Annotated in this window: 48 protein-coding genes (1 of these 48 cut by a window edge); 27 read left to right on the top strand and 21 right to left on the bottom strand. The window is 72.8% G+C overall.

Annotation, left to right across the window (positions count from 1 at the left end; all coding sequences use genetic code 11):
• Positions 1-144: 144 nt before the first annotated feature.
• Positions 145-1,443 (bottom strand): citrate synthase, encoded by a 1,299-nt coding sequence (locus IG74_RS0125455; RefSeq protein WP_030681772.1) that lies wholly within the window; start codon positions 1,441-1,443, stop codon positions 145-147.
• A 220-nt stretch (positions 1,444-1,663) separates the two neighbouring features.
• A complete protein-coding gene (locus tag IG74_RS0125460; protein WP_030681775.1) occupies positions 1,664-3,871 on the bottom strand; it encodes an ATP-dependent RecD-like DNA helicase in 2,208 nt (735 codons plus the stop codon).
• A gap of 229 nt (positions 3,872-4,100) precedes the next feature.
• Here IG74_RS0125460 and IG74_RS0125465 point away from each other — a divergent pair, with 229 nt between their 5' ends.
• The 6 genes from IG74_RS0125465 (at position 4,101) to IG74_RS0125490 (ending at position 10,744) form a co-directional block, all read left to right on the top strand.
• On the top strand, positions 4,101-5,141 hold the full coding sequence (locus tag IG74_RS0125465; protein WP_030681778.1) for a LacI family DNA-binding transcriptional regulator: 1,041 nt from the start codon (positions 4,101-4,103) through the stop codon (positions 5,139-5,141).
• Positions 5,138-6,757 carry a sugar ABC transporter ATP-binding protein gene (locus IG74_RS0125470; RefSeq protein ID WP_037826055.1) on the top strand — a complete coding sequence of 540 codons (1,620 nt, stop codon included), beginning with the start codon at positions 5,138-5,140 and terminating at the stop codon, positions 6,755-6,757. Before IG74_RS0125465 ends, IG74_RS0125470 begins: the two co-directional genes overlap by 4 nt.
• A complete protein-coding gene (locus IG74_RS0125475; RefSeq protein ID WP_030681784.1) occupies positions 6,744-8,711 on the top strand; it encodes a substrate-binding domain-containing protein in 1,968 nt (655 codons plus the stop codon). Before IG74_RS0125470 ends, IG74_RS0125475 begins: the two co-directional genes overlap by 14 nt.
• 60 nt (positions 8,712-8,771) lie before the next feature.
• Positions 8,772-9,701: a ribokinase gene (locus IG74_RS0125480; RefSeq protein WP_030681787.1), complete on the top strand. Its 930-nt coding sequence runs from the start codon at positions 8,772-8,774 to the stop codon at positions 9,699-9,701.
• Positions 9,698-10,093 carry a D-ribose pyranase gene (rbsD, locus tag IG74_RS0125485; RefSeq protein ID WP_030681789.1) on the top strand — a complete coding sequence of 132 codons (396 nt, stop codon included), beginning with the start codon at positions 9,698-9,700 and terminating at the stop codon, positions 10,091-10,093. Before IG74_RS0125480 ends, rbsD begins: the two co-directional genes overlap by 4 nt.
• Positions 10,094-10,336: 243 nt before the next feature.
• The gene (locus tag IG74_RS0125490; RefSeq protein ID WP_030681791.1) at positions 10,337-10,744 is read left to right on the top strand and encodes a DUF937 domain-containing protein; all 408 of its coding nucleotides are present in this window, start codon (positions 10,337-10,339) and stop codon (positions 10,742-10,744) included.
• 29 nt (positions 10,745-10,773) lie between these two features.
• On the opposite strand, the gene IG74_RS0125495 is transcribed toward IG74_RS0125490, so the two are convergent.
• The 3 genes from IG74_RS0125495 to IG74_RS0125505 are packed head-to-tail and all read right to left on the bottom strand — an operon-like array spanning position 10,774 to position 13,939.
• The gene (locus IG74_RS0125495) at positions 10,774-11,622 is read right to left on the bottom strand and encodes a sugar phosphate isomerase/epimerase family protein (protein ID WP_030681794.1); all 849 of its coding nucleotides are present in this window, start codon (positions 11,620-11,622) and stop codon (positions 10,774-10,776) included.
• Complete coding sequence (locus IG74_RS0125500; protein ID WP_051855381.1) at positions 11,619-12,791, bottom strand: dihydrodipicolinate synthase family protein; 1,173 nt, start codon at positions 12,789-12,791, stop codon at positions 11,619-11,621. Before IG74_RS0125500 ends, IG74_RS0125495 begins: the two co-directional genes overlap by 4 nt.
• Entirely contained in the window at positions 12,788-13,939 is a 1,152-nt protein-coding gene (locus tag IG74_RS0125505) for a Gfo/Idh/MocA family protein (protein WP_030681798.1), read from the bottom strand. The genes IG74_RS0125500 and IG74_RS0125505 overlap by 4 nt, the downstream gene beginning before the upstream one ends.
• Before the next feature lie 149 nt (positions 13,940-14,088).
• Between IG74_RS0125505 and IG74_RS0125510 the strand changes: the two genes are divergently transcribed.
• A complete protein-coding gene (locus tag IG74_RS0125510; protein WP_030681801.1) occupies positions 14,089-15,144 on the top strand; it encodes a LacI family DNA-binding transcriptional regulator in 1,056 nt (351 codons plus the stop codon).
• A gap of 205 nt (positions 15,145-15,349) precedes the next feature.
• On the opposite strand, the gene IG74_RS0125515 is transcribed toward IG74_RS0125510, so the two are convergent.
• Positions 15,350-15,535, bottom strand: coding sequence for a hypothetical protein (locus tag IG74_RS0125515; RefSeq protein WP_030681804.1), 186 nt, complete (start codon positions 15,533-15,535; stop codon positions 15,350-15,352).
• A 148-nt stretch (positions 15,536-15,683) separates the two neighbouring features.
• Between IG74_RS0125515 and IG74_RS0125520 the strand changes: the two genes are divergently transcribed.
• Together IG74_RS0125520 and IG74_RS0125525 are read left to right on the top strand one after the other, a co-directional pair.
• Positions 15,684-16,610 (top strand): bifunctional helix-turn-helix transcriptional regulator/GNAT family N-acetyltransferase, encoded by a 927-nt coding sequence (locus IG74_RS0125520; RefSeq protein WP_030681807.1) that lies wholly within the window; start codon positions 15,684-15,686, stop codon positions 16,608-16,610.
• A 29-nt stretch (positions 16,611-16,639) separates the two neighbouring features.
• The gene (locus IG74_RS0125525) at positions 16,640-17,431 is read left to right on the top strand and encodes a sugar phosphate isomerase/epimerase family protein (RefSeq protein WP_030681810.1); all 792 of its coding nucleotides are present in this window, start codon (positions 16,640-16,642) and stop codon (positions 17,429-17,431) included.
• On the opposite strand, the gene IG74_RS0125530 is transcribed toward IG74_RS0125525, so the two are convergent.
• The gene (locus IG74_RS0125530; RefSeq protein WP_030681812.1) at positions 17,428-18,156 is read right to left on the bottom strand and encodes a MerR family transcriptional regulator; all 729 of its coding nucleotides are present in this window, start codon (positions 18,154-18,156) and stop codon (positions 17,428-17,430) included. The genes IG74_RS0125525 and IG74_RS0125530 overlap by 4 nt on opposite strands.
• Positions 18,153-19,073, bottom strand: coding sequence for an EamA family transporter (locus IG74_RS0125535; protein WP_030681815.1), 921 nt, complete (start codon positions 19,071-19,073; stop codon positions 18,153-18,155). Before IG74_RS0125535 ends, IG74_RS0125530 begins: the two co-directional genes overlap by 4 nt.
• A 148-nt stretch (positions 19,074-19,221) precedes the next feature.
• Here IG74_RS0125535 and IG74_RS0125540 point away from each other — a divergent pair, with 148 nt between their 5' ends.
• The 3 genes from IG74_RS0125540 to IG74_RS0125550 all read left to right on the top strand — a co-directional run bounded on the left by IG74_RS0125540 (position 19,222) and on the right by IG74_RS0125550 (position 22,923).
• Entirely contained in the window at positions 19,222-20,139 is a 918-nt protein-coding gene (locus tag IG74_RS0125540; RefSeq protein ID WP_030681818.1) for a LysR family transcriptional regulator, read from the top strand.
• Positions 20,140-20,422: 283 nt separating this feature from the next.
• Entirely contained in the window at positions 20,423-22,174 is a 1,752-nt protein-coding gene (locus IG74_RS0125545; RefSeq protein WP_030681821.1) for a glycoside hydrolase family 3 protein, read from the top strand.
• 131 nt (positions 22,175-22,305) lie between these two features.
• Positions 22,306-22,923, top strand: coding sequence for a hypothetical protein (locus tag IG74_RS0125550; RefSeq protein WP_030681824.1), 618 nt, complete (start codon positions 22,306-22,308; stop codon positions 22,921-22,923).
• A gap of 91 nt (positions 22,924-23,014) precedes the next feature.
• Here the strand turns inward: IG74_RS0125550 and IG74_RS0125555 are convergent, their stop codons facing one another.
• Both IG74_RS0125555 and IG74_RS0125560 read right to left on the bottom strand, forming a co-directional pair.
• Complete coding sequence (locus IG74_RS0125555) at positions 23,015-24,424, bottom strand: S28 family serine protease (protein WP_030681828.1); 1,410 nt, start codon at positions 24,422-24,424, stop codon at positions 23,015-23,017.
• Between the two features lie 177 nt (positions 24,425-24,601).
• Positions 24,602-24,994: a hypothetical protein gene (locus IG74_RS0125560; protein WP_037826057.1), complete on the bottom strand. Its 393-nt coding sequence runs from the start codon at positions 24,992-24,994 to the stop codon at positions 24,602-24,604.
• Between the two features lie 216 nt (positions 24,995-25,210).
• Here IG74_RS0125560 and IG74_RS0125565 point away from each other — a divergent pair, with 216 nt between their 5' ends.
• Positions 25,211-25,684: a hypothetical protein gene (locus IG74_RS0125565; protein ID WP_234334454.1), complete on the top strand. Its 474-nt coding sequence runs from the start codon at positions 25,211-25,213 to the stop codon at positions 25,682-25,684.
• A 34-nt stretch (positions 25,685-25,718) separates the two neighbouring features.
• Here the strand turns inward: IG74_RS0125565 and IG74_RS0125570 are convergent, their stop codons facing one another.
• Positions 25,719-26,315: a TetR/AcrR family transcriptional regulator gene (locus IG74_RS0125570; RefSeq protein WP_030681837.1), complete on the bottom strand. Its 597-nt coding sequence runs from the start codon at positions 26,313-26,315 to the stop codon at positions 25,719-25,721.
• Between the two features lie 143 nt (positions 26,316-26,458).
• On the opposite strand from IG74_RS0125570, the gene IG74_RS0125575 reads away from it, so the two are divergent.
• Positions 26,459-26,884, top strand: a complete 426-nt coding sequence (locus IG74_RS0125575) for a RidA family protein (protein ID WP_030681840.1) — start codon at positions 26,459-26,461, stop codon at positions 26,882-26,884.
• Positions 26,885-26,945: 61 nt separating this feature from the next.
• Here IG74_RS0125575 and IG74_RS0125580 read toward each other — a convergent pair whose 3' ends face one another.
• From IG74_RS0125580 to IG74_RS0125600, 5 genes are all read right to left on the bottom strand, one after another.
• Complete coding sequence (locus IG74_RS0125580; protein ID WP_030681845.1) at positions 26,946-30,698, bottom strand: ABC transporter ATP-binding protein; 3,753 nt, start codon at positions 30,696-30,698, stop codon at positions 26,946-26,948.
• Between the two features lie 185 nt (positions 30,699-30,883).
• Positions 30,884-31,807, bottom strand: a complete 924-nt coding sequence (locus IG74_RS0125585; RefSeq protein WP_030681847.1) for a serine hydrolase — start codon at positions 31,805-31,807, stop codon at positions 30,884-30,886.
• 133 nt (positions 31,808-31,940) lie between these two features.
• On the bottom strand, positions 31,941-33,626 hold the full coding sequence (locus IG74_RS0125590) for a thiamine pyrophosphate-binding protein (RefSeq protein WP_030681849.1): 1,686 nt from the start codon (positions 33,624-33,626) through the stop codon (positions 31,941-31,943).
• Positions 33,623-34,597 carry an agmatinase gene (gene speB, locus IG74_RS0125595; RefSeq protein ID WP_030681851.1) on the bottom strand — a complete coding sequence of 325 codons (975 nt, stop codon included), beginning with the start codon at positions 34,595-34,597 and terminating at the stop codon, positions 33,623-33,625. Before speB ends, IG74_RS0125590 begins: the two co-directional genes overlap by 4 nt.
• A gap of 216 nt (positions 34,598-34,813) precedes the next feature.
• A complete protein-coding gene (locus IG74_RS0125600; protein ID WP_030681856.1) occupies positions 34,814-36,265 on the bottom strand; it encodes a sodium:solute symporter in 1,452 nt (483 codons plus the stop codon).
• 184 nt (positions 36,266-36,449) lie between these two features.
• Here IG74_RS0125600 and IG74_RS0125605 point away from each other — a divergent pair, with 184 nt between their 5' ends.
• Both IG74_RS0125605 and IG74_RS0125610 read left to right on the top strand, forming a co-directional pair.
• Positions 36,450-37,931 (top strand): PucR family transcriptional regulator, encoded by a 1,482-nt coding sequence (locus tag IG74_RS0125605; RefSeq protein WP_030681859.1) that lies wholly within the window; start codon positions 36,450-36,452, stop codon positions 37,929-37,931.
• 60 nt (positions 37,932-37,991) lie between these two features.
• Positions 37,992-38,777, top strand: coding sequence for a phosphatase (locus tag IG74_RS0125610; protein WP_030681861.1), 786 nt, complete (start codon positions 37,992-37,994; stop codon positions 38,775-38,777).
• Here the strand turns inward: IG74_RS0125610 and IG74_RS0125615 are convergent.
• The 4 genes from IG74_RS0125615 to IG74_RS0125630 form a co-directional block, all read right to left on the bottom strand.
• Complete coding sequence (locus tag IG74_RS0125615; protein ID WP_030681864.1) at positions 38,741-39,718, bottom strand: cation diffusion facilitator family transporter; 978 nt, start codon at positions 39,716-39,718, stop codon at positions 38,741-38,743. The genes IG74_RS0125610 and IG74_RS0125615 overlap by 37 nt on opposite strands.
• Before the next feature lie 34 nt (positions 39,719-39,752).
• Complete coding sequence (locus IG74_RS0125620) at positions 39,753-40,652, bottom strand: acyl-CoA thioesterase (protein WP_030681866.1); 900 nt, start codon at positions 40,650-40,652, stop codon at positions 39,753-39,755.
• An 8-nt stretch (positions 40,653-40,660) separates the two neighbouring features.
• Entirely contained in the window at positions 40,661-41,818 is a 1,158-nt protein-coding gene (locus IG74_RS0125625; protein ID WP_030681869.1) for an acyl-CoA dehydrogenase family protein, read from the bottom strand.
• 90 nt (positions 41,819-41,908) lie between these two features.
• Positions 41,909-42,508, bottom strand: coding sequence for a TetR/AcrR family transcriptional regulator (locus tag IG74_RS0125630; protein ID WP_030681873.1), 600 nt, complete (start codon positions 42,506-42,508; stop codon positions 41,909-41,911).
• Positions 42,509-42,590: 82 nt separating this feature from the next.
• Between IG74_RS0125630 and IG74_RS0125635 the strand changes: the two genes are divergently transcribed.
• From IG74_RS0125635 to IG74_RS0125670, 8 genes are all read left to right on the top strand, one after another.
• Positions 42,591-44,207: a carboxyl transferase domain-containing protein gene (locus IG74_RS0125635; RefSeq protein ID WP_030681876.1), complete on the top strand. Its 1,617-nt coding sequence runs from the start codon at positions 42,591-42,593 to the stop codon at positions 44,205-44,207.
• A 14-nt stretch (positions 44,208-44,221) separates the two neighbouring features.
• On the top strand, positions 44,222-46,180 hold the full coding sequence (locus IG74_RS0125640; protein ID WP_030681880.1) for an acetyl/propionyl/methylcrotonyl-CoA carboxylase subunit alpha: 1,959 nt from the start codon (positions 44,222-44,224) through the stop codon (positions 46,178-46,180).
• On the top strand, positions 46,177-47,136 hold the full coding sequence (locus IG74_RS0125645) for a hydroxymethylglutaryl-CoA lyase (RefSeq protein ID WP_030681883.1): 960 nt from the start codon (positions 46,177-46,179) through the stop codon (positions 47,134-47,136). The genes IG74_RS0125640 and IG74_RS0125645 overlap by 4 nt, the downstream gene beginning before the upstream one ends.
• A 5-nt stretch (positions 47,137-47,141) precedes the next feature.
• Positions 47,142-48,302 carry an acyl-CoA dehydrogenase family protein gene (locus IG74_RS0125650; RefSeq protein ID WP_030681886.1) on the top strand — a complete coding sequence of 387 codons (1,161 nt, stop codon included), beginning with the start codon at positions 47,142-47,144 and terminating at the stop codon, positions 48,300-48,302.
• A 116-nt stretch (positions 48,303-48,418) separates the two neighbouring features.
• Positions 48,419-49,459 (top strand): ABC transporter substrate-binding protein, encoded by a 1,041-nt coding sequence (locus tag IG74_RS0125655; protein ID WP_030681888.1) that lies wholly within the window; start codon positions 48,419-48,421, stop codon positions 49,457-49,459.
• Between the two features lie 270 nt (positions 49,460-49,729).
• Positions 49,730-51,172, top strand: a complete 1,443-nt coding sequence (locus tag IG74_RS0125660) for a pyridoxal phosphate-dependent decarboxylase family protein (RefSeq protein WP_030681890.1) — start codon at positions 49,730-49,732, stop codon at positions 51,170-51,172.
• Complete coding sequence (locus IG74_RS0125665) at positions 51,156-52,229, top strand: SidA/IucD/PvdA family monooxygenase (RefSeq protein WP_030681893.1); 1,074 nt, start codon at positions 51,156-51,158, stop codon at positions 52,227-52,229. The genes IG74_RS0125660 and IG74_RS0125665 overlap by 17 nt, the downstream gene beginning before the upstream one ends.
• The gene (locus IG74_RS0125670; RefSeq protein WP_037826060.1) at positions 52,226-52,816 is read left to right on the top strand and encodes a GNAT family N-acetyltransferase; all 591 of its coding nucleotides are present in this window, start codon (positions 52,226-52,228) and stop codon (positions 52,814-52,816) included. Before IG74_RS0125665 ends, IG74_RS0125670 begins: the two co-directional genes overlap by 4 nt.
• An 87-nt stretch (positions 52,817-52,903) precedes the next feature.
• On the opposite strand, the gene IG74_RS0125675 is transcribed toward IG74_RS0125670, so the two are convergent.
• Positions 52,904-54,517 carry a beta-N-acetylhexosaminidase gene (locus IG74_RS0125675; protein WP_030681901.1) on the bottom strand — a complete coding sequence of 538 codons (1,614 nt, stop codon included), beginning with the start codon at positions 54,515-54,517 and terminating at the stop codon, positions 52,904-52,906.
• A gap of 125 nt (positions 54,518-54,642) precedes the next feature.
• On the opposite strand from IG74_RS0125675, the gene IG74_RS0125680 reads away from it, so the two are divergent.
• The 3 genes from IG74_RS0125680 to glmS form a co-directional block, all read left to right on the top strand.
• The gene (locus IG74_RS0125680) at positions 54,643-55,545 is read left to right on the top strand and encodes a DUF4429 domain-containing protein (protein WP_030681905.1); all 903 of its coding nucleotides are present in this window, start codon (positions 54,643-54,645) and stop codon (positions 55,543-55,545) included.
• Positions 55,546-55,687: 142 nt separating this feature from the next.
• A complete protein-coding gene (locus IG74_RS0125685) occupies positions 55,688-55,945 on the top strand; it encodes a hypothetical protein (RefSeq protein WP_030681909.1) in 258 nt (85 codons plus the stop codon).
• 29 nt (positions 55,946-55,974) lie between these two features.
• Positions 55,975-57,490, top strand: partial view of a glutamine--fructose-6-phosphate transaminase (isomerizing) gene (gene glmS, locus IG74_RS0125690; RefSeq protein ID WP_030681912.1) — the 5' portion only. It continues 302 nt past the right edge of the window; only the first 1,516 of its 1,818 coding nucleotides appear in the window; its start codon is at positions 55,975-55,977; its stop codon lies beyond the right edge, outside the window.

Here is a 57,490-nt window from a genome sequence, read left to right on the forward strand (position 1 = left end):
GGTGGGAGGAATCGCCGCGGTAGCGGTGGGGCGGAGACGCGCGACAGCCCGCCGCGAGGGGGCGGCGGGCTGTGGGTGGGGTGGGGCCGGGGCCCGCGGGTGGCAGGGCGGAACCCGCCCTGCTCGCCACCGCGGCCACAGCGGCTAGCGGGACTCCACCGGGACGAAGTCCCGGATGACCTCGCCGGTGTAGATCTGGCGGGGACGCCCGATACGAGACCCGGGCTCCTTGATCATCTCGTGCCACTGGGCGATCCAGCCCGGCAGCCGGCCGAGGGCGAACAGGACCGTGAACATCTCGGTCGGGAAGCCCATGGCCCGGTAGATCAGACCCGTGTAGAAGTCCACGTTCGGGTAGAGGTTGCGCGAGACGAAGTAGTCGTCGGAGAGCGCGTGCTCCTCCAGCTTCAGCGCGATGTCGAGCAGCTCGTCGGACTTGCCGAGGGCCGAGAGGACATCGTGCGCCGCCGCCTTGATGATCTTGGCGCGCGGGTCGAAGGACTTGTACACCCGGTGGCCGAAGCCCATCAGGCGGACGCCGTCCTCCTTGTTCTTCACCTTGTTGATGAAGGAGTCGACGTCGCCGCCGTTGGCCTGGATGCCCTCCAGCATCTCCAGGACCGACTGGTTGGCGCCGCCGTGCAGCGGGCCCCACAGCGCGGAGATGCCCGCGGAGATCGACGCGAACATGTTCGCCTGCGACGAGCCGACCAGGCGGACCGTCGAGGTCGAACAGTTCTGCTCGTGGTCCGCGTGCAGGATGAGCAGCTTGTCGAGGGCCGAGACGACGACCGGGTCGAGCTCGTACTCCTGGGCGGGGACCGAGAAGGTCATGCGCAGGAAGTTCTCGACGTACCCGAGGTCGTTGCGCGGGTAGACGAAGGGGTGGCCGATCGACTTCTTGTAGGCGTACGCCGCGATCGTCGGCAGCTTGGCGAGCAGCCGGATCGTGGAGAGGTGACGCTGCTTCTCGTCGAACGGGTTGTGGCTGTCCTGGTAGAACGTGGACAGCGCGCTGACCACGGAGGACAGCATCGCCATCGGGTGGGCGTCGCGCGGGAAGCCGTCGAAGAAGCGCTTGACGTCCTCGTGCAGCAGGGTGTGCTGGGTGATCTCGTTCTTGAACGTGGCCAGCTCGTCGACCTTCGGCAGCTCGCCGTTGATCAGCAGGTACGCCACCTCGAGGAAGGTGGAGCGCTCGGCCAGCTGCTCGATCGGGTAGCCCCGATACCGCAGGATGCCCTGCTCGCCGTCGAGGTAGGTGATGGCGGATTTATAGGCGGCGGTGTTGCCGTAGCCGCTGTCCAGGGTCACCAGACCGGTCTGGGCGCGGAGCTTGCCGATATCGAAGCCCTTGTCGCCGACAGTGGACTCGATCACCGGGTAGGTGTACTCGCCATCGCCGTACCGCAGTACTACAGCCTTGTTAGCGTTCTCGCTCACGTCATCCCTCACCGACGTTGTGCCTCTTCTTCGAGGTGCCCTGACTGTCTCTACCATCCCCCATTTGGCCCTGGAGAGTGCACTCGGGGTCGACCATTGGGCCTACTGGCGGCACTCAGTGCCGCCAACCTGGTCATCCTGCCCCCTTCATCCCCGTTCCGAAAGTGGTGTGTGACCTTTACGACTCAAATGATCGATCAACCGTGTGAGGGCCTTGACGTCAACCTGTACGACGTCCTGCGAGCCGGTGGTCCAGGGCCGTGCAGCGCCGGCCCGCGGAGACCGTACGGACCGCCTGCCCCAGAGCCTTGCGCGAACCGACGAGCACGACCAGCTTCTTGGCGCGTGTCACGGCCGTATAGAGCAGATTCCGCTGAAGCATCATCCAGGCGCCGGTGGTGACCGGGATCACGACCGCCGGATACTCGCTCCCCTGGGAGCGGTGGATCGTCACCGCGTACGCGTGGGCGAGCTCGTCGAGTTCGTCGAAGTCGTAAGAGATCTCCTCGTCCTCGTCCGTCAGGACCGTCAGGTGCTGCTCGTCCTGGTCCAGGGCGGTGACGACGCCCACCGTGCCGTTGAAGACGCCGTTGCTCCCCTTTTCGTAGTTGTTCCTGATCTGGGTGACCTTGTCCCCCACGCGGAAGACGCGGCCGCCGAAGCGCTTCTCGGCCAGGCCGGGGCGGGCGGGGGTGACGGCCTGCTGGAGCAGGCCGTTCAGCGTGCCGGCGCCCGCGGGGCCGCGGTGCATGGGGGCGAGGACCTGGACGTCCCTGCGCGGGTCGAGCCCGAACTTCGCCGGGACGCGGCGGGCCGCGACGTCGACGGTGAGCCGCCCGGCCTCCTCCGTGTCCTCCTCCACGAACAGGAAGAAGTCCGCGAGGCCCTGGGTCAGGGGCGACTGCCCGGAGTTGATCCGGTGGGCGTTGGTGACCACGCCCGACTCCTGGGCCTGCCGGAAGATGCGGGTCAGACGCACCGCGGGGATCGGGCTGCCGTCGCTCAGCAGGTCCCGAAGGACCTCGCCCGCGCCGACGCTCGGCAGCTGGTCGACGTCGCCGACGAACAGCAGGTGCGCGCCGGGCGGCACGGCCTTCACCAGCTTGTTGGCGAGCAGCAGGTCCAGCATGGACGCCTCGTCCACGACCACCAGGTCGGCGTCGAGCGGCCGGTCCCGGTCGTACGCGGCGTCGCCGCCCGGCTTCAGCTCCAGGAGGCGGTGGACCGTGGAGGCCTCGGCGCCGGTGAGCTCGGCGAGGCGCTTGGCGGCGCGGCCGGTGGGCGCGGCGAGCAGCACCTTGGCCTTCTTGGCGCGGGCCAGCTCCACGATGGAGCGCACCGTGAAGGACTTGCCGCAGCCGGGCCCGCCGGTGAGCACGGCGACCTTCCGGGTGAGGGCGAGCCGGACGGCCGCCTCCTGCTCGGGCGCGAGCTCGGCGCCGGTGCGCCCCGCCAGCCAGCCGAGCGCCTTGTCCCAGGCCACGTCCCGGAAGGCGGGCATCCGGTCGTCGTCGGCGTGCAGGAGGCGCAACAGCTGGGCGGACAGGGACAGTTCGGCGCGGTGGAAGGGCACCAGATAGACGGCGGTGACGTCGGGGCCGCCGTCGGGCCCCGGCACCGCCTCGCGCACCACGCCCTCCTCCTCGCCCGCGAGCTCGGCGAGGCAGTCGATGACCAGGCCCGTGTCGACCTGGAGGAGCTTGACCGCGTCGGCGATGAGGCGCTCCTCGGGCAGGAAGCAGTTGCCCTGGTCGGTGGATTGCGACAGCGCGTACTGGAGGCCGGCCTTGACGCGGTCGGGGCTGTCGTGCGGGATGCCGACGGCCTGGGCGATGCGGTCGGCGGTGAGGAAGCCGATGCCCCAGACGTCGGCGGCCAGGCGGTAGGGCTGGTTCTTGACCACGGAGATGGAGGCGTCGCCGTACTTCTTGTAGATCCGCACGGCGATGGAGGTGGAGACGCCGACGCCCTGGAGGAAGACCATGACCTCCTTGATGGCCTTCTGCTCCTCCCAGGCGTCGGCGATCTTCTTGGTGCGCTTGGGGCCGAGGCCCGGCACCTCGACGAGCCGCTTGGGCTCGTGCTCGATGACGTCGAGGGTGTCCACGCCGAAGTGCGTCGTGATCCGGTCGGCCATGACGGGGCCGATGCCCTTGATGAGGCCGGAGCCGAGATAGCGGCGGATGCCCTGGATGGTGGCGGGCAGCACCGTCGTGTAGTTCTCCACGGTGAACTGCTTGCCGTACTGCGGGTGGGAGCCCCAGCGGCCCTCCATCCGCAGGGACTCGCCGACCTGTGCGCCGAGCAGCGAGCCGACGACGGTGAGCAGGTCTCCGGCGCCGCGGCCGGTGTCCACGCGCGCGACCGTGTACCCCGTCTCCTCGCTGGCGAACGTGATCCGCTCCAGGACGCCCTCGATGACGGCCATTCGGGGCGCGGGGACTCCGGGCGCACCCTGCCGGGCAGCAGTCGACATGATCCGACGCTACCGCCGGGCACCGACAACGCGCCGGGTCCCCCCGGGAGCGGATGCGCGAGGGGCGGGCGTGGCGTGGGTCACGATCTGGTTTCGGCCAGCCGTCAAGGGGTTGTCAGCCACCCGTGTAATCGTTTTCACTCCCTCGTGTAATCGATTCCACGAGGAGGTGGCATCGGCAGTGGCAAGCGTCGGCATCAAAGACGTCGCGGCCCGTGCGGGAGTGTCCGTGGCCACGGTGTCCCGGGTCCTGAACGCGCACGCGTCCGTCAGCCCGGCCGCCCGCGCCCGCGTGCTCGACGCCGTGGCGGCGCTCGGCTACCGGCCCAACACCCTGGCCCGGTCCCTGCGCACCGACCAGACGCGCACGCTCGGGCTCGTCATCAGCGACGTCCTGAACCCGTACTTCACCGAGCTGGCCCGCTCCGTCGAGGAGGAGGCCCGCGCGCTCGGCTACAGCATCATCTTCGGCAACGCCGACGAGCGGCCCGAGGTCCAGGACCACCACATCCGCACCCTCCTGGACCGCCGCATCGACGGCCTCCTCGTCTCCCCCGCCGACGGCGGCTCCCCGCTGGTCCTTGACGCCGCGCGCGCGGGCACCCCGATGGTGTTCGTGGACCGGTGGATCCCGGGCGCGGACGTGCCCGTCGTCCGGGCGGACGGGCGCGCCGCGGTGCGCGACCTGGTGGCCCATCTGTACGCGCTCGGCCACCGCAGGCTCGCCATCATCGCGGGCCCCGCCGCCACGACCACCGGCAGCGAGCGCGTCCAGGCCTTCCGCGACGCGCTCGCGGGTCACGGCCTCGAACTGCCCGCCGCGTACGTCGGCCAGGGCGACTTCCAGGCGGCGAGCGGCCGCCGCGCCACCGAGCGGTTCCTGGACCTGCCGACTCCGCCCGACGTGGTCTTCGCCGCGGACAACCTGATGGCGCTCGGCGCCCTGGACGCCGTCCGCGCGCGGGGGCTGCGCGTTCCCGACGACATCGCGCTCGCCGCGTTCGACGACATCCCGTGGTTCGTGCACACCGACCCGCCGATCACCGCGATCGCGCAGCCGACGGGCGAGCTCGGCCGGGCCGCCGTACGGGCGCTCGCGGACCGCATCGAGGGGCGCACGCCGCAGTCGGTGACGCTGCCCGCGCGCCTGGTGGTCCGGCGCTCGTGCGGCGAGCCGGTCACCCCCACCGAGGAATCCCCTGCTGGAAGGAGCACCCTGTGAGCCACGACGGTGAGCTGCTGCGCGTCGAGGGCATCCGCAAGGCCTTCCCCGGCGTCGTGGCGCTCGACGGCGTCGACTTCGACCTGCGCGCGGGCGAGGTGCACGTGCTGCTCGGCGAGAACGGCGCGGGCAAGAGCACGCTGATCAAGATGCTGTCCGGCGCCCATCAGCCCGACGCCGGGCGCATCCTGGTGGACGGCGAGGAGGTCCGCGTACAGGGCGCGCAGGACGCCGAGCGGCTCGGCATCGCCACCATCTACCAGGAGTTCAACCTCGTCCCCGACCTGACGGTGGCCGAGAACGTCTTCCTGGGCCGCCAGCCGCGCCGCTACGGCCTGATCGACCGCAAGAAGATGGAGGCCGACGCGGCCGAACTCCTCGCACGCGTGGGCGTCGACGTCTCCCCGCGCGCCCGCTGCCGCGAGCTCGGCATCGCCCGGCTCCAGATGGTGGAGATCGCCAAGGCGCTCAGCCTGCACGCGCGCGTGCTCATCATGGACGAGCCGACCGCCGTGCTCACCTCCGAGGAGGTGGAGCGGCTCTTCTCCCTCGTACGGGCGCTGCGCGAGGACGGCGTCGGGATCGTCTTCATCACCCACCACCTGGAGGAGATCGCCGCGCTCGGCGACCGGGTGAGCGTCATCCGCGACGGCCGCAGCGTCGGCCAGGTCCCCGCGAGCACGCCCGAGGACGAGCTGGTGCGCCTGATGGTGGGGCGCTCCATCGAGCAGCAGTACCCGAGGGAGCGGCCCGAAGTGGCGGGCGGGGACGCGCCGTTGCTGCGGGTGCGCGGCCTGACCCGCGACGGCGTCTTCCACGGCGTGGACTTCGAGGTGCGCGCCGGTGAGGTCGTGGGCGTCGCGGGCCTGGTCGGCGCGGGCCGTACGGAGGTCGCGCGGGCCGTCTTCGGCGCGGACCCGTACGACGCGGGCTCCGTGGAGGTCGCGGGCCGCCCGGTCCCCCGGCACGACGTGTACGCGGCGATGACCGCGGGCATCGGGCTCGTGCCCGAGGACCGCAAGGGCCAGGGCCTCGTCCTCGACGCCTCCGTGGCGGACAACCTCGGCCTGGTGACGCTGCGTTCGGCGACCCGGGCCGGGCTCGTGGACCGCGCGGGCCAGCGCGCGGCGGCCGAGCGCATCGCCGGGCAGCTCGGCGTGCGCATGGCGGGCCTGCACCAGCACGTGCGCACCCTCTCCGGCGGCAACCAGCAGAAGGTCGTCATCGGCAAGTGGCTGCTGGCGAAGGCGCGGGTGCTGATCCTCGACGAGCCGACGCGCGGCATCGACGTCGGCGCGAAGGTCGAGATCTACCAGCTGATCAACGAGCTCACGGCGGCCGGGCACGCCGTCCTGATGATCTCCAGCGACCTGCCCGAGGTGCTGGGGATGAGCGACCGGGTCCTGGTGATGGCCCAGGGGCGGCTCGCGGGCGAACTCGCCGCCGAGGACGCGACGCAGGACGCCGTGATGGCCCTGGCCGTGTCCACCGCGACCTCGCTCGACCGGTCCGCGAACGGACGCCCCGCGCCCGGCGGCGCGGCCCCCGAGCAGCACGACACCGCCCCCGCGGGGGACGACAACGACGAGAAGGGAGCCTCCCGTGGCGACCACTGACCTGCGTCCGGACAAGCCCGGCACATCCGGCACGGGCGGCGGCCTCGACCTGCGCCGCGTGCTGCTCGACAACGGCGCGCTGAGCGCCCTGGTGGTCCTGGTGGTGGCGATGTCGCTGCTCTCCGGCGACTTCCTCACCACGCAGAACCTGCTCAACGTCGGCGTGCAGGCGGCCGTGACGGCGATCCTCGCGTTCGGCGTCACCTTCGTCATCGTCGCGGCGGGCATCGACCTGTCGGTCGGCTCGGTGGCGGCGCTCTCGGCGACGGTCCTCGCCTGGTCGGCGACGAAGGAGGGCGTGCCCGTCTGGATCGCGCTGGTCCTGGCGGTTGCCACGGGCCTGGCCTGCGGTGCCGTCAACGGCCTGCTCGTGTCGTACGGGAAGCTGCCGCCGTTCATCGCGACGCTCGCGATGCTGTCGATCGCCCGCGGCCTGTCCCTGGTGATCTCGCAGGGCAGCCCGATCGCGTTCCCGGAGTCGGTGTCCAAGGTCGGTGACACGCTGGGCGGCTGGCTGCCGGTGCCGGTGCTCGTGATGGTCGCGATGGGCCTGATCACCGCGGTGATCCTGGCGCGTACGTACCTGGGCCGCTCGATGTACGCGATCGGCGGCAACGAGGAGGCGGCGCGCCTGTCGGGCCTGCGGGTCAAGCGGCAGAAGATCGCGATCTACGCGCTGTCCGGTCTGTTCGCGGCCGTCGCGGGCATCGTGCTCGCCTCCCGTCTGGTGTCCGCGCAGCCGCAGGCCGCGCAGGGCTACGAGCTGGACGCGATCGCCGCGGTCGTGATCGGCGGGGCGAGCCTCGCGGGCGGCGTCGGCAAGGCGTCGGGCACGCTGATCGGCGCGCTGATCCTGGCGGTCCTGCGCAATGGCCTCAACCTCCTCTCGGTGTCGGCCTTCTGGCAGCAGGTGGTCATCGGCGTGGTGATCGCGCTCGCCGTGCTCCTGGACTCGCTGCGCAGGCGTACGTCGACGGCGGCGGGCACGCCGTCGGGCAGTACGTCGTCGGGGGCCGGGCGCAAGGGCCCGCAGGCGGTGAAGTACACGCTGGCGGCGGTGGTCGCGGCGGCCGTCATCGCGGCGGTGTCCCTGTGGAACAACGGCTCTTCGGGTACGTCCACGAAGGTCGGTCTGTCCCTGTCGACCCTGAACAACCCCTTCTTCGTCCAGATGAAGGAGGGCGCGCAGGCCGAGGCGGAGAAGGCGGGCGTGGACCTGACGGTCACGGACGCGCAGAACGACGCCTCGCAGCAGGCCAACCAGTTGCAGAACTTCACCAGCGGCAACATGAAGGCCGTCATCGTCAACCCGGTGGACTCCGACGCGGTGGGCCCGGCGGCGCGCGCCGCGAACAAGGCGGGCATTCCGGTGGTGGCCGCGGACCGGGGTGTGAACAAGGCGGACGTGGCCACGCTCGTCGCCTCCGACAACGTGGCGGGCGGCAGGCAGGCCGCGAAGGCCCTCGCCGACAAGCTGGGCGGCAAGGGCGAGGTGGTGGTCCTCCAGGGCACGGCGGGCACGTCCGCGAGCCGGGAGCGGGGCAAGGGCTTCGCCGAGGGCATCAAGGCCTTCCCCGGCATCAAGGTGGTGGCCGAGCAGCCCGCGGACTTCGACCGCACCAAGGGCCTGGACGTGATGACGAACCTGCTCCAGTCGCACCCCGGCGTCGACGGCGTGTTCGCCGAGAACGACGAGATGGCGCTCGGCGCGGTGAAGGCGCTCGGCGGCAAGGCGGGCAAGTCGGTGTCGGTGGTCGGCTTCGACGGCACGCCGGACGGTCTGACAGCGGTCGCGGACGGCACGCTGTACGCGTCGGTGGCGCAGCAGCCCAAGGAGCTGGGCCGGATCGCGGTGCGCAACGCGGTGGCCGTGGCCGACGACGAGAAGGTCCCGTCCCTGGTGAAGGTGCCGGTGAAGGTGGTCACGGCGGAGAACGTGAAGGACTTCCGGTGACCGTACGGTGGCGGGGCGGCCACTTCAGGCGGCGTGAACAGCGCGAAAGGCAGTGCGGGAATGGATGAGTACGACCTGTTGGTCGTGGGGTCGGCCAACGCCGACCTGGTGACGGCCGTGGCGCGGCGGCCCGGTGCGGGCGAGACGGTCCTCGGATCCGACCTGGCCGTCCACCCGGGCGGCAAGGGCGCCAACCAGGCGGTGGCGGCGGCCCGGCTCGGGGCGCGGACGGCGCTGCTCGCGCGGGTCGGCGACGACGCGTACGGGCGGCTGCTCCTGGACGCGCAGGAGTCGGCGGGCGTGGACACGGCGGGGGTCCTGGTGGGCGGCGCGCCGACCGGGGTCGCGCTGATCACGGTGGATCCGTCGGGCGACAACAGCATCGTGGTGGCGCCGGGCGCGAACGGGCGTCTGACGCCGGCCGACGTGCGGGCGGCGCGGGGTCTTTTCGAGGCGGCGCGGGTGGTGTCCCTCCAGTTGGAGATTCCGCTGGAGACGGTGGCGGAGGCGGCCGGGGCGCTGGCGCCCGGGGCCCGGCTCGTCCTCAATCCGTCGCCGCCCGCTCCGCTGCCGCAGGAGGTCCTGCGGGCCTGTGATCCGCTGATCGTGAACGAGCACGAGGCGCGGGTGATCCTGGAGGGCGCGGGCGCGGAGGTGCCGGACGCCCCTGAGGAGTGGGCGGGGCGGCTGCTGGCGCTCGGCCCGCGCTCGGTGGTGGTGACGCTGGGTGCCGAGGGCGCCCTTGTGGCCACGGCCGAGGGGGCCGAGCGGGTGCCGTCGGTGAAGGTCGAGGCGGTGGACACCACGGGTGCCGGGGACGCGTTCACGGCGGCTCTGGCGTGGCGCCTCGGTGTGGGCGACGACCTGGTGACGGCGGCGCGGTACGCGGTGCGGGTGGGTGCCGTCGCGGTGACGCGGGCGGGTGCGCAGGCTTCGTATCCGACGGGTGCCGAGGTGGCGGGGTTCGGCGGGGCGGGCGCGGCGCGGTGAAGCGGGCGGGCATACTCAACCGCCATCTCGCGGGCGCGCTCGCGGAGCTTGGGCACGGGGACCGGGTGCTCGTGTGCGACGCGGGCATGCCGATTCCGGTGGGTCCGCGGGTGGTGGATCTGGCGTTCACGGCCGGGGTGCCGTCGTTCGCGCAGGTCCTGGACGGGCTGCTCGCGGAGCTCGTGGTGGAGGGCGCGGTGGCGGCCGTCGAGGTGCGGGAGGCGAATCCGGCGGCGGCCGGGCTGCTCGCGGAGCGCTTTCCGGGGGCGGCGCTTGCCTTCGTGCCGCACGTCGAGGTGAAGGAGCGGTCGGCGGGCGCGCGGCTCGTCGTGCGCACCGGGGAGGCGCGGCCGTATGCGAATGTGCTGCTGACCTGCGGAGTCTTCTTCTGAGGTGGTCCGGGTGCCGGGTGCTTCCCGGGGTCCGGACACTTCGAGGGGGCCCGGTCCGTCGACCGGGCCCCCTCGTTTTCCCCTCCCTTGTCAGCGCTCTTCCGGATCCCCCCAGATCCCCCCTCCAGAGCGCATGACATCCACTACGACCCGTGACACCCGGGAAGGGTTGCACGGCTCCGGAAAGTTAATCCGGAAGATTTCAGCGTGCCGACGAACCCGCCCGGACGTAGCTTTCCGTACATGAGCGACACCTCATTCGAAGACGACGTACTCGACGAGCTGGGTGACGACAAGCTCCAGGAGATCGCCACCCTGCTCGGCACGGACGCGGCCGGGGCGCGGGACGTGGTGGGCACCACGGCCTCCACCTTGTCCGCTCCCCTTCAGCAGGAGGCGGCCGCGCAGGCCCCCGACCCCGCGGCGGGGCCGCCGCTGCAGGGCGTGGCCACGCTGGGCGGCGGCCTCGGCGGGCTGCTGGGCGGCGGCATGGCGGCCGGGGTGCTCGGCAAGCTGAGCAAGCCGGTGGCGAACGCGGTCGCGAAGAAGACCGGCGTCCCCGCGGCCACGGTGACCCGTGTGATCGAGATACTGATCCCGGTGGTCCTCGCGGTCCTCAGCAAGCGCGCGGCGGGCGGCCGCGGGAAGTAGCGCCGCGCGCGGCGGCGGGCGGGCGCGGCTCAGCCGCCGCCCTCGTACACCTGCCGGTATCGCGCCACCGTCTCCGCGAGCACCTCGCGTCCGTCCCGTGCCCACAGGCCGTCGTTGAAGAGTTCGACCTCGACGGGGCCGGTGTGGCCCGCGCGGCGCAGCAGGCGCCGCCAGTGGGGGAAGTCGACCGCGCCGTCGCCGAGCTGGCCGCGCCCGGTGAGCGCGCCGTGCGGCAGCGGCGTGGTCCAGTCGGCCAGCTGAAAGGCGTGCAGCCGGCCCGCCGCGCCCGCCCGGACGAGGGCGTCGGGCACGGTGTCGTCCCACCACAGGTGGTACGTGTCCACGCAGACGCCCACCTGCTCCGCGGGGAAGGGCGCGGCGAGGGCGAGTGCCTGCGCGAGCGTGGACACGACGCTGCGGTCGGCCGCGTACAGGGGGTGGAGGGGCTCGACGGCGAGGCGGATCCCGCGGGCGGCGGCGTAGGGGGCGAGTTCCGCGAGCGCGGCGCCGACGCGGGCGCGGGCCGCGGGCAGGTCGCGGTCGCCGGGCGGGAGGCCGCCGCAGACCAGGACGAGCGTGTCGGTGCCGAGCGCCGCCGCCTCGTCGACGGCGGCGCGGTTGTCGGCGAGGGCGCGGGCGCGCTCCGCCGGCTCGGCCGCGGTGAGGAAGCCGCCCCGGCACAGGGTGGTGACGGTCAGGCCCGCGGCGCGCACCAGGTCGGCCGCGGCCCGCACGCCGTACGCCCGGACGGGCTCGCGCCACAGGCCGACGCCCCGGATGCCGAAGTCCGCGCAGGCGGTGACCAGTTCGGGCAGCGGGAGCTGCTTGACCGTCATCTGGTTGATGCTGAAGTCCGCGGGCGCGGCCGGGCCCTTCATCGCGTCACCCCGTGGAGTTCCAGGAGCAGCCGCATGCGGTGCTCCGCCAGGCCGGGGTCGGGGAACAGGCCAAGGTCGGCGGCCAGTTCGTACGCCCTGACCAGGTGCGGCAGCGGGCGGGCCGACTGGAGGCCGCCGACCATCGTGAAGTGGCGCTGGTGGCCCGCCAGCCAGGCGAGCAGGACGACGCCCGTCTTGTAGTAGCGGGTGGGGGGCTCGAAGAGGTGGCGGGCGAGCGGCACCGTGGGGTCGAGGACCGCGCGGAACGCGGCGGGGCCCTCGGTGTCGAGGGCGTGCACCGCCTTCGCCACCAAGGGGGCCAGCGGGTCGAAGACGCCGAGGAGCGCGTCGCTGAAGCCGTGCTCGTCGCCCGCGATCAGCTCGGGGTAGTGGAAGTCGTCGCCCGTGTAGCAGCGGACGCCGGGCGGCAGACGGCGGCGCAGGGCCCGCTCGCGGTCCGCGTCCAGGAGGGAGATCTTCACGCCGTCCACCTTCTCCGGGTGGGCGGCGATGACCTGGAGGAACGTCTCGGTGGCCGCGTCCAGGTCACGCGTGCCCCAGTAGCCCTCGAGGGCCGGGTCGAACATGGGGCCCAGCCAGTGCAGGATCACGGGCGTGGTGACCTGGCGCAGCAGCCCGTCGTACAGGGCGAGGTAGTCGTCGGGGCCCTCCGCCGTCGCCGCCAGGGCCCTGGACGCCATGATGACCGGCTGCGCGCCCGCCTCCTCCACGAGGGCCAGCTGCTCCTCGTAGGCGTCGCGCACCTCGGCCGGGGCGGGTGCGGGCGTGGTGAGCTGGTCGGTGCCCGCGCCGCACGCGATGCGGCCGCCCGCCGCCTCGGCCTCCGCGGCCGAGCGCCGGATCAGCTCCGCCGCGCCCGGCCAGTCCAGGCCCATGCCGCGCTGCGCGGTGTCCATCGCCTCCGCCACGCCGAGGCCGTGCGCCCACAGGTGGCGGCGGAAGGCCAGCGTGGCGTCCCAGTCGACGGCGGCGGGGCCCTGCGGGGGGACGTCGGCGTGGGGGTCCGCGACGATGTGCGCCGCGGCGAGGACTGTGCGGGGGGCGGGCTGGGCTGGGGTGCTTTGTTCTTGTTCGGGTTCAGGTGTTCTGTTGGCTGCTGGTGCGTTGGCGGCCGTTGTGGTGTCGGCCGTTGCTTCCCTTTCCCTCACCGTGCGATCTCCGGTACGTCGATCCTGCGGCCCTCCGCCGCCGACCTCAGGCCCAGCTCCGCCAGCTGTACGCCGCGGGCGCCCGCCAGCAGGTCCCAGTGGTAGGGCGCGTCCGCGTACACGTGTTTGAGGAACAGCTCCCACTGGGCCTTGAAGCCGTTGTCGAACTCCCCGTTGTCCGGCACCTCCTGCCACTGCTCCCGGAAGGCGTGCGGCGACGGCAGGTCCGGGTTCCACACCGGCTTCGGGGTCGCGGCGCGGTGCTGGAAGCGGCAGCCGCGCAGGCCCGCGACCGCCGAGCCCTCGGTGCCGTCCACCTGGAACTCGACCAGCTCGTCCCGGTGCACCCGCACCGCCCAGGAGGAGTTGATCTGCGCGACCACCCCGCCCTCCAGCTCGAAGACGCCGTACGCCGCGTCGTCCGCCGTCGCGTCGTACGGCTTGCCCCGCTCGTCCCAGCGCTGCGGCACGTGCGTCGCCGTCAGCGCCTGCACGGTGCGGACGCGGCCGAACAGCTCGTGCAGCACGTACTCCCAGTGCGGGAACATGTCCACGACGATCCCGCCGCCGTCCTCGGCCCGGTAGTTCCACGACGGGCGCTGCGCGGGCTGCCAGTCGCCCTCGAACACCCAGTAGCCGAACTCCCCCCGCACGGACAGGACCCGGCCGAAGAAACCGCCGTCGAGGAGGCGCTTGAGCTTGCGCAGGCCCGGCAGGAACAGCTTGTCCTGGACCACGCCGTGCTTGACTCCCGCCGCATGCGCCCTGCGGGCCAGGTCCAGGGCCCCGTCCAGGGTCGTCGCCGTCGGCTTCTCCGTGTACACGTGCTTGCCCGCCTCGATCGCCTGCCGCAGCGCCGCCTCGCGGGCCGAGGTCACCTGCGCGTCGAAGTAGACCTCCACGGCCGGGTCCGCCAGGACCCCGGCCAGGTCCGTCGACCAGGCGGTCAGGCCGTAGCGGTCCGCGAGTTCGCGCAGCGCCGCCTCTCTGCGGCCCACCAGGACCGGCTCCGGCCACAGCCGGGTGCCGTCGCCCAGGTCGAGGCCGCCCTGCTCGCGCAGCGCGAGCAGGGAGCGGACCAGGTGCTGGTGGTGACCCATGCGTCCGGTCACGCCGTTCACGGCGATGCGGACCGTCCTGCGTGTCACGTGAGTTCCTCCCTGGGGCCCGGGGTGGCTCGTGGGGCAGGTCCGCGTCGATCCACCTGCCCTCCGAGGCGTAGCAAGCGCTTTCTACGGGGGAGAAGCTAGCCTGCGGACAACGTTCGTACAAGACCGGAGGACCGGAGGACCACTAGATGACCGTGACCCTGGCGGACGTGGCGGCCCGCGCCCAGGTGTCCCCCGCCACCGTCTCTCGCGTGCTGAACGGCAACTACCCCGTCGCCGCCGCCACGCGCGAGCGCGTGCTGCGGGCCGTGGACGAGCTCGACTACGTCCTCAACGGGCCCGCCAGTTCGCTTGCCGCCGCGACGTCCGACCTGGTCGGCATCCTCGTCAACGACATCGCCGACCCCTTCTTCGGCATCATCGCGAGCGCCGTGCAGTCCGAGATCGGCGGGCCCGGAGGGCGGGCCGGGGGCGAGCGGATGGCCGTCGTCTGCAACACCGGCGGCTCCGCCGAGCGCGAGCTGACCTATCTGACGCTGCTTCAGCGGCAGCGGGCCGCCGCCGTCGTCCTCACCGGGGGTGCCAGCGAGGATCCCGAGCACGCCGCCGCCATCGGGGCGAAGCTGCGGCGGCTCGGTGACGCGGGGTCGCGGGTCGTGCTCTGCGGGCGGCCTCCGGCCGACGGGGCGCCGGACTCCGTGGCCCTCACGTTCGACAACCGGGGTGGCGGGCGGCGGCTCACGGAGCACGTGCTGGGCCTTGGGCACCGGCGCGTGGGGTACATCGCGGGGCCGGTGGACCGGACCACCACGCGGCACCGGCTCGAAGGGCACCAGGACGCCCTCGCGGCGGCCGGGCTCGCCGCCGATCCCCGGCTGACGTTGCACGGGCCCTACGACCGGCGGTCCGGGTACGACGCCACGGTCGAACTCCTGCGGCGCGAGCCCGCGTTGACCGCCGTGGTCGCCGCCAACGACACCGTGGCGCTGGGGGCGTGCGCCGCGTTGCGGGACCGGGGGCTCTCCATTCCCGGGGACGTGTCCGTCGCCGGGTTCGACGATCTGCCGTTCAGCGTGGACGCGGTGCCGGCGCTCACCACCGTGCGGCTGCCGCTGTACGAGGCGGGGGCGCGGGCGGGGCGGATCGCCATGGGGCGGGAGGAGGAGCCGCCCGGGGGGATCGCCACGGTGCACGGGGAGTTGATGGTCCGGGGGTCCACGGGGGTCCCTGGCGGGGGCTCCTGAGCCTTTGTTCGTTTGCGCTGGTGTCCGTCCTTCTTCTTGCTCGCCGTGCCGTGCGCCTCGGCCGGTCCTGGGTCGGGGCCGCGGCGGTATGTCCGTCCTCGCTGTCATGTGCGCGGGGTGGACTCCCGTGCGGGGCAGCGATGTTGCTGTGCTGCGGGCGGACATACCGCCGCGTCCCCTTCTGTTCGTCGGCGGCCGCGCGTGATCAGTGGCTGATCGTCCAGCTGCCCGTTTCCCTGTACGCGGAGTCGTAGACCTTCGCCGTCATGCCGGGGGCCAGCTCGTAGTGGTGCAGGTTCCCCGCCCAGTAGCGCAGGATCCGGGAGAGCTCCCGGTACGTCGTCTCGTCGAGGGCCGTCTCGTCGCATTCGACTTCCAGGTGGAATTTCATGGCTTCCATCGTTTCATTGAAGTTGCTGTTGGGACTTTGGGTGGCGAGTGGCGGGTGTTGGGAGTGAAAGTCTCAAGTTGCTTGGTCGGGGTGTGCTGGGCGGGCTTACTCTTTTATTTCTGACTGAGTCAACCGTGTGGGGTGCTCGATGAGCGTTCAGGAGATCCGTTCGTTCAATCGCTTCTATACGAACCTCATCGGCGCTCTCGACTACAGCCGTCATCTGTACGCGCCGTACACGCTGACCGAGTCCCGTGTGCTGTACGAGCTCGCGCACTCGGTGCGGACCGACGCTGTGGATCTGCGGACCGAACTGTCCTTGGACGCCGGGTACTTGAGTCGGATCCTGGCTCGGTTCGAGGAGGACGGGCTGGTGGAGCGGGCGCCTTCGGAGCGGGATCCGCGGCGGCGGCGGGTTTCGCTGACGGCTCGGGGGCGGGAGGCGGCCGATCTGCTGGACGAGCGGTCCCGGGAGGCCGTGGGGGCGTTGCTGGGGGGTGTCAGCGCCGGGGAGCGGGAGCGGCTCGTGGCCGCCATGGGGGTGGTGCGGGAGATCCTGGGCAAGCGGCGCGCTCCCGAAGGTGCGCAGGTGCTGTTGCGGGAGCCGGGGGCCGGGGAGCTCGGGTGGATCGTGCAGCGCAACGGAGCTGTGTACGCCTCCGAGTTCGGGTGGAACGCCGACTACGAAGGGCTCGTCGCGCGGATCGTCGCCGACTTCGCCCAGGACCACGATCCGCATGTGGAGCGGACCTGGATCGCCGAGCTCGACGGGCGGCCCGTGGGGTGCGTGATGTGCGTACGGGGCGAGGTGCCGGGCGTCGCCCGGCTTCGGCTGCTTCTCGTGGAGCCCGATGCGCGGGGGCTCGGGATCGGGGACCGGCTGGTGGGGGCTGTTGTTCGGTTCGCGCGGGGTGTGGGGTATCGGGAAGTGGTTCTGTGGACCAATGACGTGCTCGCCTCCGCTCGGGGGATCTATGAGCGGCACGGATTCGTGCTGGTCGAGGAGAAGGCCCACCGGTCCTTCGGTGTAGATCTCGTGGGGCAGGACTGGCGGCTTCCGCTCGGCGACGAATGAGCGGGGGCGTTCTGGATAGGTTCCCGGCCATGAGACTCGCCTTCTCCACGCTCGGCGTGCCCGGCCTGCCCGTCGAGGACGTGCTCCGCCTCGCCACCACGCACGGCTACCACGGCGTCGAGCTGCGCGCGCATCCCGAAGAACCCGTCCATCCGGGGATCGGGCCCGGCGAACGGGCCGATGTCGTCGCCTCGTTCAAGGCCGCCGGGGTGAGTGTCGTGGGTGTTGCCGGGTATGCGCGGCTCGCCGATGACTGTGCCGATGATGTGGTGCTGGATGAGGTGCGGGGGCTTGTTGAGCTGGCTCGGGATCTGGGGGCGCCGTTCGTGCGGGTCTTTCCCGGTGGTGGCGAGAGCCCGGATGCCGATGCCGTCGCCGCTCGGCGGCTCGGGGTCGCCGCCGAGTTCGCCGCCGACGCGGGGGTGCGGGTCCTGATGGAGACCCACGACTCGCATCGCACCGGGGCCGACGCCGCCCGCGTCCTCGGCGCCGTCGGGCATCTGCACGCCGGTGCGCTGTGGGACCTCATGCACACCTGGCTGGGGGGCGAGGACGTCGCCGACACCTTCGCCGCGCTCGGGCCCTATCTCGGGTACGTACAGGTGAAGGACATCGCGGGCGCCGACGACACCACTCCCCTCGCCCTGGGTGACGGGGTGCTCCCGCTGGCCGAGTGCGTGCAGCTGCTCGGGCGGCGGGGGTGGGACGGATGGCTGTGCTGGGAGTACGAGAAGCGGTGGTACGACGATGCCGCGCCGCTTGCCGGGTTGTTGGGCGGGGGGCGGGAGTTGCTCGCCCGGCTGGTGAGTGACAGCGCCTAGGCCGGGGCTTCGCCGTCCGTGACGTACGCGTGCAGGCGGCTCGCCCCCTCCAGCGTGGCCCGGGACGTCCGGGTGAGGTCTCGCGTCCTGCGGTCAAGGGCCGCGCGCAGGGCCTCGCTGCCGCCCGTCTCGCGCAGATCCTCAAGGACCGGGCGGATCTGGGCCAGCGGGTAGCGGGCCTGGCGGAGCAGGCTGATCATCCGGGCGTCGCGGAGGTCCGCCGCGCCGTAGCGGCGGTAGCGGGTGCCGCGCTCCCGGGCAGGGGCGAGCAGGCCCGCCGACTCCCAGACGCGGAGCGCCGAGGGGCGGACGCCCACCTGGGCGGCCGCCTCCGAGACGGTGAGCGGGGAGCGGGTGCGGGGCTCGGATCCGCCCGCCAGGGGCTCGTCCGCCACCGCCGCGAGGGCCTCGGCCGTCGCCCGCAGCGCCTCGCGCCGGGCGTGCAGCTCCGCGTGCGCGGCGTCCACCAGGGCCAGGGCCGCGGGCACGTCCGCCGCGTGCACGGCCCGCATGATCCCCCGGGCCGTCTCCGCGCCGAAGCCCCTGGCCAGCGCCCGGTACGTCAGGAGCGCCCGGGCGTGCACCGGGTGGAAGCGGCGGTAGCCGGACGGGGTGCGCTCGGTGGGCGGCAGGACGCCCGCGTCCGCGTAGTCGCGGATCAGCTGGGTGGAGACGCCCGCGAGGCGGGCCAGGTCGATGGGGCGCAGGGCTCGCTCGGACGTCATACCGGGGTGGCGGGTTCCTTCGTGGCTGCGGAGGACACGGGCGCAGCGTACGCCGGGGGCTTCGGCGGGCGGGCGAAGGAGGTCAGCGCCACTCCGCCGACCAGGAGCGCGGCCGCGCACCACTGGGCACCGCTCACCGACTCGTCGAGGAACAGCGCCGACGACGACATGCCGAACACCGGGACCAGGAGCGTGAAGGGGGCCACGGTCGACGCGGGGTAGCGGCGCAGCAGATAGCCCCAGGTGCCGAAGCCGAAGACCGTCGCGACCCAGGCGACCCAGACGATCACCCCCGCGCCCTGCCAGTCGAGCGAGCGCAGCGCGTCCAGGTCGCGCGAGGGGCCCTCGAAGAGCAGCGAGAGGCCGAGGAGCGGCAGGATCGGGACGGTGCTCACCCACACCATGAAGTTCAGGGCGTCCGGGGGCGCCGCCTTGCGGGTGAGGACGTTCGACACGCCCCAGCAGGCGGCGGCCGCGACGGTCAGGCCGAAGGCGGTCAGCGGCCCGGACGCGCCCTCGTCGACCGCCGCCACGCCGATGCCGACGAGGGCGACCGCCATGCCCACCACCCTGACGCGGGACGGGACTTCGCCGAGGACCGCGAAGGCGATGAGCGCGGTGAAGACCGCCTGGATCTGCAGGACGAGGGAGGAGAGGCCCGCGGGCATCCCCGCGTCCATGCCGATGAACAGCAGGCCGAACTTCGCCACGCCCAGGGCGAGGCCCACCCCGATCAGCCACTTCCAGGCGACCTTGGGGCGGCCGACGAGGAACACGGCGGGCAGCGCCGCGACGAGGAAGCGCAGGGCCGAGAAGAGCAGCGGCGGGAAGTGGTCGAGGCCGATCTCGATCACGACGAAGTTGACGCCCCAGATGGCGGCGACGAGCACGGCTAGGCAGATGTGGGTGGGACGCATGTTTCGAGGATCACCCGCTGAAGTGTGTAGCACCAGCTCGGATTTCTTCATGATTGGATTTAGCGTTGCTTAGGTGTGCCCGTACGTGCCCGTCCATGCCCGTGCGTGCGCCGCCCTGGCGCGTCGTTCGCGATCCGAGGAGGACGCCTTGCTCGATCTGGCTCGGCTCAAGGCCCTGCACGCCGTGTCCGTGCACGGGACCGTGGGCGCGGCCGCCGCCGCGCTCGGCTACACGCCGTCCGCCGTCTCCCAGCAGATCGCCAAGCTGGAGCGGGAGACCCGCACGACCCTGCTCGAACGCCGGGGGCGCGGCGTCGCGCTCACCGAGGAGGCGCTGCATCTCGCCGCCGCCACCCGGGAGTTGCTGGCCATCATGGAGCGCGCGGAGACGGAGCTGGAGGAGCGGCGCGGCGTGCCCGCGGGCCGCCTCACCGTCATGGCGTTCGCCTCCGCGGCGCGCGGCCTGCTGCCCGGCGTCCTCGCCGAGCTCGCGCGGCGCCACCCGGCGCTCGACGCCCGGCTCTCCGAGGTCGAACCGCACCTGTCGGTCGACCTCGTCGCCAAGGGCGTCGTGGACCTCGCGGTCGTGCACGACTGGGACATCACCCCGCTGGCCACGCCGCCGGGTGTCGACCAGGCCGTGATCGGCGACGACCTGTGCGACCTGCTGGTGCCCGAGGGGCATCCGCTCGCCGGCCGGGACTCGGTGCGCCGCACCGATCTGAAGGGCGAGCGCTGGGTCTCGCAGCCGCCGGGGCAGATCTGCCACGACTGGCTGGTGCGGACGATGCGGGCCGCCGGGTGCGAGATGGACATCGTCCACCAGGCCGAGGAGAACCCCACCCTGATCGCGCTCGTCGCCGCCGGGCTCGGCATCGCGCTGCTCCCCCGCCTCGGGCGCGGCCCGCTGCCGCCCGGCGTGGCCGCGGTGCGCCTCGACCCGATGCCGATGCGCAGGCTGTACGCGGTGTGGCGGAGCGGCGCGGCCCGGCGGCCCGCGATCGCGGAGACCGTACGGGTGTTGCAGGAGGCCTGGCCCGACGAGGGCCCGATGCGGGCGGGTTGAGCGGCTCCCGTGCCCCACCCTCACCGTCCGCCCCGACTTCTCCCGATCCGCGCCCCTCGGGGAACCCGGACGGCGGCCCGCTCGTCCAACGGACACGCTGCCGGAGAGTCTCCGCGAGGCGGTGTCGGCATCGCTGCTGGCTGCGACCGCTGACCTCCCTCTCCGCCGCCCGCGGCCGGCAGCACGCCGCCACCGGTGCGCCCCCTCCATTGCGCCGGTGGCGGCACTGTTCCCCGACGCCCGCAGCCTTGACCCGCCGCACGCCACGGGATATCCGTGGCAGGTGCCTCACGACTCTCTTGACGCTGCCCCTGTCACCGTGGACGACCCGCGCGCCCTCCTGGCCCGCATGACGCTCGAGGAGAAGGTCGGCCAGCTCTTCGTCCTGCACGTGTACGGACACCACGCCACCGACCCCGACCCGGCCGACATCGAGATCAACGAGCGGGAGCTGGGCGTCCGCACCGCCGCCGAGGCCGTCGCCAAGTTCCGGCCCGGCGGGCTCATCTACTTCGGCTGGGCCCACAACACCCGCGACCCGCGCCAGCTCGCCACCCTGTCCAACGACGTCCAGCGCGCCGCCCTCGGCTGCTCGCCCGGCGTGCCGCTGCTCCTCACCATCGACCAGGAGCACGGCGTCGTCGCCCGCGTCGGCGCGCCCGCCACCCTGCTCCCCGGCGCGATGGCGCTCGGCGCGGGCGGCTCCCACGACGACGTGCGCGAGGCGGCCCGCATCGCCGGGGCCGAGCTGCACGCGCTCGGCATCCGCCAGAACTACGCGCCGTCCGCCGACGTGAACGTGAACCCGGCCAACCCCGTCATCGGCGTACGGTCCTTCGGCGCGGGCCCCGACGCCGTCTCCGGCTTCGTGACCGCCCAGATCGAGGGGTACCGGAGCGCCGGGATCGCCACGGCCGCCAAGCACTTCCCCGGCCACGGCGACACCGAGACCGACAGCCACACCGCCTTGCCGCACATCCACCACAGCCGCGAGGAGTGGGAGGAGCTGGACGCGCCGCCGTTCCGCGCCGCGCTCGCCGCCGGGGTGGACGCCGTGATGACCGCGCACCTCGTCGTGCCCGCCCTCGACCCGGCGCTCGACCCGGCCACCCTCTCGTACCCGATCGTCACCGGCGTGCTGCGCGAACAGCTCGGCCACCAGGGCCTGGTGGTCACCGACTCGCTGTCCATGCGGGGCGTCCGCACCAAGTACGGCGACGACCGCGTGGCCGTGCTCGCCCTGAAAGCGGGCGTCGACCAGCTGCTCGACCCGCCGCAGCCGGAGCTCGCCTGGAACGCGGTCGTGCGGGCCGTGCGCGAGGGCGAGCTGAGCGAGGAGCGCATCGACGCCTCCGTCCTTCGCGTCCTCGAACTCAAGGCGAAGCTCGGCCTCTTCGACGATCCGTTCGTCTCCCTCGACGCCCTCGACGAGACCGTCGGCACCGGTGCCCACCGAGCCACCGCCGACCGCATCGCCGACCGTACGACCACGCTGCTCCGCAACGACGGCGGCCTGCTCCCACTGTCCCCCGACACCCATCGCGACCTGCTGGTCCTCGGCGCCGACCCGGTGTCGCCCTCCGGCACGACCGGGCCGCCCACCGCCGTCCTCGCCGCCGCGCTCACCGGACTCGGCTTCTCCGCCACCGCGTTGAGCACGGGGATCAGCCCGTCCAAGGAGGCCGTCGACGAGGCGGTGGCGGCCGCCGCGGGCCGCGCCGCGGTGCTCGTCACGGCGTACGACGTCACTCAGGGCGACGCCCAGGCCGGTCTCGTCGCCGCGCTCGCCGCCACCGGCGTGCCCGTCGTCACCCTCGCGGTCCGCACCCCGCAGGACCTGCCGGGCACGGCCGCGGCGCTCGCCACCTACTCCTGGACCGACGTCGAACTGCGCGCCGCCGCCCGCGTCGTCGCGGGCCGCGCCCGGCCCGCGGGCCGCCTGCCGGTGCCCGTGCCGCGACCGGACGCCCCCGGGCAGGTGCTGTACCCCATCGGCCACGGCCTTTCGTACGAGCCGTACGCCGAGTCCGACTGACGGGCGTACCGGCCGTACGCAGCGCGCGACCCGGCCCGTCGCCAACGAGCGCAAAGCCCCCCGAGCGCCTGGCGTGCCCGCGCGTGCCGGGGTCACGCTGGGTACACATGGCCAGGGGGCGGGGGGCTGCCATGCGGAGGACCGGGGCGGGAGCGGCGTGCGGCGGCGTGCTGCTCGTCGCCCTCGCCCTCGCGGGATGCCAGTGGTCCGGGGACTCCGACGCCGCATCGCAGCGGCCCACGCTGACCGGTACGGCCGGTGGGCACGGGGCGGTCTTCCTCGGCGCCGACGACTGCGGGTCGCGGGGGCGCGAGCGCGTCACGGAGGTGCCCTGCGACAGCGAGCGGGCCGCCGCGCGCGTCATCGCCCGCTACGACGGGCGCGTCGGCGACGGGCCCGCCTGCCCCGCCCGCACCGACTACGTCCTGCACATCAGCGAGAGCCGGCCCTCCGTCGACGAGGACGGCGACGGGGAGGTGTCGCGCGGGTACGCCTGCATGCGGAACCTGGAGCCGCCGCACCCCGGGGATCCCGGGGGCGGGGGCGGGCCGCGGACCGTCGTGGGCGACTGCGTGTACGGGGCCGGGCGTGGCGAGGTCCGCGAGACCGCGTGCGACGGCTCGGGCCCCCGCACCCCGGAGTACCGCGTCGTCGCGGCCGTCCCCACCCGCTCGTCCTGCGCCCCCGGCACCGCCCTGTACGTATCCCTGGGCGGCCCCCGCCCGGTGGGCTGCGCGGTCCGGGTATAGCCCGCCGCTCAAACGCCGGAGGGCTGGAACTCCGCCGCAAGCGGCAGGATTCAGCCCGTCCGGCGTTTGAGGACGAGGCGCGGAGCGCCGATTACGGCCGCAGCGTCATCTGCTGCTTGCGTTCGCGGTCGAGCTTCGCGTCGTACGGGGCCGGCTTCGCCGTGGGTACGCCCGCCCAGGCGAGGATGCGCTCCGTGGCCGCGGTCTTGTCCGCGGCCGTGAGCCCGGCGACGTTCGCCCCGTGGTTGGCGCCCGGCGCCGTGAAGACGTGCGAGTCGTGCTTCGCCCCGCGCGCGGGGCGGAACGGCTCCGCGCCCCACGGGTCGTTCTCGCCGTACACGAACATCATCCGGCGGGAGTTGTGGCGCACCCAGCGGTCGACGTCCTTCATGGCGCCCTTCTGGAAGCGCATCGGGATCTCGCGCGGCACGAAGTTGCGCGGCGGCTGGTAGCCGTAGCGGCTCAGGTCGGCGAGCCAGGGCTGCTTGATGTCGGGCGAACCGAGCTGCGTACCGGCCTGGTAGTAGTACGGCGTGTAGTACTCAAGGCCCTGGTCGGCGTAGGAGGACCAGCCGCCGACCTGCTCGATCCAGTCGAACAGGGCCTGGTCGCTGACCGTCGCCGCGGTCGGCACCTGCGCGCAGGCCGTCGCCGACTGCTGGTACTGCCAGAAGCCCCAGTTCACGTCGAGCACGACGGCCTCGAAGGCCTTGTCGAGGTTGCCGATGGTCTTGAAGGTGTAGCCGTTGGCGGCCGCGTGGGCGGCGTACAGCTTCTCCAGCGGCTCGCGGCGCACCAGCGCCTCGCGCTGCGCGGCCTCGATCTTCGTGCGGCACTCCTTGGTACCGACGGTCGCGAGGAAGCGGTCGTAGGCGGAGTCTTCCTTGTTGTTCACGTCGTTGGGCGCGACGTAGGCGACGACGCCGTCCATGTCACGCGGGTAGAAGCGCTCGAAGTAGGTGGCGGTCATGCCGCCCTTGGAGGCTCCGGTGGACAGCCACTTCTTGGTGTAGACCGGCTTGAGGGCCTTGAAGATGCGGTGCTGGTCGCTGGCGGCCTGCCAGATGTCGAGCTTCTTCCAGTCGGCCGGGGCCGGGCGCGACGGCGTGAAGAAGCGGTACTCCATGGAGACCTGGTTGCCGTCGATGATGCGGGTCGGCTCGGAGCGGCCCGGGTTCACGTTCAGGCCGTAGCCCGAGGTGTGGAAGACGGTGGGCCGGGCGGTGTCCTTGTGCAGCACGGTGATGCGCTGCTGGAAGGTGCCCTTGGAGGGGTGCCGGTGGTCGACCGGCTGCCGGTAGTTCAGGACGAAGAAGCGGTAGCCGTCGTACGGCTTCTCCTCGATGAGGCTCATGCCCTTGATGGCGAGGAGCCGGTCCTTGATGTCGGTCTTGGCGGCGGGCGCCCCCGTCTCGGCTGCGGTGGCGGCCGTGGCTCCGGTGAAGCCCACGGTGCCTATCAGCACCACGAGTGACAACACCCATCTGAGCGTCTTGCGCATGCGTCCTCCCCTGTCGGCGCGGCGATTCCCCGGAACCTAACGGAGCAACTGGCCGCACACCAGGCCGCATTGAGGACAAAGGGGCCATTCACCGCCATCGCGGCAGAGGGAAATTCACTTAGGGGACAGCCGTGTCCGTCCAGCGGACGCGCGCCGCCCCTGGTCCGTACCGCGTCCTCAGCAGAGGATCCAGCCCGAGCTGACCCCGCGGCCGCTCACATCGCCCTTGATCCACACGCAGCGGTGGCCCGCGTGCACCTTCACCGGGCCCGCGAGGCGCACGAAGCGGCCCGCGTCGCGCACGGGGCGGCTGCCGCGCGCCTGCACGCTGATGGACATGGGCTTGCGGTTGCGGGTGCTCTTGGCGTACGTCACGGCGCAGACGAAGCCGCGCTTCTTGTAGAGGACGACCTTGCCGGTGCTGAAGGCGAGGGTGCGGATCTTCTGGCCGGGGCAGATCGGGGCGGCCTGGGCCGCACCCGCACCGGGGCCCGCGAGCGCGAACAGGAGGGCAGCGGCGACCGCGGCGGCGCCTCCCGCCACGCGGCGCCGTATCCGACCACTCTTCACGATGAGCCCTCCCGCCACCCCGGCATCAGCGTACGGACGTACGGACGCCGGACAAGCATCCGACGGTTGCGGAATGGTCCCTGCCATTTTCCAGGTTTGACACAACTTCCCCCAGCCACCCGTGGTCGAACGGGACAGAACGCGAAAGGCAGGCACCCAATGACTCCGATACGTCCGTTACGCCGCGGCTCCGGCCCCCGCGGTCCCCATCTGATCGTGGCCGCCGCCCTCCTCGCCGCCGTGGCCGCCGTGCCGTCCGCGGCCTCCGCCACGCCCGAGACCGGCGCACCGCCCGCCGCGCCCGCCGCCGAGCCGGGCCAGGCGCCCGCCCGCAGCGGCAGTTCGGGGCCCGCCTACGAACGGGTCGCCCACTTCTACGGCGCCTACGTCGACGTGGCGAGCGACCCCGGCTCGAACAAGGCCGCCGCCGCGCTCCGCACCTTCTATCTGACCGCCGACCTGCGCGGGCGACTGCTCGACTGGGAGCGGCGCCACGACGCCGACGGCGTGCTGCGCGCGCAGAACGTGCCGAGCGCCTGGCGCGTGACGGCGGGCGACAGCGGCATGGGCAAGACCACCTCGACGGTGCGCCTGACCTGGGGCACCGGCGCGGAGCGCACCTACACCTATCTGTCGGTCCAGTCCGACCTGGCGACCCGTAAGATCACCGACATCAAGTCGGCGTACTGAGGCTCCACTTGGGCCCCGACGGGCCCCGCCCCGGCTACGACCGTGCCCCCGCCGCGGGCCGGAGCCCGGCCAGGACGTCCCGCACGAGGTCCGCGCTCCGCGCGACCTCCGCGTCGTCGCCCCCCATGAGGAAGCGGTAGTACACAGGGGCGTAGAAGAGGTCGACCATGGCCGCGGTGGGCAGGTCGGCGCGGAGCTGTCCGGCCGCGACGGCCCGCTCCAGGCGCTCCTGGCACTGGCGCACGCGCGGGTCGACGATGATCTCGCGGACGGTCGCCATCAGCTCGGGGTCGCTCTGGGCCTCGCCGATGATGCCGCGGTAGACCCGGCCCAGGTCGCCGGTGAGCATGGCGGTCACCGAGGCGATCTGGGCGGTGAGGTCGGCCGCGATGTCCCCGGTGTCGGGGAAGTCCGTGGCCGCGCCGATCCGTTCGTCCAGGGCGTCGAGCGCCACCGCCCCCTTGCAGGACCACCAGCGGTAGATCGTGGGCTTGCCGACGCCGGCCCGGGCGGCGATGGCCTCGATGGTCAGCTTCGCGTAGCCCTTGCTCGTCGCCAGCTCGTACACCGCATCCAGGACCGCTCGGCGGGCGCGTTCGCTGCGTCGTTCACTGTTGGGCTCAGGGGGCATGCCGCCACCCTACCCCAGGCGTGACGTTACGTTTCGTTTTGACAAGAGGCCGGGAGCCGCCCTAGCTTTCTCACACGTTACGGAACGTTTCGTAACGCCGACATCGGGCCCGCCACCGGACCCGTCGATCATTGGGGAGAGCCATGTCGAACGACCGGAGCACCACCGCCGGGGCCCGCATCGAGAAGGTCGCGACCACGCCGGACTGGTACGCGTCGTACCGGATCTCGCAGGCCGTGAAGGCGGGTGGGTTCGTGTACGTGTCGGGCCAGGCGGGCTTCGACGAGAGCGGGACGACCGTGGAGGGCGGCTTCCTCGCCCAGGGCAGGCAGGCGTTCCGCAACGTGGCGCGGGTCCTGGAGGCCGCGGGGCTCACCTTCGCCGACGTGGTGAAGGTGGGGATCTTCGTGCGCGGCATGGCGGAGAACCTGCCGCACACCATCACCCTGCGCGAGGAGTTCCTGGCCGAGCCCTACCCCGCGGACACCCTCGTCGAGGTGGTCTCGCTCGCACAGCCCGACTGGCTGATCGAGGTCGAGGTCATCGCGCTCGACCGGACGGCCGCGTGACGGCCCGAGGGGGCGGCCGGGCCGGGCCCGGCCGCCCCCTCGGGCCCCCGTACGCGCGGGCTCAGGCCTCGACCGGCTCCCCCACGAACGTGCGCCACAGCTCCGCGTACCGGCCGTCGCGGGCCAGGAGCTCCTCGTGGGTGCCGTCCTCCGCGACCCGGCCGTGGTCCATCACGACCACCCGGTCCGCGCGGGCCGCCGTGGTGAGGCGGTGGGCCACCACCAGCGTGGTGCGCTTGCCCGCGATGCGGTCGGTGGCCTGGTTGACCTGGGCCTCGGTGGCGAGGTCGAGCGCCGCGGTGGCCTCGTCCAGGAGCAGGATGTCGGGGTCGACGAGCTCCGCGCGGGCCAGGGCGATCAGCTGGCGCTGGCCCGCCGACAGATTGCGGCCGCGCTCGGCCACCTCGTGCAGATAGCCGCCGTCGAGCGTGGCGATCATGTCGTGCGCGCCGACCGCGCGGGCCGCCGCCTCGACCGACGCGTCGGTGGCGTCGGGGCGGCCGTAGGCGATGGCGTCGCGCACGGTGCCCGCGAACAGGTACGCCTCCTGCGGCACGACGCCGAGCCGGTGCCGGTACGAGGTGAGGTCCAGGGCCCGCAGATCGGTGCCGTCGACGGTGACGCGGCCGCCCGTCGGGTCGTAGAACCGGGCGACGAGCTTGACCAGGGTGGACTTGCCCGCGCCGGTCTCGCCGACGAAGGCGACGGTCTGGCCCGCGGGGATGCGCAGGTCGATGCCGCTGAGCGCGGTCTCGGCCGCCGCCCCGGCGGGGGTGTCCCCGGTGGCGCCCGCGTACGCGAACTCCACGTCCTCGAAGGCGATCTCGCCGCGCAGGGACAGCACGTCGAGCGGCTCGTCCGGGGCCTTCGTCGAGGTCGGCTCGCGCAGCAGCTCCTGGATGCGGCCGAGCGACACGGTCGCCTGCTGGTAGCCGTCGAAGACCTGGGACAGCTGCTGCACGGGGGCGAAGAACAGGTCGATGTAGAGCAGATAGGCGACGAGGGCGCCGGTCGTCAGGGTGCCCGCGTCCACGCGGTGCGCGCCCACGATCAGGACGGCGACGACCGCGACCGAGGACAGCAGCTGCACGAACGGGAAGTACACCGAGATCAGCCACTGGCCGCGCACCCGCGCCCGGCGGTAGTCGTCGCTGCGGGCCGCGAACCGCGCGCCGCCCGTCCGCTCGCGCCGGAAGGCCTGCACGATCCGCAGCCCGGCCACGGTCTCCTGGAGGTCGGCGTTGACCACGGACACGCGCTCACGGGCCAGTTCGTACGCCTTCACGCTCGACCTGCGGAAGAAGAACGTGCCGACGACGAGCAGCGGGAGCGTCGCGAAGACGACGAGCGCGAGCTGGAGGTCGATCACGAGCAGGGCGGCCATGATGCCGAAGAAGGTGACGACGGAGACGAACGCGGTGACCAGGCCCGTCTGGAGGAACGTGGACAGGGCGTCCACGTCCGTCGTCATCCGGGTCATGATGCGCCCGGTCAGCTCCCGCTCGTAGTAGTCGAGCCCGAGGCGCTGGAGCTGGGCGAAGATCTTCAGCCGCAGCGAGTACAGGACGCGTTCGCCGGTGCGTCCCGTCATCCGGGTCTCGCCGGTCTGCGCCAGCCACTGCACGGCGACGGCGGCGAGCGCGAGGCCCGACGCGGCCCACACCGCGCCGAGCGCGGCCTGCGAGACGCCCTCGTCGATGCCGTGCCGGATGAGGACGGGAAGGAGCAGCCCCATCCCCGCGTCCACGGCGACGAGCAGCAGGCTCAGGAGCAGCGGCAGACCGAAGCCGCGCAGCAGTCTGCGCAGGCCGTAGGCCTCCTCGGGGGCGACGGCCCGCGCCTCGTCGATGTCCGGCGTGTCGACGGCGGGCGGCAGCGCTTCGACCTGCGCGAGCAGCTCGGGCGTGGCCGGGGCCCCGGCGAGAGCGGTGTCCTTGGGCTCGCGGTCACCCGTCCACAAGCGCGGGGTGATGCCGCGCTCGGCGTCGAACTCGGCGTCCAGCTCGTCGCGTACGGAGGTGTCCTCGACGGCCGGTGCCGTGCGGGGCGCGGCGTGGCCGGGCGAGACGCCGCCCAGCTCGTCCGGGTCGGTGAGCAGGCGCCGGTACAGCGGCGAGGTGCGTTCGAGCTCGGCGTGCGTGCCGATGGCGGCGAGCCGGCCGCCGTCGAGGACGGCGATGCGGTCGGCGAGGCCGAGGGTGGAGCGCCGGTGCGCGATGAGCAGGGTGGTCCGGCCCTCCATGACCTGCTTGAGCGCCTCGTGGATCTCGTGCTCCACCCGGGCGTCCACCGCGGAGGTGGCGTCGTCGAGCACCAGCAGGCGCGGGTCGGTGAGGATGGCGCGGGCGAGCGCGACGCGCTGGCGCTGGCCGCCGGAGAGGGTGAGCCCGTGCTCGCCGACCTTGGTGGCGTAGCCGTCGGGCAGCTCGCTGATGAAGCGGTCCGCCTGGGCGGCGCGGGCGGCCCGCTCGATCTCCTCGTCCGTGGCCTCCGGGTGGCCGTACGCGATGTTGGCGCGCACGGTGTCGGAGAAGAGGAAGGAGTCCTCGGGCACGAGGCCGATCGCGGCGCGCAGGGACTCCTGCGTCAGCTCGCGCACGTCGTGGCCGCCGATGAGGACGGCGCCGCGCGTCACGTCGTAGAAGCGCGGAAGCAGCAGCGAGACGGTGGACTTGCCGCTGCCGGACGAGCCGACGACGGCGAGGGTCTCGCCGGAGCGGATCTCGAAGCTGAGCCCGTCGAGGACGGCGTGCCGGTCGTCGTCGGGGTCGTAGGAGAACGCCACGTCGTCGAACTCGACGGTCGCCGGGGCGTCGGCGGGCAGCTCCTTGGTGCCGTCCGCGATGGCGGGCCGGGTGTCGATGAGCTCCAGGACGCGCTCGGCGCCCGCGCGGGCCTGCTGGCCGACGGTCAGGACCATGGCGAGCATCCGCACCGGGCCGACGAGCTGCGCGAGGTAGGTGGAGAACGCCACGAAGGTGCCGAGCGTGATCTCCCCCTCGACCGCGAGCCAGCCGCCGAGCGCCAGCATCGCGACCTGCCCGAGGGTGGGCACGGCCTGGAGGGCGGGCGTGTAGCGGGAGTTGAGCCGGATGGTGCGCAGGCGGCCCGCGAACAGCCTGCGGCCGACCTCGCGCAGCTTCCCGGTCTCCTGCTCCTCCTGCCCGAAGCCCTTCACCACGCGCACGCCGCTGACGGCCCCGTCCACGACGCCCGCGACGGCGGCGGCCTGCGCCTGCGCGTACCAGGTCGCCGGGTGCAGCCGGGTGCGGCTGCGGCGGGCGATCCACCACAGGGCGGGCGCGACGGCGAGCGCGACGAGGGTGAGCGGCAGCGAGAGCCAGGCCATGATCGCCAAGGACATCACGAACAGCAGGACGTTCCCGATGGTCATGGGCAGCATGAACAGCAGGCCCTGGATCAGCTGGAGGTCGCTGGTGGCGCGCCCCACGACCTGCCCGGTGGACAGCTCGCCCTGCCGCCGGCCGTCGAGCGCGGTGATGGTGTCGTACATCTCCGTGCGCAGGTCGTGCTGCACGTCGAGGGCGAGGCGGCCGCCGTAGTAGCGGCGGATGTACGTCATGACGTAGACGAGGACGGCGGCGCCGAGCAGGGCGCCCGCCCAGGGGCCCATGGACCGGCTGTGGTCGCCGATCACGTCGTCGATGACGACCTTGGTGAGCAGCGGGACGACGGCCATGACGGCCATGCCCCCGAGGGACGAGCCGAGCGCGAGCACCACGTCCTTGGGGTAGCGCCAGGCGTACCCCCACAGCCGTCTCGCCCAGCCCTGCCGCTCCGGCCGCTCCGTCACCGCATTCCTCCCGCCGTCCTGACCTGCCGAGAGGCCCAACACGGCGGAGGACGGATTTCATCCCGCCGCAATAAAAAGCCCCGCGCCCCGAAGGGGCGCGGGGCTGTCTTCATAGCGGCTCCGCCGCGCGGGCGCGACCAGCCACGACGCGCCCGCAGACGCATACCGGGCTGCCAGCGGAGCGCCTACCGCGGGACGGGGACCGACGCCTCCTTCGGGGTGTCCGTCGGGGCGTAGCGCTGCGGGGCCTGGGTGAGGGGCGTCAGGTCCTTGTGGATGGCCTTGGAGACACGCTGGATGGTGTCGACGCCGTAGTTCATGGAGCCGTTGCCGTGGGTGAGCACGGAGATCGTGTAGTCGTGGCCGCGGCCCTTGAAGGCGCCGATGCTGTGCACGCGCCAGCCGTGCGTGGCCCGGGGCAGCCAGCCGTTCTTCACATGGGTCTTGACGCCGGTGGGGGCGCCCGCCGGGGTGCCCCAGCGCTGGTCGCGGACGACCTGGTTCATCAGCTTCAGGACGTACGCGCGGGCGTTGTCGCTGAGCACCGAGTTCGGCGCGGTGACCAGGGCGAGCAGCTTCTGCTCGTCCTGGACGTTGATCCGGGTCAGACCCCAGTAGCCGCCCGATCCGGGCACGGTCTTGGTCATCTTCGCGGCGGCGAGGAACTTCTTGACCTTGCCCGCGCCGAGCTGGCGCCACAGCGCGGTGGTGGCGTTGTTGTCCGACCTGGTGATCATGGCCTTGGCCAGGTTCGACTCGCGGTCCGTCAGATACCGGCCGCTCTTCTTCGCGTCCCACAGCAGCGTGGCGAGCACGGTCACCTTGACGACGCTCGCCGAGTCGAACGAAGTCGTGCCGCGCAGGGTGCACGTCGTCTTCGTGGCCTTGTCGTACAGGCCGACGGCGATGGTGCCCTTGCGGTTCTTCAGCGCGGCGTTGATGTCCTTGGTGAGCTTCTTCGCCAGCTCCGGCTGCGAGGAAGTGCACTTGACCTGGGCCGTCGCGGCGGCGGCGGGGGTGGCGACGGCCGTCCCCGCGATCGGCACGAGGACGGCGGCGGCCGCACCCGCGCTCAGCAGGCGGGCACGCCGGGATATGTGGTGAGTCATGGAGGTTCCCCCCGTAGTCGGTACACGCGCGCGCCCCCGGCGCACGCGCATCCCATGACTCACTTACACGGGTGAATGGTTGTACGTCGAACAGTACTGTGACGAAACCAACCGCCGCCGTGCCCGACCGGCCTCAGCCGAGGTGCGTCGGCGCGAACATCCGCAGCAGCGCGGGGAGCACGACCACGCTCGGCCCTGGCTCGGCCAGTGCCTTCGCCAGGTCGTCCCGGAGCGTCTCGGGGGACGTCCGTACGCCCGGCACCCCGAAGGACTCGGCGAGCGCGACGAAGTCGGGCCGCGCCAGCTCCGTGGCGGTCGCCTCGCCGAAGGCGTCGGCCATGTACTCGCGCAGGATGCCGTAGCCGCCGTCGTCGACGATCAGCCAGGTCACGTTCAGGCCGTACTGCCTCGCGGTGGCCAGCTCGGCGATCGAGTACATCGCGCCGCCGTCGCCGGAGACCGCGAGGACGGGCCGGGTGGGGTCGGCGGCGGCCGCCCCGATGGCGGCCGGGAAGCCGTAGCCGAGGCCGCCCGCGCCCTGCGCCGAGTGCATGGTGTTGGGACGCCGCGCGTCGAAGGCGGACCACGCCCAGTAGGCGAGGATCGTCATGTCCCAGAAGGACGGGGAGGTGTCGGGGAGGGCCGACCGGACCGCCCCCAGGACGTCCTGCTCCAGGGTCAGGCCCTGGGCGGCGATCCGCTCGCGGACCTTCGCCAGGAGGGCCGCGACCCGCTCGGGCGCCGCCGGGTCGTGCCGCTCCCCCACCGTCTCCAGGAGCGCGGTCAGGGCGAGCCGGGCGTCGGCGTGGATGCCGAGCGCCGGGTGGTTGGACTCCAGCTTGCCGGGGTCGGCCTCGATCTGGATCACCCGGCCGCGGGGCCGGAACGTGTGGTAGTTCGAGGAGAGTTCGCCCAGGCCCGAGCCGACGACGAGGAGGACGTCCGCGTCCTCCAGGAGGTCCGTGGTGTGCCGGTCCTCCAGCCAGGACCGGAGGGACAGCGGGTGCTCCCAGGGGAAGGCGCCCTTGCCGCCGAAGGTGGTGACGACCGGCGCGTCCAGCTTCTCGGCGAGCGCGCGGAGCTTGCCGGAGGCGTCGGCGCGGACGACCCCGCCGCCCGCGATGATCACCGGGCGCTCGGCCTTCGTCAGCAGATCGGCGGCCACGGCGGTCAGCTCCGGGCGCGGCACCAGGTCGCGCGGCGTCGCGTCGACGGCGGTGACCTGCGGCAGCGTCGTCTCCGCGAGCAGCACGTCCTGCGGGATCTCCACCCACACCGGGCCGTGCGGCGCGGTGAGGGCCGACTCCCAGGCCGCCGCGATCGCGGACGGGATCTGGGACTGCGTGCGGACGGTGTGGACGGACTTGACCACGTCCCGGAACGAGGCCTGCTGGTCGCGCAGTTCGTGCAGATAGCCGTGGCGCCCGCCGCCGAGCCCGGCGACGGGGACCTGGCTGCCGATGGCGAGCACGGGGGCGCTCGCGGCGGCGGCCTCCTGCAGCGCGGCGAGCGAGGTGAGCGCGCCGGGCCCGGTCGACAGGAGCAGCGGCGCGACCTCGCCGGTCACCCGGCCGTACGCGTCCGCCGCGAAACCGGCGTTGTTCTCCACGCGCAGGCCGACGTAGGCCAGGTCGGAGCGGCGCAGCGCGTCGAACATGCCGAGGGCGTGCTGCCCCGGCAGGCCGAACACGGTGGCCGCGCCGAGGCCGCGCAGGGTCTCGACGACGAGGTCGCCGCCGTTGCGCCCGGCGGGCGGGTTCAGGGCGGCCTCGGTCTGGGCGGCGGTGGGCCTCAGTTCCAGGTCGTGGTCGTGGGTCACTTGGCGCGGGCCTCCGCGATCTGGCGGGACATGATCGTCGTCAGTTCGTACGCGGTGTGCGACGCGGCCACGGCGGTGATCTCGGCGTGGTCGTAGGCCGGGGCGACCTCGACGACGTCGGCGGAGACCAGGTTGCAGGAGGCCAGGCCGCGCAGGATCTCCAGGAGCTCGCGGGAGGTCATGCCGCCCGCCTCCGGGGTGCCCGTGCCCGGGGCGTGGGCCGGGTCGAGGCAGTCGATGTCGATGGAGATGTACAGCGGCCGGTCGCCGATGCGCTGGCGCAGCTGGTCGGCGACCTCGTCGGCGCCGCGGCGGTAGACGTCCGCCGAGGTGACGATGCCGAAGCCCATCTTCTCGTCGTCGGTGAGGTCCTTCTTGCCGTACAGCGGGCCGCGGGTGCCGACGTGGCTGAGCGCCTCGGTGTCGAGGATGCCCTCCTCCACGGCCCGGCGGAACGGGGTGCCGTGCGTGTACTCGGCGCCGAAGTACGTGTCCCAGGTGTCGAGGTGCGCGTCGAAGTGGAGGAGCGCCACCGGGCCGTGCTTCTTCGCCACCGAGCGCAGCAGGGGCAGCGCGATGGTGTGGTCGCCGCCGAGCGTCATCAGGCGGGCGCCGGTGCCGAGCAGGTCGTCGGCGGCGGCCTCGACGGTCTCCACGGCCTCGTTGATGTTGAACGGGTTCGCCGCGATGTCGCCGGCGTCGGCGACCTGGGCGAGCGCGAACGGCGACGCGTCCTGGGCCGGGTTGTACGGGCGGAGCAGCCGGGACGCCTCACGGATCGCGTTGCCGCCGAAGCGGGCGCCCGGGCGGTACGACACGCCCGAGTCGAAGGGAACACCGACGACCGCCACGTCCGCGGTGCCGACCTCGTCGAGGCGGGGGAGGCGGGCGTAGGTCGCGGGGCCCGCGTAGCGCGGGATCCGCGAGGAGTCCACGGGGCCGCGGGGGGTGGTGTTCTCGGGGGTGGTCATGGTCGGTGTCTCCTGATGAAGCAAACGTACGTAAACAGTGTGAACCCTCGCGGGGCGCCCCAGACCCGCCCCTTCCCACTCCGGGGGCTCCGCCCCCGTGCCCCCGCTTTACGGCGCTCCGCGCCTCGTCCTCAAACGCCGGACGGGCTGGAACTGGAGCGGGGGTCTGGGGGCGGAGCCCCCAGGAATCGGGAAGGAGCGGGTGGGGGGAGAAAATCAGGCCGTCACAGGCACCTCCGCCTCGGCCTCGCGGCCGGCGACCCGTTCACGCCAAGCCGCGAGCGTCACCGCGTCCGTCGGCCTCGTGGCCAGCGAGACCACGACGTACACCACAAGCGACGCCAGCAGCCCGTAGTAGATGGGCTCGTTGGCGAGGATCCCGTAGTGCCACATGAGGCCGATCACGGAGAGCCCGCCCGCGACGACGGCGGCCAGGGCCCCGGCGCCGGTCCCCCGCCGCCACAGCAGCCCGCCGAGGATCGGCACGAGGAGCCCGCCGACCAGCAGGTTGTACGCGACGGTCAGCGCCTGGACGACGTCGTTGAGGGCGATGGCGACGCCGATGACGGCGACGCCCATGACGAGGATGAAGGCGCGGTTGCCCTTCACCTCGTCGTGCGGGGCCCCGTCGCGCCCGGCGGCGCCCCGCAGCCGCGACCAGATGTCGTTGTTGGCCACCGTCGCGCAGGCGATGAGCGCGCCGGACGAGGTGGACATCACGGCGGCGAGCGCGGCGGCGAGCACCAACCCCCGCACACCCATGGGCAGTTCGTCCTTGACGATGGTGGCGAAGGCGGCGTCGGGGCTGGGCAGGTTCGGGTACATGACCTTCGCGGCGGTGCCGATGACGGCGCCCGCGAGGGCGTAGACGAGGCAGTACGTACCGGCGACCGTGCCGCCCCAGCGGGCGACCCTGTCGCTGCGCGCGGTGAACACCCGCTGCCAGATGTCCTGCCCGATGAGCATGCCGAAGGTGTAGATCAGCACGTAGGTGAAGATCGTCTCGCCGCCGACGCCGAACGGCTCGAAGTACGCGTCGGGCAGCCGGGCCCTCATCTCGCCGAAGCCGCCCGCCTTGACCACCGCGATGGGCAGCAGCAGGAGCAGCACGCCGATCGTCTTGACCACGAACTGCACCATGTCCGTGAGCGTGATCGACCACATGCCGCCGAGCGTCGAGTACGCGACGACGATGGAGCCGCCGATGACGATGGCGAGCGTGCGGTTCACGTCGAACAGGACGTCGAAGATCGTGGCGTACGCGATGGTGGAGGTCACCGCGAGCATCAGCGTGTAGCCCCACATGACGACGCCGGACAGGACGCCCGCGCGGCCGCCGTAGCGCAGGTCCAGCATCTCGGAGACGGTGTAGACCTTCAGCCGGGCGATGCGGGCGGAGAAGAAGACCGAGAGCGCGAGCAGGCCCAGGCCGATGGTGAAGACCATCCAGGCGCCGGACAGGCCGTGCGTGTAGCCGAGGCCGACGCCGCCGATGGTGGAGGCGCCGCCGAGGACGATCGCGGCCATCGTGCCGGAGTACATCCACGGCCCGAGGCGGCGGCCCGCCACCAGGAACTCGGACTTCGACTTGGCGCGGCGCATGCCCCACCAGCCCATGGCGAGCATCCCGGCGAGATAGACGACGATCACTGTGTAGTCGACGGCCATGCGCTGGCCCTCCCTCCTTTGCGGCTAAACCGCCGCCGCTCTCGCGGACCTGGTTGCTCGCCGTGGGGGTTCCTCAATTGACGGCTGGCGTGGTGCGTGGGTTGACCATAAGTGGCTCGAAAGCGACGCTGAAGTGTATGTTTCCTCCACTTTCCGAGCTGGGGATGGAGGGATCGTCCACACCATGCCGAGCGAAACCGGTGCCGTGCCGCCGCCCACCCCCGCGGTCCCCCTCACCGCCCTCCTCGCCCACGAGAAGCTGGGCCTGCGCCAGATCGCGGGCCCGGACGCGGCGGCCGCCGACATCCACTGGGTGCACACCTCGGAGATGACCGACCCCTACCCCTACCTCCTGGGCGGCGAGCTGCTCCTGACGGCCGGGGTGCACGTGACTGCCGCGGCGGGCACGGGTCCACACCTGGACGCCTACGTCTCCCGCATCGTGGCGGCGGGCGGCGCGGCCCTCGGCTTCGGCGTCGCACCCGTGCACGACACCGTGCCGCGCGCCCTGGTGGAGGCCTGCGACCGGCACGGCCTGCCGCTGCTCGAAGTGCCGCCGCAGACGACGTTCAGCGGGGTCGCGCGGGCCGTGTGGCAGCTGATGGCGGAGGCCAGGCACACCGAACTGCGCCGCGTCGCCCAGGCCCAGCAGGGCCTCGCCGCGGCCGCCGCGAGGCCCGACCCGGTGCCCGCGCTGCTGCGGCAGCTGGCGGCGCGCCTCGACGGGTACGCGGCCCTGCACACCGCCGACGGCACGCCCGCCCAGAGCGCGGGCGCCCCGCCCGGCGAGGCGGCGCTCGCCGCCCTGGCCCGGCTCGCCGGGGTCGTGCTGCACCCGGTCGAGCCCCGCCCGGCCCCCGCGTCCGGCACGGACACCGTCGACGCCACGCACCTGGCCGCGTACGCGCTCGCCGGGCCGCAGGGCCTGGCCCTCGGCGTCGCGACGCGCCGCCGCGAGCCGGGCGACCACACCGTCGCCCAGGTCGCCGCCGTCCTGCTCGCCCTGCTCACCGCGGACCACCAGGGCGCCCCCGAGTCCGCGCGCTCCGCGGCCCTCGTCCGGCTCCTGCTCGGCGCGGACCCGCACGAGGTGGCGCCCCTGCTCGGCGCCGACCGCTGGACCGTGGTCCACGCGCGCGTGCAGCGCGGCTCCGGCACGCCCCCGCCCACCCCGGCGGCCCTCGCCACGGCCCTCGGCAGCACCCTGGTGGACGCCGCGCCCGAGGTCACCACGCTGCTGCTGCCCGCCGACCGCGAGATCACCGCGCAGGACGGCTGGACCCTCGGCGTCTCCGCCCCCGCCGCCGCCGAGGCCCTCGCCGCCGCCGACGCGCAGGCCGCGCGGGCCCTGCGCAGGGCCGCGGCCACCCGCGTCCCGCTGGTGCGGCACCGCCAGACGGGGATCGCCGCGCTCGTCGCGCCCGCCGAGGCCGACGCCCACGCGCGCGTGCTGCTCGCCCCGCTCGGCGAGAGCCCGGCCCTCACCGAGACGCTGCGCACCTGGCTCTCCCTGCACGGCAGCTGGGACCGCACGGCGGCCGCCCTGTCCGTGCACCGCAACACTGTCCGCCAGCGCGTCGCCCGCTGCGCCGCCCTCCTCGACGCCGACCTCGACGACCCGGACGTACGCATGGAACTGTGGTTCGCCTTGAAGCACAGCACCTGACCGGCGACCGACACGGGCCGTGCCCCGCCCCGCCCGCGGGGCCGACGGCACAATGGACCCATGCCGACACCGACCCGCGCAGCGCTCGTAGACCACCTCGTCCGCACCCGCATAGCGGGCAACGTGGCCACGCCCCGTGAGAACAACCTCTCCCACTACCGCAAGCTCGCGAACGGCGACCGCCACTACTGGCTCGGCCTGGAGCTCGGCGAGCGCTGGAGCGACGAGCAGGACGTGCTCGCGGTGATGGCCGAGCGCTGCGGCGTGATCGACGACCCGCAGCACCGCCAGGGCCAGGACACCATCGACCCGGAGCTGACGGTCGACGCCCTGGAGCGGATGGCGGGCCGGCTGCGCAAGGCCGCCGACGCCAGGGAGCGCGTCCTGTTCGCGACCGGCCACCCCGGCGGGCTGCTCGACGTGCACCGTGCGACGGCGACCGCGCTGCGCGCCGCGGGCTGCGAGATCGTCGTCATCCCGGACGGCCTGACGGCGGACGAGGGGTTCCTCTTCCAGTTCGCGGACGTGGCGGTCCTGGAGCGCGGCGCGACGCTGTGGCACACGCACTCGCCGGAGCCGATGAACGCGATCCTGGACGGCCTGCTGCGCGAGGAGCGCCCGCTGCCCGACCTGGTCGTCGCCGACCACGGCTGGGCGGGCCGCGCGGGCCAGCGCGGCATCGACTCCGTGGGCTACGCGGACTGCAACGACCCGGCCCTGTTCATCGCGGAGGCCGAGGGCACGCTCCAGGTGACGGTCCCCCTGGACGACCACGTGACGAGCCCGCGGTTCTACGACCCGATGACTGCCTACCTGCTCGAGGCGGCGGGGCTCTCGCAGGCCTGATCCGGGCCGGGCGTCGGGTCCAGGTACACCCGGTGCACCGCGGGGAAGCGGGCCTGGACGCGGCGGGCCATCCGGTCGCAGGCCCGCTCGATCTCCGCGGCCGTGGACACGTCCCGGAAGTTCACCTTCGCCGCGACGAGCGCCTCCCGCGGCCCCTGGAGCAGGGTGGTCAGCTCCAGGACGGCCACCACGTGCGGGTCCGCGAGGAGTTCGGCGCGCACCTTCGCCCGCATGGGCTTCGGCAGCGGCCGTCCGATGAGCAGCTCCGCGTTGGCGTGCCCGAGGACCCAGGCGACGTACACGAGCAGCACCCCGATGGCGAGCGAGGCGACGCCGTCCCAGACGCCGGAGCCGGTGAGCTGGCCGCCGAGCAGGCCGCCCGCGGCGAGCACGAGGCCCGCGAGCGCGGCGGAGTCCTCCATCACGACCGCCTTCACCGCGGTGTCGGGCGTGTGCCGCAGATAGTGCTTGACGTGCACGTCGAACCGTTCGGCCGCGCCGCGCGCCTGCTTCAGGCCGGTGCGCAGCGAGTAGCCCTCCAGGAGGAAGGCGATCCCGAGGACGACGTACGAGACGAGCGGGTCGCCGGGCTCCTCGCCGTGCGTGAGGGTGTGGATCCCGTCGTAGAGGGCGAAGACGCCGCCGCCGACGAAGGTGGCGACGGAGGCGAGCAGCGCCCAGACGTAGCGCGCGCCGCCGTAGCCGAGCGGGTGGTCCTCGTCGGCGGGGCGCCGCGCGCTCTTCAGCGAGACGAGCAGCATCAGCTCCGTGACCGTGTCGGCCACGGAGTGCGCCGCCTCCGACAGCATCGCGCTGGACCCGCTGACGACCCCCGCGACGGCCTTGGCGACGGCGATGCCGAGGTTGGCGAGCGCGGCGACGGCCACGGTGAAGGTGCTCTCGCCGCCGCCCTCGGCGGCACTTGACGTGGTTTCGCCCATGTTGGGCGAGTATGCCGGAACGGTCCGGCGGCCCCTAGCTCCTCGGGACCCTGACGACGCCCTCCTGGATGACGGTGACGGCGAGCTGTCCGTCCCGGGTCCAGATCCGCCCCTGCCCCAGGCCGCGCCCGCCCCCCGCCGACGGGGACTCCTGGTCGTAGAGGAGCCACTCGTCCGCCCGGAAGGGCCGGTGGAACCACATCGCGTGGTCCAGGGACGCGCCCACCACGTCGCCGACGGCCCAGCCGCCGCGCCCGTGCGCGAGAAGGACCGAGTCGAGCAGCGTCATGTCGGACACGTACGTGGCCAGGCAGAGGTGGAGCAGCGACCCCGCGTGCTCCCCGTCGAGCTTGCCGTTGGTGCGGAACCAGACCTGCGAGCGCGGCTCCCGCGGCCGGCCGACCGTGCCCCACGGCGGCAGGTCCGCGTACCGCAGGTCGACGGCGGCGCGCGCCTCGATCAGCCGCCGGGCGACGTCCGGCGGCAGGTGCAGCGGCAGCGCCTCCGCGGCCGTGGGCAGCGACTCCGGGTCGGGCGCCGCGGGCATCCCCACCTGGTGTTCGAGCCCCTCCTCGTACGCCTGGAACGACGCCGAGAGGTGGAAGATCGGCTGGCCGTGCTGGACGGCGACGACGCGGCGGGTGGTGAAGGAGCGCCCGTCGCGGATGCGGTCCACGGTGTAGACGATGGGCGCGCCGGGGTCGCCGGGCCGCAGGAAGTAGGCGTGCAGGGAGTGCGCGGGCCGATCGTCGGGCACGGTGCGGCCCGCCGCGACCAGGGCCTGGGCCGCGACCTGCCCGCCGAAGACGCGCGGCACCAGGGCGGAGCGGCTCACCCCGCGGAAGATGTCCTGCTCGACCCGCTCCAGGTCGAGCAGGACGAGCAGGTCGTCCAGGGCGCCGGGGGCGCTGCGGGCCCCGTGTTCCTCGCTCATGTGCGGACTTACAGACCCATCGACTTCGCGATGATCATCTTCATGACCTCGCTGGTGCCGCCGTAGATGCGGTTGACGCGGTTGTCGGCGTACAGACGGGCGATCGGGTACTCGTTCATGAAGCCGTAGCCGCCGTGGAGCTGGAGGCAGCGGTCGATGACGCGGTGCGCGACCTCGGTGCAGAAGAGCTTCGCGGACGCGGCCTCGGCCGGGGTCAGCTCGCCCGCGTCCAGGGCCTCCAGGGCGCGGTCGGCGACGGCCTCGGCGGCGTCCACCTCGGCCTGGCAGGCGGCCAGTTCGAACTTGGTGTTCTGGAAGGAGGCGACGGACTTGCCGAAGACCGTGCGCTCCTGGACGTACTCCTTGGCGAACCGGACGGCGGCCTTGGCCTGCGCGTAGGCGCCGAAGGCGATGCCCCAGCGCTCGGACGCCAGGTTGTGGCCGAGGTAGGCGAAGCCCTTGTTCTCCTCGCCGAGCAGGTCGTCGACCGGCACCTCGACGTCGACGAAGGCCAGCTCGGCGGTGTCGGAGACCTTCAGGCCGAGCTTGTCGAGCTTGCGGCCGACGGAGTAGCCGGCGGCCTTGGTGTCGACGGCGAACAGCGAGATGCCGAAGCGGCGGTCGTCCTCGCGCGGCGCCGCGGTGCGGGCGCAGACGATCACGCGGTCGGCGTGCACGCCGCCGGTGATGAAGGTCTTGGCGCCGTTGAGGACGTAGTGCGTGCCGTCCGCGGAGAGCTTGGCGGTGGTCTTCATGCCCGCGACGTCGGAGCCGGTGCCCGGCTCGGTCATGGCGAGCGCCCACATCTCCTCGCCGGAGACGAACTTGGGCAGGAAGCGCTTCTTCTGCTCGTCGGTGGCGAGCATCTGGAGGTACGGCAGGCCGAGCAGCACGTGCACGCCGGAGCCGCCGAAGGAGACGCCCGCGCGGGCCGTCTCCTCGTACATGACTGCCTCGAACTTGTGCGAGTCGATGCCCGCGCCGCCGTACTCCTCCTCAACGCGGATGCCGAAGACACCCAGCTCGGCGAGCTTGTAGTAGAAGTCGCGGGGCGCCTCGCCCGCCGCGTACCAGTCGTCGTACACGGGCACGACCTCGGCCTCGATGAAGGCCCGGACGGTCTCCCGGAAAGCCTCGTGGTCCTCATTGAAGACGGTACGCCGCACGGTTGGACTCCCTCGATGACAGGCACGACTAAGCGCTTGCTCACATCGACGTTACCCGCGGGTCACTGTGACCGTCCAGAGCCAGAAGCGTTACCGGCCGCCCCCCGCCACCGCCTCCAGCGCCCCGCGCGCAAGCCGGTGCAGCAGGTCCGCCGTGACCTCACGACCGGGCAGGGCGCCCGGCCTGCCCAGGTGCGGCGTCGAATTGAGCAGGCCGAAGACCGCGTGCACGGACGCGCGGGCCTCCACCTCGGTGAGGGCCGGGTACACCTCGCGGACGGTGGCCACCCACAGCTCCACGTACTGCCGCTGGAGCTGGCGCACCAGCTTGCGGTCGCTGTCCCGGAGGCGGTCCAGCTCGCGGTCGTGGAGAGTGATGAGCGGGCGGTCGTCCAGGGCGAAGTCGATGTGGCCCTCGATGAGGGAGTCCAGAGCGGCGTCCGGCGAGCCCGCGGCCTCCGCGGAGCGGCGCTTGCCGCCCGTCAGGAGCCGCTCGCTGATGCCGACGAGCAGCTCGGCGAGCATCGCGTCCTTGCCCGCGAAGTGGCGGTAGAGGCCGGGTCCGCTGATGCCGACGGCAGCCCCTATCTCGTCCACGCCGACCCCGTGGAAACCGCGCTCGGCGAAGAGCCGGGCGGCTTCCTTGAGGATCTGCTCACGGCGGGTGGGGGCGTCGGTCCTGGTGGCCATGGAAACAATTCTAGACAGCGCCGTTAGCGGTCGTTAACCTGAAGGCAGACGTTAACGCTCACTAACCCGGGGAGCACAGCGGATGCAACAGGCACCGGTCCTCACGAGCGCGGCGGACCCCGCGTCGGACGCCTGGCGGGCGAACGAATCGGCGCACGCCGCGCTCGTGGCCGAACTGCGCGGCAAGCTCGCCGCCGCCCGGCTCGGCGGCGGCGAACGCGCCCGGCAGCGGCACGTGGCGCGCGGCAAGCTGCTGCCGCGCGACCGCGTCGACGCGCTCCTCGACGCGGGCTCCCCGTTCCTGGAGCTGGCCCCGCTCGCGGCGGACGGGATGTACGGCGGCGACGCCCCGGCGGCCGGCGTCATCGCGGGCATCGGCCGGGTCAGCGGCCGCGACTGCGTGATCGTCGCCAACGACGCCACCGTCAAGGGCGGCACGTACTACCCGATGACGGTCAAGAAGCACCTGCGGGCCCAGGAGATCGCCCTGGAGAACCGCCTGCCGTGCCTGTACCTGGTGGACTCCGGCGGCGCCTTCCTGCCGATGCAGGACGAGGTGTTCCCCGACCGCGAGCACTTCGGGCGGATCTTCTACAACCAGGCGCGGATGTCGGGCGCGGGCATCCCGCAGATCGCGGCGGTGCTCGGCTCCTGCACGGCCGGCGGGGCGTACGTCCCGGCGATGAGCGACGAGGCCGTGATCGTCCGCGAGCAGGGCACGATCTTCCTGGGCGGCCCGCCCCTGGTGAAGGCCGCCACGGGCGAGGTCGTCACCGCCGAGGAGCTCGGCGGCGGCGAGGTCCACTCCCGCGTCTCCGGCGTCACCGACCACCTCGCGGAGGACGACCCGCACGCGCTGCGCATCGTGCGCACCATCGTCTCCACCCTCCCCGCGCGCGGCGGGCTGCCCTGGGAGGTGCGGCCCGTCGAGGAGCCGAAGGTCGACCCCCTCGGTCTGTACGGCGCGGTGCCGGTGGACTCCCGCACCCCGTACGACGTGCGCGAGGTCATCGCGCGCGTGGTCGACGGCTCCCGCTTCGCGGAGTTCAAGGCGGAGTACGGCCAGACGCTCGTCACCGGCTTCGCGCACGTCCACGGCCACCCGGTGGGGATCGTCGCCAACAACGGCATCCTGTTCTCCGAGTCCGCCCAGAAGGGCGCCCACTTCATCGAGCTGTGCGACCAGCGCGGCATCCCGCTGGTGTTCCTCCAGAACATCTCCGGCTTCATGGTCGGCAAGGACTACGAGGCGGGCGGCATCGCCAAGCACGGCGCCAAGATGGTCACCGCCGTCGCCTGCGCCCGCGTGCCCAAGCTGACCGTCGTGGTCGGCGGCTCGTACGGGGCGGGCAACTACTCCATGTGCGGCCGGGCCTATTCGCCGCGCTTCCTGTGGATGTGGCCGAACGCCAAGATCTCCGTGATGGGCGGCGAGCAGGCCGCGTCGGTGCTCGCCACCGTCAAGCGCGACCAGCTCGAAGCCCGCGGCGAGCAGTGGTCGCAGGACGACGAGGAGGCCTTCAAGGCCCCCGTCCGCGCCCAGTACGAACAGCAGGGCAGCGCCTACTACGCCACGGCACGCCTGTGGGACGACGGCGTCATCGACCCGCTGGAGACCCGCCAGGTGCTCGGCCTGGCCCTGACCGCGTGTGCCGGGGCCCCGCTGGGCGACCGCGGCTTCGGCGTCTTCCGGATGTGAGGGGTACGGACGGGATGAGCATGTTCGAGACAGTCCTTGTGGCCAACCGGGGCGAGATCGCCGTGCGCGTCATCCGCACGCTGCGCTCCCTCGGCGTCCGCTCGGTGGCCGTCTACTCCGACGCGGACGCCGACGCCCGGCACGTGCGCGAGGCCGACACGGCCGTGCGGCTCGGCCCGGCGCCCGCGGCCGAGAGCTACCTCTCGGTGGAGCGCCTCCTCGAAGCCGCGGCCGCGTCCGGCGCCCGGGCCGTCCACCCGGGCTACGGCTTCCTCGCGGAGAACGCCGCCTTCGCGCAGGCCTGCGCGGACGCCGGGCTCGCCTTCATCGGGCCGCCCGCCGCCGCCATCGACCTGATGGGCGACAAGATCCGCGCCAAGGAGACCGTGCGCGCGGCCGGGGTCCCCGTGGTGCCCGGCTCCTCGGGCAGCGGCCTCACCGACGCCCAGCTCACCGAGGCCGCGCGGGAGATCGGCACGCCGGTCCTCCTGAAGCCCTCCGCGGGCGGCGGCGGCAAGGGCATGCGCCTGGTCCGCGACGCCGCGCTGCTCGGCGAGGAGATCGCCGCCGCGCGCCGCGAGGCGCGTGCCTCCTTCGGCGACGACACCCTCCTCGTGGAGCGCTGGGTCGACCGCCCCCGGCACATCGAGATCCAGGTCCTCGCCGACGCCCACGGCAACGTGGTGCACCTGGGCGAGCGCGAGTGCTCCCTCCAGCGCCGCCACCAGAAGATCATCGAGGAGGCGCCCAGCGTCCTGCTCGACGAGGAGACGCGCGCCGCGATGGGCGCCGCCGCCGTCGAGGCCGCGCGCTCCTGCGGATACGTCGGCGCGGGCACAGTCGAGTTCATCGTCCCCGGCAGCGACCCCTCCTCGTACTACTTCATGGAGATGAACACCCGTCTCCAGGTGGAGCACCCGGTCACCGAGCTGATCACCGGCCTGGACCTGGTGGAGTGGCAGCTGCGGGTCGCGGCGGGCGAGCCGCTGCCCTTCGCCCAGGACGACATCACGCTGACCGGGCACGCCGTCGAGGCCCGCATCTGCGCCGAGGACCCCTCCCGTGGCTTCCTGCCCTCCGGCGGCACGGTCCTGCTGCTCCGCGAGCCCTCCGGCGACGGCGTGCGCACCGACTCGGGCCTCAGCGAGGGCACGGAGGTCGGCAGCCTGTACGACCCGATGCTGTCGAAGGTCATCGCGTACGGCCCGGACCGGGCGACGGCCCTGCGCAAGCTGCGCGCGGCGCTCGCGGACACGGTGATCCTGGGCGTGCCGACCAACACCGGCTTCCTGCGGAGGCTGCTGGCCCATCCGGCGGTGGTGGCCGGGGACCTGGACACGGGCCTGGTCGAGCGGGAGGCCGAAGGCCTCGTCGCCGCGGACGTACCGGCCGACGTGTACGAAGCCGCGGCCCGGGCCCGGGCGGGCACGGGCACCGTCTCCCCCGACGCCTGGACCGACCCGTTCTCGGTGCCCAACGGCTGGCGGCTCGGCGGCGAAGCCGCGTGGACCGTGCACCACCTGCGGGTGCCGGGGCACGATCCGGTGGTCGTACGCACCCGCCGCACCGGCGGCGGCGAGGTCGAGGCGGACCTCGGCGCGCTCGGGGAGCCCCCGGCCGGGCGCCACCGCTACCACCGCTCCGGCACCTGGCTCGGCCGGGACGGCGACACCTGGGACGTACGGGACCACGACCCCGTGGAAGCCGCGCTCACCGGCGCGGCCCACTCCGGCGCCGACGCCCTGACCGCCCCGATGCCCGGCACCGTCACCGTCGTCAAGGTCGCCCCCGGCGACCACGTGGCGGCGGGCCAGAGCCTGCTCGTCGTGGAGGCGATGAAGATGGAGCACGTCATCTCCGCCCCGCACGCGGGCACCGTCACCGAGCTCGACGTCACTCCGGGCAGCACGGTCGCCATGGACCAGGTCCTGGCCGTGGTGGTCCCCGACGAGAGCGCCGAGGAAACGTCATGACCGCCCCCGGCCTGCCCATGGCCGTACCGGCAGACGGCCTGCCGCCCCGGGTCCGCATCCACGAGGTGGGCGCCCGCGACGGCCTGCAGAACGAGAAGGCGACGGTCCCCACCGAGGTCAAGGCGGAGTTCGTGCACCGCCTTGCCGACGCGGGCCTGACCACCGTCGAGGCGACGAGCTTCGTGCACCCCAAGTGGGTGCCCCAGCTGGCCGACGCCGAGCAGCTGTTCCCGCTGCTCGGCGACATCGAGGGGGTGCACCTGCCGGTCCTGGTCCCCAACGAGCGCGGCCTGGACCGGGCCCTCGCGCTCGGCGCCCGCCGCGTCGCCGTGTTCGCCAGCGCCACCGAGTCCTTCGCCAAGGCCAATCTGAACCGCACGGTGGACGAGGCCCTGGCGATGTTCGAGCCGGTGGTGGCCCGCGCCAAGGCGGCACCGGCCGCGCACGACCGGGTGCACGTCCGGGGCTACCTCTCCATGTGCTTCGGCGACCCCTGGGAGGGCCCGGTCCCCGTCGCCCAGGTGGTCCGCGTCTGCAAGGCCCTCCTCGACCTGGGCTGCGACGAGCTGAGCCTCGGCGACACCATCGGCGTGGCCACGCCGGGCCACGTCCGGGCGCTGCTCACCGCGCTCAACGAACAGGGCGTGCCGACGGACCGGATCGGCGTGCACTTCCACGACACGTACGGCCAGGCGCTCGCCAACACCCTGGCGGCGCTCCAGCACGGCGTGACCACCGTCGACGCCTCCGCGGGCGGCCTCGGCGGCTGCCCGTACGCGAAGAGCGCCACCGGGAACCTCGCCACCGAAGACCTCGTGTGGATGCTGCACGGCCTCGGCATCGAGACCGGGGTCGACCTCGGCCGCCTCACCGCCACCAGCGTGTGGATGGCCACCCAGTTGGGCCGACCGAGCCCGTCCCGCACCGTGCGTGCCCTCTCCCACAAGGAGTCGTGACCTCCATGGACCACCACCTCACCCCAGAGCACGAGGAACTCCGGCGCACCGTCGAGGAGTTCGCGAACGACGTGGTCGCCCCGAAGATCGGCGACTACTACGAGCGGCACGAGTTCCCGTACGAGATCGTGCGCGAGATGGGCCGCATGGGCCTGTTCGGCCTGCCGTTCCCCGAGGAGCACGGCGGCATGGGCGGCGACTACCTGGCGCTCGGGATCGCCCTGGAGGAGCTGGCGCGCGTCGACTCCTCCGTCGCCATCACCCTGGAGGCCGGTGTCTCCCTCGGCGCCATGCCGCTGCACCTGTTCGGCACGGACGAGCAGAAGCGCACCTGGCTGCCGCGGCTCTGCTCGGGCGAGGTCCTCGGCGCGTTCGGCCTGACCGAGCCCGGCGCGGGCTCGGACGCGGGCGGCACCCGGACGACGGCGCGCCTGGACGAGGCCACCGGGGAATGGGTCATCAACGGCACGAAGTGCTTCATCACCAACTCCGGCACCGACATCACGGGCCTGGTCACGGTCACCGCCGTCACCGGCCGCACCGACGAGGGCAAGCCGCTGATCTCCTCGATCATCGTGCCCTCCGGCACGCCGGGCTTCACGGTGGCGGCGCCGTACTCGAAGGTCGGCTGGAACGCGTCGGACACCCGGGAGCTGTCCTTCGCCGACGTCCGCGTGCCCAAGGCCAACCTCCTCGGCGAGCAGGGCCGCGGCTACGCGCAGTTCCTGCGCATCCTCGACGAGGGCCGCGTGGCCATCGCCGCGCTCGCGACGGGGCTCGCGCAGGGCTGTGTGGACCAGTCCGTGAAGTACGCCAAGGAGCGGCACACCTTCGGGCGGCCGATCGGCGCCAACCAGGCCATCCAGTTCAAGATCGCCGACATGGAGATGAAGGCGCACACCTCCCGCCTCGCCTGGCGCGACGCGGCGTCCCGTCTGGTCGCCGGGGAGCCCTTCAAGAAGGAGGCGGCGCTCGCCAAGCTCTACTCGTCGACGATCGCCGTGGACAACGCGCGCGAGGCCACGCAGATCCACGGCGGCTACGGCTTCATGAACGAGTACCCCGTCGCCCGCATGTGGCGGGACTCCAAGATCCTCGAAATCGGCGAGGGCACGAGCGAGGTCCAGCGCATGCTGATCGCCCGCGAACTGGGCCTGACGAGCTGACCCGCCCCGTGGCCGAGGTGGGGGCACTGCCGGACGACAGGGAAGGTTAGGTTAACCTAAGCATGATTTCCGGCCAGGACCCCGCCCCGGGGGCCCGTACGAAAGCAGAGACCCCCATGCCCCGTCTCCCCCACCCCACCCGCCGCGGCATCCTGGCCGCAGGCGGCGCCCTCGGCCTCACCGCCGCCCTCGCCGCCTGCGGGGACGAGAAGGCCGACAAGAAGGGCAGCGGAAGCAAGGGCGGGAACGGCGGCGCCTGGTCCTTCAAGGACGACCGCGGCCAGACGGCCAAGAAGGACTCCACGCCGAAGAACATCGTCGCGTTCACCGGCGTCGCCGCCGCGCTGTACGACTACGGCATCGAGGTGACGGGCGTCTTCGGCCCCACCAGGACCAAGGACGGCAAGCCCGACGTCCAGGCCGGCGACATGGACATCAGCAAGCTGACGATCCTCGGCAACGCGTGGGACCAGTTCAACATCGAGAAGTACGTGGGCCTCCAGCCGGATGTCCTGATCTCGACCATGTTCGACGACAAGGGCACGCTCTGGTACGTCCCCGAGACGTCCAAGGACAAGATCCTCAAGCTCGCCCCGAGCGTCGGCGTCTCGGTGTACGACCGTCAGATGACCAAGCCCCTGGAGCGGCTGCTCGACCTCGCCGAGTCGCTCGGCGCGGACGTGAAGGCCGACAAGGTCGTCAAGGCGAAGAAGCGCTTCGAGGCCGCGGCGGAGCGGCTGCGCAAGGCCGCGAAGTCCCGCCCGGAGATCAGGGTCCTGGTGGGCTCCGCGAGCGCGGACGTCTTCTACGTCTCCGGCTCCAACCTCTCCGCGGACCTGGAGTACTTCAAGGCCCTCGGCGTGAACCTCGTCGAGCCGCCCGCGAAGGCCCTGAAGGCGAGCGGCGGCTGGTTCGAGAACCTGTCCTGGGAGAACGTCGACCAGTACAAGGCCGACGTCATCATGATGGACAACCGCACCTCCGCCCTGCAGCCGGAGGGCCTGGAGAAGCAGAAGCCCACCTGGGGCAAGCTGCCCGCGGTGAAGGCCGGGCAGGTCATCCCGCGCGTGACGGAGCCGATCTTCTCCTACGCCAAGTGCGCCCCGATCCTGGAGGACCTGGCCGAGGCGATCGAGAAGGCCAAGAAGGTCGCCTGACCCGCGCCCCGCGGGGCTCCCGCCCCGCCCGCACGCCGTACAGAGCCGCCCCTCCGCCCCGCGGAGAGGGCGGCTCCGTCCGTTCCGGCCGCCCGCTCCGGCCGCGTCGGCCACCCCGTCCCGCGCGCACCGGCCGTATCGCCGACCCCTCCAGACTCTGTGTTTTGAACTTAGGTTAGGCTAACCTTAGTTCGACGTCGCGCCCCGGATTCCTCCCCGCTGTGCCCTGCCCCGGGGCGCGACCCCGTCCCCTCACCTGGAGGACCGTTCATGCGCTCGCACCTGCTCAACGACACGACCACCGAGCGATACCGCGCGTCCGTGACCGAAGGGGTCGAGCGCGTGGCCGCCAGGATCGCCGCCGCCGCCCGGCCCCGCACCACAGTCCAGGCCGACGACCTGTCCCCCCGCGTCGCCGCCGTCGACCTCGACGCCCCGCTGCACGACACCGTAGCCGCGCTCGACGAGCTCGAAGAGCTGTATCTGCGCGACGCGGTCTACTTCCACCACCCCCACCACCTCGCGGGCGGCGACGGCCCCGTCGCCATCCCCGGCGTCCTCGGCGAGGCCGTGCTGTCCGCCGTGAACTCCTCGCTCGACACCTGGGACCGGTCCGCGGGCGGCACCCTCATCGAGCGGCGCCTCGTCGACTGGGCGGCCGAGCGCATCGGGCTCGGCCCCGCCGCCGACGGCGTGTTCACCTCCGGCGGCGACCAGTCCGACCTCCAGGCGCTGCTGCTCGCCCGCGAGGAGGCAGCGGCGGACGACCCGCGCACCCTGCGCGTCCTCACCTCCGCGGGGGCCCGCCCCGGCATCCGGAAGGCCGCGAAGCTCCTCGGCCTCGGCCCGGACGCCGTCATCGCCGTCCCCACCGACCGGGCGGGGCGCCTGCAGACCGTCGCGCTGGTCCGCGAGCTGGAGCGCTGTGCGCGCGAGGGCCTGGCCCCGATGGCCGTCGTCGCGACGGCGGGCACCGCGGACTTCGGCTCCGTCGACCCGCTGTCGCACATCGCCGAGGTGTGCGCGCGCCACGGCGTCTGGCTGCACGTGGACGCCGCGCACGGCTGCGGGCCGCTCGTCTCGCGCACCCGGCGCCACCTCCTCGACGGCATCGAGCGCGCCGACTCCGTGACGGTCGACTTCCACGCGTCCCTCTTCCAGCCGGCCGGCTGCGCCGCGCTCCTGGTCCGCGACGCGGCGACGCTGCGGCACGCCACGGACCTCACCGAACACCTGGACCCGCGCCGCGCGGCGCAGGAGCGCGTCCCGGGCCAGGCGGGCAAATCCCTCCAGGGCACCCGCCGCTTCGACGCCCTGAAACTCTGGCTGACGCTGCGCGTCATGGGCGCGGACGCCGTCGGCGACCTCTTCGACGAGGTCTGCGGGACCGCCGCCCGCGGCTTCGACCTCATCGCCGCCGACCCGCGCTTCGACGTCGTCGCCGAGCCCCAGCTGGCCACCCTCGTCTTCCGCTACATCCCGGCCGTGATCTGCTCCCCCGCCGACATCGACCGCGCCAACCTGTACGCCCGCAAGGCCCTCTTCGCCTCCGGCGACGCCGTGGTCGCGGGCGCCAGGGCGGGCGAGCGCCGGTATCTGAAGCTCGCCCTGCGCAACCCGCGGACCACGGCCGCCGATCTCACCGCCGTACTCGACCTGATCGCGGGGCACGCCGAGCAGTACCTGGGAGAGAGCCTTGTCCGCGCCAGCTGACCCCCACAAGCCGTACGACGTCATCGGGATCGGCCTCGGCCCCGCCAACCTCGGCCTCGCCTGCCTCACCGAGCCCCTCGACGACCTGACCGCCCTGTTCCTGGAGCCCGGCCCCGAAGGACCCGCCGTCGACCGGTGCGCCAGGACGCCCGGGAAGGGCGCCCACCTGCGCACGCCGTTCCTGGCCGACCTGGTGACGCTCGCCGACCCCACGTCCCCGTACTCCTTCCTCAACTACCTGCGGGAGTCCGGCCGTCTGTACGCGTTCTACCTCCGCGAGAACCTCTACCCGCTGCGCGCCGAGTACCGCGACTACTGCCGCTGGGCCGCCGCCCGCCTCACGTCCGTGCGCTTCGGCACGACCGTGACGGAGGTGACGTACGACAACGGCGTGCACGCCGTCGCCACCTCCACCGGCGGCGTCCTGCGCGCCCGGCACCTCGCCCTCGACACCGGCAGCACGCCGTACGTGCCCGAGGTCTGCGCGAAGCTCGGCGGCGACTTCGTCCACGCCTCGCGGTACCCGGAGCAGAAGACGGAGCTCCAGAAGAAGAACCAGATCACGGTCGTCGGCGGTGGGCGGGACGCGGCGGAGGTCTACTACGACCTGCTGACGGACATGGACGTCCACGGCTACCGGCTCGACTGGGTCACCGACGCCCCCCACCTCCTGCCGCCCGAGGACTCCGGACTGCTCGACGCGATCCTCGACCTGCTGCGCCAGAAGGGCCTGGCGGGCCCCGTCCCCTCGCGCCTGCTCACCCGCTCGACCCTCACCGGAGCCCGGTACGAGCACGGCCGTTACGTCCTCGGCGTGCGCCGGCAGGAGCGGGGCGAGGACCTCACGCTCACCACCGAGGGCCTGGTCCTCGCCACCGGGCAGCGGTACCGGACGCCGGACTTCCTTGAGCCCGTGCGCGAGCACGTCCGCTGGGACGCGCACGGCTCGGACCCGGGCACGGCCCCGTACCGCAACGCGTCCATCATCCGTGAGCTGCTCGGCCGCGAGGTCCGCCCGGCCGAGACGTCCACCGCGTTCCAGGAGTTCGCCGTATGAGCCGCACGAACAGCTTCGGAACCCTCGCGCTGCGTCCGCTCGACCCGTTCACGGACGCCCAGCTGATCCACCCCTGGGTGACGCACCCCCGGTCCGTCTTCTGGCCGATGTGGGGCGCGAAACTCCACGAGGTGGAGCGCGCGTACATGCACGTCGCGGCCGAGGAGCACCACGACGCGTTCGTCGGTCTGCGCGACGGCGAGCCCGCGTTCCTGGTGGAGCGCTACGACCCGCGCCACGTCGAACTCGCGGCCCGCTACGAGCCCGAGCCCGGCGACGTCGGCCTGCACTTCCTGGTCGCCCCGCGCGCGGACCGCGTCAAGGGCTTCGGCCACGCGGCGCTCACCACCGTGCTCGAACACCTCTTCGCGGACCCCCGGACGGTGCGGGTCGTGGTCGAGACCGACGTCGCCGACCACGCCGCGCACGAGCTCCACGAGGTCGTGGGCTTCGTGCCGGGGGACGAGGTCGACGGGCCGGAGGGGCGGGCCCTGCTCGGCTTCTGCACCCGCGAGCGGTTCGACGCGGCCGTCGTCCGCCGGGCCGTGGCCGCCCGCCCCGCCCTGACGGCGGGAGCACCGGCGTGAGCGCGGCACCACGCCCCTGAGACCGGGCGGGGCTCCGGAGTACGGTCCTCCGGAGCCCCGCCTTCGTACCCGTCCGGCGTCAGCGCGTCACCGCGCGGGCCAGGGCACCTGCGGCGACCTGAAGTAGCCGATGCCGAGCGCGTCCCAGCGCGGGGCCTGCTCCGCGAGCCGCGCCCGGTACGGCTCCCAGCCGTGGCTCGCGGCGGGCGACCAGCCGAGCTCGGCGATGCCGGGCAGCCGCGGGAACGCCATGTGGTCGAGGTGCGCGGGCGTGGACAGGGTCTCCGTCCACAGCGGCGCCTCGACGCCGAGGACCGCGTCGGCCGGGGCACCCGGCAGATACGTGCCCGGGTCCCAGTCGTAGGCCCGCCGCACGTCCACGTACCCGGCCCACTTCAGGCCGAGCGGGGTGTCCTTGTCGTACTTGTGGTCGAGGTAGGACCGGTCGGCGGGCGAGAGCACGAGGGCGGTGCCGTTCCGCGCCGCGTTCACGACCTGGTCGCGCTCGGCCTGCCCGGTGCGGTCGTAGCCCCAGTACTGGGCGACGGCGCCCGGCACGGGCTTCGCCGCGGTCAGCTGGTGCCAGCCGAGCACGGTCTTGCCGTACTTGGTGACGATGGGCTGCACCTTGTTCATGAACGCCACGAAGTCCTCGTGGCTCGTGGAGTGCGCCTCGTCGCCGCCGATGTGGAGGTAGCGGCCCGGGGTGAGCGCGGCGAGCTCGCGGATCACGTCGTCCACGAAGTCGTACGTGATGTCCTTCTTCACGCACAGCGAGCTGAAGCCGACCTCCGTGCCGGTGTACAGGGGCGGGGCCACGCCGTCGCAGTTCAGCTCGGCGTAGGAGGCGAGCGCGGCGTTCGTGTGGCTCGGCATGTCGATCTCGGGGATCACTTCGAGGCCGCGCGCGGCCGCGTAGGAGACGATCTCCCGGTACTGCTCCTTGGTGTAGTAGCCACCGGGGCCGCCGCCGACCTGCGTGGAGCCGCCGTACGTCGCGAGCCGCGGCCAGGAGTCGACGGCGATGCGCCAGCCCTGGTCGTCGCTCAGGTGCAGGTGCAGCGTGTTCATCTTGTAGAGGGCCAACTGGTCGACGTACCGCTTGACTTGGTCGACGGGGAAGAAGTGGCGGGACACGTCCAGCATGGCCCCGCGGTAGGCGTAGCGCGGGGCGTCCTCGATGGTGCCGCCCGCGACCCGCCACGGGCCGCGCTGCCGCGTCGCCCTCTCGACGGCGGCGGGCAGCTGCTGGCGCAGCGTCTGGACGCCGTGGAAGAGGCCGGTGCCGGACCGGGAGGTGAGGGTGAGGGAGCGGCGTTCGGAGACCAGCCGGTAGCCCTCGCCGCCGAGGAGCTCGCTCTCCCGCTCGGCGCTGATCCGCAGCCGGATGCCGTCGCCGCCCGCGCGGTCGGTCACGGGGAGGCGGAAGCCGGTGGCGGGGCGGAGCAGCCGCGCGAGGTACTCGCCGACGCGCCGCTCCTCGGGGTGGGAGCCGACCCGGATCCGGGTCTTGGCGGTGATCTCGTAACCGGGCCCGGACGCCTCGGCCTTCAGGGGCGCGGGGATGATCCGGCCGAGCGGGGTGGGCGCGGCAGCGGCCTCGCGTTCGCCGCCCGGCGCGGCCGCCACGGTCGAGAGCCCGGCGGCCGCGATGAGGAGCAGCGAGCCGATGACACGTGTCGGTCTGTGGTCCTTTCTCACCAGCGAGTCCCTTCGACAGGCAACGCGGATGTGACGTGGTCGAACCGTCACCATGCGTACCGCGCACCCCAGGTCGGGTCAAGGTGTAGACCACCTGACCAGGGTCCCGGTGCGAGAATCCCTCCATGGCGGAAATCATCCAGCGTGACGGGACCTGGACCTTCGACGGAGTGACGCTGCGGCTCGTGCCGGGGCGCGACAAAGGCGTGTCGCTGCTGCGCAAGACCCTGGGCGAACTCACACTGCCGCTCCAGGCCTTGGCGGGGGTCGCCTTCGAACAGGGCAAGAAGAGCGGGCGACTTCGGCTGCGGCTGCGCGACGGCGCCGATCCGCTGCTCCAGGCGACGGCGGGCAAGCTCGCCGACGCCGCCGACCCGTACCAGCTGGCGGTGGAGCCCGACCGGTACGGCGTCGCCGAGTACGTGGTCGACGAGCTGCGCAACGCCCTCCTGCTCGAACAGGTCCCGGCCGCGGGCTGTGACGCGTATCTGCTGTCCGGCCCGTCCGTGCCGCTCCAGGTCTCCGCGGGCGACGCCACCGTGAGCTTCGACGGGGAGACCGTCCGCCTGGAGTGGAACTGGAAGACGGAGGAGGCCAAGGCCGCCGCCGGCACCCGTACGATCGCGCTCGCCGATGTCGCCGCCGTCGAGTGGCAGCCCGCGATAGGCCTGGAGAACGGCTACCTCCGCTTCACCGTGCGGAACTCGCCGACCAAGGCCCCGCCGAAGTACGACCCGAACTCGGTGGAGCTGTGGGGCTTCAAGAAGGACCCGCTGATGGCCCTTGTCGCGGCGGCCGTCCAGGCCCGGCTCCCGCACCCGGCGCGCCCCGCGGCACCGGCACCGGCACCGGCACCGGCCGCCGAGCAGCTCATGGCGAAGGCCGCCCCCGCGCCCGCCCCGCCGGCCGAGGACGACCACGACGCGCTGCTTCGCCGCCTGCGGGAGCTGGGCGAGCTGCACCAGAGCGGCATCCTCACGGACGAGGAGTTCACGGCGGCCAAGCAGGCGGTCCTCAAGCGCATGTGACACCGGGGGGCGACATCGAGGGTGTGGCACCGGGGGTGCGGTTCCGGGGCCGTGACGCCAAGGGGGCCAGCAATCGAGCGAATCCTGCCCGATTCCGGGCAGGATTCTTGCGCAAGGTCTCTGCGTAATCCAGGATCGACGCGTGCACGAAGACCTTGTCGATCACCTGACGCGCTCCACCCAGCTCCAGCGCGGCGAAGCGCTCCGGGTGATCCAGGACGTGCTCGCGTACTTCGACGAGACGACCGAGGCGTACGTCCGCCGCCGCCACCGTGAACTCCAGGGTCAGGGCCTGGTGAACACGGAGATCTTCGAGCGGATCGCGGCGGACCTGCCCTACCGCGCCGTGGCACCGCCCGAGCTCTCGCTCCGGCAGCTGCGCCGCATCGTCTACGGCTAGACCATCCCCACCACACCCAAGGGACCCTTATGTGCGGAATCGTCGGATATATCGGCAAGCGTGACGTCGCCCCGCTCCTCCTGGAGGGCCTCCAGCGCCTGGAGTACCGCGGCTACGACTCCGCGGGCGTCGTCATCACCAGCCCCAAGGCCACCGGCCTGAAGATGGTCAAGGCCAAGGGCCGCGTGCGCGACCTGGAGGCCCGCGTCCCCAAGCGCTTCACCGGCACCACCGGCATCGCCCACACCCGCTGGGCCACCCACGGCGCCCCCTCCGACGAGAACGCCCACCCGCACATGGACGGCGAGAACAAGGTCGCCGTCGTCCACAACGGCATCATCGACAACGCCACCGAGCTGCGCGCCAAGCTGCTCGCCGACGGCGCGGAGTTCCGCTCCGAGACCGACACCGAGGTGATCACCCACCTCATCGCCCGCTCCCGGGCCGAGACCCTGGAGGAGCGGGTCCGCGAGGCCCTGCGGCACATCGAGGGCACCTACGGCATCGCCGTCATGCACGCCGACTTCAACGACCGCATCGTCGTCGCCCGCAACGGCTCGCCCGTCGTCCTCGGCATCGGCGAGAAGGAGATGTTCGTCGCCTCGGACGTCGCCGCGCTCGTCTCCCACACCCGTCAGGTCGTCACCCTCGACGACGGCGAGATGGCCACCCTCAAGGCCGACGACTACCGCACGTACACCACCGAGGGCTCCAGCACCACGGCCTCGCCGACCACCGTGGAGTGGGAGGCCGAGTCGTACGACATGGGCGGCCACGACACGTACATGCACAAGGAGATCTTCGAGCAGGCCGACGCCGTGGACCGCGTCCTGCGCGGCCGCATCGACGACCGCTTCTCCACCGTGCACCTCGGCGGCCTGAACCTGGACGCCCACGACGCCCGCAAGGTGCGGCGCGTGAAGATCCTCGGCTGCGGCACCTCGTACCACGCGGGCATGATCGGCGCCCAGATGATCGAGGAGCTGGCCCGGATCCCCGCCGACGCCGAGCCCGCCTCCGAGTTCCGCTACCGCAACGCGGTCGTCGACCCCGACACCCTGTACGTGGCCGTCTCCCAGTCCGGCGAGACGTACGACGTGCTCGCGGCCGTGCAGGAGCTCAAGCGCAAGGGCGCCCGCGTCTTCGGCATCGTGAACGTGGTCGGCTCCGCGATCGCCCGCGAGGCGGACGCGGGCGTGTACGTGCACGCGGGCCCCGAGGTCTGCGTCGTCTCCACCAAGTGCTTCACCAACACCACCGTGGCCTTCGCGCTGCTCGCCCTGCACCTGGGCCGCATCCGGGACCTGTCGGTCGCCGACGGCAAGCGGATCATCGCGGGCCTGCGGGAGCTGCCCGCGCAGATCGAGCAGATGCTGGCGCGCGAGGACGAGATCAAGAAGCTCGCCGCGGAGTTCGCCGAGGCCAAGTCGATGCTGTTCATCGGCCGGGTGCGCGGCTACCCGGTGGCCCGCGAGGCCTCCCTGAAGCTGAAGGAGGTCTCCTACATCCACGCCGAGGCCTACCCCGCGTCCGAGCTGAAGCACG

The organism is Streptomyces sp. NRRL B-1347 (assembly GCF_000720325.1).
In the GTDB taxonomy this organism is placed as follows: domain Bacteria; phylum Actinomycetota; class Actinomycetes; order Streptomycetales; family Streptomycetaceae; genus Streptomyces.

Bases quoted from the DNA above. Each gene is read 5' to 3' on its own strand.
- IG74_RS0125460 (WP_030681775.1), bottom strand. From the start codon at position 3,871: ATGGCCGTCATCGAGGGCGTCCTGGAGCGGATCACGTTCGCCAGCGAG.
- IG74_RS0125480 (WP_030681787.1), top strand. From the start codon at position 8,772: ATGGATGAGTACGACCTGTTGGTCGTGGGGTCGGCCAACGCCGACCTG.
- IG74_RS0125490 (WP_030681791.1), top strand. From the start codon at position 10,337: ATGAGCGACACCTCATTCGAAGACGACGTACTCGACGAGCTGGGTGAC.
- IG74_RS0125495 (WP_030681794.1), bottom strand. From the start codon at position 11,622: ATGAAGGGCCCGGCCGCGCCCGCGGACTTCAGCATCAACCAGATGACG.
- IG74_RS0125510 (WP_030681801.1), top strand. From the start codon at position 14,089: ATGACCGTGACCCTGGCGGACGTGGCGGCCCGCGCCCAGGTGTCCCCC.
- IG74_RS0125515 (WP_030681804.1), bottom strand. From the start codon at position 15,535: ATGAAATTCCACCTGGAAGTCGAATGCGACGAGACGGCCCTCGACGAG.
- IG74_RS0125520 (WP_030681807.1), top strand. From the start codon at position 15,684: ATGAGCGTTCAGGAGATCCGTTCGTTCAATCGCTTCTATACGAACCTC.
- IG74_RS0125525 (WP_030681810.1), top strand. From the start codon at position 16,640: ATGAGACTCGCCTTCTCCACGCTCGGCGTGCCCGGCCTGCCCGTCGAG.
- IG74_RS0125530 (WP_030681812.1), bottom strand. From the start codon at position 18,156: ATGACGTCCGAGCGAGCCCTGCGCCCCATCGACCTGGCCCGCCTCGCG.
- IG74_RS0125535 (WP_030681815.1), bottom strand. From the start codon at position 19,073: ATGCGTCCCACCCACATCTGCCTAGCCGTGCTCGTCGCCGCCATCTGG.
- IG74_RS0125550 (WP_030681824.1), top strand. From the start codon at position 22,306: ATGCGGAGGACCGGGGCGGGAGCGGCGTGCGGCGGCGTGCTGCTCGTC.
- IG74_RS0125555 (WP_030681828.1), bottom strand. From the start codon at position 24,424: ATGCGCAAGACGCTCAGATGGGTGTTGTCACTCGTGGTGCTGATAGGC.
- IG74_RS0125570 (WP_030681837.1), bottom strand. From the start codon at position 26,315: ATGCCCCCTGAGCCCAACAGTGAACGACGCAGCGAACGCGCCCGCCGA.
- IG74_RS0125575 (WP_030681840.1), top strand. From the start codon at position 26,459: ATGTCGAACGACCGGAGCACCACCGCCGGGGCCCGCATCGAGAAGGTC.
- IG74_RS0125585 (WP_030681847.1), bottom strand. From the start codon at position 31,807: ATGACTCACCACATATCCCGGCGTGCCCGCCTGCTGAGCGCGGGTGCG.
- speB (WP_030681851.1), bottom strand. From the start codon at position 34,597: ATGACCACCCCCGAGAACACCACCCCCCGCGGCCCCGTGGACTCCTCG.
- IG74_RS0125600 (WP_030681856.1), bottom strand. From the start codon at position 36,265: ATGGCCGTCGACTACACAGTGATCGTCGTCTATCTCGCCGGGATGCTC.
- IG74_RS0125605 (WP_030681859.1), top strand. From the start codon at position 36,450: ATGCCGAGCGAAACCGGTGCCGTGCCGCCGCCCACCCCCGCGGTCCCC.
- IG74_RS0125610 (WP_030681861.1), top strand. From the start codon at position 37,992: ATGCCGACACCGACCCGCGCAGCGCTCGTAGACCACCTCGTCCGCACC.
- IG74_RS0125615 (WP_030681864.1), bottom strand. From the start codon at position 39,718: ATGGGCGAAACCACGTCAAGTGCCGCCGAGGGCGGCGGCGAGAGCACC.
- IG74_RS0125620 (WP_030681866.1), bottom strand. From the start codon at position 40,652: ATGAGCGAGGAACACGGGGCCCGCAGCGCCCCCGGCGCCCTGGACGAC.
- IG74_RS0125630 (WP_030681873.1), bottom strand. From the start codon at position 42,508: ATGGCCACCAGGACCGACGCCCCCACCCGCCGTGAGCAGATCCTCAAG.
- IG74_RS0125635 (WP_030681876.1), top strand. From the start codon at position 42,591: ATGCAACAGGCACCGGTCCTCACGAGCGCGGCGGACCCCGCGTCGGAC.
- IG74_RS0125640 (WP_030681880.1), top strand. From the start codon at position 44,222: ATGAGCATGTTCGAGACAGTCCTTGTGGCCAACCGGGGCGAGATCGCC.
- IG74_RS0125645 (WP_030681883.1), top strand. From the start codon at position 46,177: ATGACCGCCCCCGGCCTGCCCATGGCCGTACCGGCAGACGGCCTGCCG.
- IG74_RS0125650 (WP_030681886.1), top strand. From the start codon at position 47,142: ATGGACCACCACCTCACCCCAGAGCACGAGGAACTCCGGCGCACCGTC.
- IG74_RS0125655 (WP_030681888.1), top strand. From the start codon at position 48,419: ATGCCCCGTCTCCCCCACCCCACCCGCCGCGGCATCCTGGCCGCAGGC.
- IG74_RS0125660 (WP_030681890.1), top strand. From the start codon at position 49,730: ATGCGCTCGCACCTGCTCAACGACACGACCACCGAGCGATACCGCGCG.
- IG74_RS0125670 (WP_037826060.1), top strand. From the start codon at position 52,226: ATGAGCCGCACGAACAGCTTCGGAACCCTCGCGCTGCGTCCGCTCGAC.
- IG74_RS0125680 (WP_030681905.1), top strand. From the start codon at position 54,643: ATGGCGGAAATCATCCAGCGTGACGGGACCTGGACCTTCGACGGAGTG.